This window comes from Nonomuraea sp. NPDC049421, assembly GCF_040677005.1.
Classification (GTDB): domain Bacteria; phylum Actinomycetota; class Actinomycetes; order Streptosporangiales; family Streptosporangiaceae; genus Nonomuraea; species Nonomuraea salmonea.
Window position 1 is genome coordinate 54,889 of record NZ_JBFAQA010000029.1, and the last position, 54,835, is coordinate 109,723.

The following is a 54,835-nucleotide window of genomic DNA, read 5'->3' on the forward strand; positions in this document are numbered from 1 at the left end:
ACCGACTTCACCAGCCCGGCCAGCCGCTCGAAGTGCAGCCGCGACTTGGGGAAGTAGTGCCGCATCTCGGTCACGCTGAGCAGCTCGACCTCCATGGCGATCATGCGCGCCGCGTCCCGGTCGGAGGTCGGCGTGTGCACGAGCGGCCAGCGCCGCAGGATCGTCGTCCGCGCCGCCAGCGGCAGGAACTGGAACCCGGGGAACAGGAAGTGCGGCTCGACCGGGAAATAGCGGTAGGGCGTCTGCACCCAGTGCCGGTCGGCCATCTCGTGCACGGTGTCGGCGAAGCGCTGCCGCCGCTGGTGCCCGCCCACGTGCTCGATGACCGCGTTGGAGAAGACCAGGTCGTAGCGGGCGCGGCGGATCGCGGGCGGCAGGTCGCAGGCGTCGGCCACGTCCGCGCGCAGCCAGGAGGGCAGGTCGGTGGGCGGCTGTTCGAGGTTGACGATGTGCACGTGGGCCGGCCTGACGGGGGCGCGCAGCCAGGCGCCGGCCGTGCCGCCGAGGTCGAGGACGTGCATGCGGTCGAGGTCGGGGAAGCGGCTCGCGAACCACTGCCAGCGCCGGGCCCGCGCCTTGGCCCCGAGCGAGTCGGGGGCGTCCACGAAACGGCTGCGCAGGGCGTTCAGTCGGCTCTTCACGCGGGCACCTTCCCGTACCATTCGACTGTTCTCCGTAACCCGTCGTCCAGGTCCGTGACCGGCCGCCAGCCGAGCAGCTCCGCCGCCGGGGCGATGTCGCCGACCTGCGTGATGTCGTACGGACGGTCGGGCGCCGCGCCGAACTCCGGGGTCTGTCCAGGCGCGGCGATCGCGAAGAGCTTCATGACGATGTCGTAGGCGGACGTCCGCACCCCGGTCGCGATGTCCATCGTGTGGCCGATCGCCTTGTCCGACTCCCCGGCCCGCACGTACGCGTCCACGATGTCGTCCACGTAGATCCAGTCCGCGAGCTTCGTCCCCTTCGTCAGCCGGGGGCGCTCGCCGCGTAACAGGCACAGCGTCACGTACGGGATGAGCTTCGTCGTGTCGGGCTGGGCGGGGCCGTACACCATGCTGGGCCGCAGCACCGTGACGGGCAGCTCCCACAAGCGGTGGTAGAGCTGCGCGTAGCCGGTGGCGGCCCACTTCGCCATCGCGTACGGCGACGACGGCGGCGCGTGCCCGTTGCCCGGCCGCGGCTCCTCGATCGAGCCGGTCAGCACGGTCCTGACGGCGTGCGCGCGGGCCGCGTCCAGCACGTTGACCGCGGCGACGAGGTTGCCCGCCAGCGTGACCCGCACCATCTCAGGGTCCCTGGCCCCGTTGACCTCGCTCGCCAGGTGGTACAGGACATCGGGGCGGACCGTGCGTACCAGCTCGGTCGTCGCCTCGGGTTCGCGCAGGTCCACCTGGTGCCGCCGGACCCCGTCCGCTGGGGTGCTCGCGGCGTCGTCCCCGCCCGTTGCGGCGCGCCGGCTCACGGTGTGGACCTCGGCCCCCAGCGCGGCCAGGCGTGCGGCGAGGTGCCCGCCGATGAACCCCGACGCCCCCGTCACCAGGGCCCGCCTGCCCGTCCACGTCATCAGCGCACCTTCCCCCGGCTCCCCACGGCCCGGTCACAGGTGTATCCCGGCCCGCCCGCACGCCGTTACGCCCCTCCGGAACGCCGAACGCCGCCGCCCTCGCAGGGGGCGGCGGCGTTCAGAGGCGGTTTCAGCTGATGCGCCAGGTGTCTCCACCCATGAGCAGGTCGCTGAGGTCGCCGGGACCCTTCTGCGCCACGGCCTCCTCCAGCTGCTCGGCCATCAGCGACTCGTAGGACGGCCGGTCGACGCTGCGGAAGATGCCGATCGGCACGTGCTCGAACGCCGGCTCGTCGAGCCTGCTGAGCGCGAACGCCACCGACGGGTCGGGGCTGTGGGCGTCGTGCACGAGGATCTGGTCCTCGCTCACGCTGTCGCGGGCCACGACCTCGATGCCGCCGGCCGGGCCGCGTACGACGGCCTTGCTCGCGCTCACGATCGGCTGGCCGTGCTCGAGCCGCAACGTGATGTCGTCGCGGACCTCGGGGTCCTTGAGCTGCTCGAACGCGTTGTCGTTGAAGATGTTGCAGTTCTGGTAGATCTCGACCAGCGACGTGCCGCGGTGGGCGGTCGCCTCGCGCAGCACCGACTGCAGGTGCTTGCGGTCGGAGTCGATGGTGCGGGCCACGAACGACGCCTCGGCGCCGATGGCCAGCGAGATCGGGTTGAACGGCTTGTCCAGCGAGCCCATCGGGGTCGACTTGGTGATCTTGCCGACCTCGGAGGTGGGGGAGTACTGGCCCTTCGTCAGACCGTAGATCCGGTTGTTGAACAGCAGGATGTTGAGGTTGACGTTGCGCCGCAGCGCGTGGATCAGGTGGTTGCCGCCGATCGACAGCGCGTCACCGTCACCCGTGATCACCCACACGCTCAGGTCGGGCCTGCTGGCCGCGAGCCCGGTCGCGATGGCCGGCGCCCGCCCGTGGATCGAGTGGAAGCCGTAGGTGTCGAGGTAGTAGGGGAAGCGCGACGAGCAGCCGATGCCGGAGACGAACACGATGTTCTCGCGCTTCAGCCCCAGCTCGGGCAGGAAGCTCTGCACCGCGGCCAGGATCGCGTAGTCACCGCAGCCCGGGCACCAGCGCACCTCCTGGTCGGACTTGAAGTCCTTCAGGCTCTGCTTCACGTCGGTCTTGGGGACGAGCGACAGGCCCCTCCCGTTCACCAGCTCAGTCACTGTCGATCACGTCCTGGATGACTCCGGCCAGCTCCTCGGCCTTGAACGGGAGCCCGCGCACACGGTTGTAGCTGATCACGTCGACGAGGAACCTGGCCCGCAGCAGCAGCGCGAGCTGGCCCAGGTTGATCTCGGGCAGCAGCACCTTGTCGTAGCGCTTGAGCACCTCGCCGGTGTTGGCGGGCAGCGGGTTGAGGTGGCGCAGGTGTGCCTGGGCGACCTTGCCGCCGGCCTTCCTGATGCGGCGCACGGCCGCGGCGATCGGCCCGTACGTCGAGCCCCACCCGATGACCAGCACCTTCGCCTCGCCGTCCGGGTCGTCGACGGCCAGGTCGGGCACGTCGATGCCGGCGATCTTGGCGGCGCGGGTGCGCACCATCAGGTCGTGGTTGTCGGGGTCGTAGGAGATGTTGCCGGTGCCGTCGGCCTTCTCGATGCCGCCGATGCGGTGCTCGAGCCCGGCGGTGCCGGGGATGGCCCACGGGCGGGCGAGCGTCTCGGTGTCGCGCTTGAACGGCAGGAACGCGCCGTCGTCGCCGTTGGGCTCGGTGGTGAACGGCTGCGAGATGTCCGGCAGCTCCGAGACCTCGGGCAGGCGCCACGGCTCCGAGCCGTTGGCGAGGTAGCCGTCGGAGAGGAGCATGACCGGAGTGCGGTACTTCACCGCGATCCTGGCCGCCTCGACCGCCGCGTCGAAGCAGTCGCTCGGCGACATCGGCGCCACGACCGGCACCGGCGACTCGCCGTTGCGGCCGAACAGCGCCATCAGCAGGTCGGTCTGCTCGGTCTTGGTCGGCATGCCGGTGCTGGGGCCGGCGCGCTGCACGTCCACGACGATCAGCGGCAGCTCGGTGGTGACCGCGAGGCCGACCGTCTCCGCCTTCAGCGCCACACCGGGGCCGCTCGTGGTCGTCACGCCGAGCGCGCCGCCGAACGCGGCCCCGAGCGCCGCGCCGACGCCCGCGATCTCGTCCTCCGCCTGGAACGTGCGGATGCCGAACCGCTTGTGCTTGGACAGCTCGTGCAGGATGTCGCTGGCCGGGGTGATCGGGTAGGACCCGAGGAACAGCGGCAGCTTCGACTGCACGCTCGCGGCGATCAATCCGTAGGCCAGCGCCTGGTTGCCGGAGATGTTGCGATAGACGCCCGGCGCCAGCCTGGCCGGCTTGACCTCGTACGAGACCGAGAACGACTCGGTCGTCTCCCCGTAGTTCCAGCCCGCCTGGAAGGCCGCGATGTTGGCCTTGGCGATGTCGGGCTTACGCGCGAACTTCTGCTCGAGGAACTTGATCGTGTGCTCGGTCGGCCGGTGGTAGAGCCACGACAGCAGGCCGAGAGCGAACATGTTCTTCGACCGCTCGGCGTCCTTCTTGGACAGGTCGAAGCCTTCGAGGGCCTTGACCGTGAGCGAGGTCAGCGGGACCGCGTGCACGCGCCACTCGCTGAGCGAGTCGTCCTCCAGCGGGTTGGCCGCGTAGCCGACCTTCTGCAGGTTGCGCTTGGTGAACTCGTCGGTGTTGGCGATGATGTCCGCGCCCCTGGGCAGGTCGCCCAGGTTGGCCTTGAGCGCGGCCGGGTTCATGGCCACCAGCACGTTGGGCGCGTCGCCCGGCGTGAGGATGTCGTGGTCGGCGAAATGGAGCTGGAAGCTCGACACGCCCGGCAGGGTGCCTGCGGGGGCGCGGATCTCGGCGGGGAAGTTGGGGAGCGTCGACAAGTCGTTGCCGAACTCCGCCGTGCCCGCGGTGAAGCGGTCGCCGGTGAGCTGCATTCCGTCGCCGGAGTCACCGGCGAACCTGATGATCACGCGGTCGAGTTGCTGGACCTGCTTCGTCACAGCTCAGTCCTCCTCGACGCGCCACTGCGCGGTTGCCTTAGGCGCGTTCTCTGTTTCCATGCTAGATCCTCGGAAGGTCACGCGTTTGCATGCCACCCATAGTGGGTAAACGCGGTCGAAGTCAGGTCAAGGTGAGGTGGGAGAGCGACGACACAGCCCGGAGGCCAGCCTGCAGAGGTCTACATGCAGGCGGGCGAACAGGACGGTTCGGGTCACGAGCGCCAACTATACGTCCCCCCAACACGTGCGCTACGTCAGGGGCTGCTTACCCGGCAGCTCGTTCCCTGACCTGTACATGCGGCCGGCCTGCATCCCCGCAGAGCCGTACAACTCAGGAACGGTCACCAAGCTGTAACCCTTCCCGCGCAACCTTTTGAGGATGTCCGGAACCGCATCCACGGTTTCCCGGTGAATGTCGTGCATGAGAATGATCGCACCTGGATGCGCTTCGCGCACGACCCGGTCCGCGATGTCCGACGCCTCGGTGGCCGTCTGGTCCTTCGAGTCCACGTCCCAGGTGACCACCGAGCAGCCCATCTCACGTGCGACGTCGCGTACCTCCTGGCTCACCGCCCCGTACGGCGGCCGCACCAGCGTGGGCGTCTGCCCGATGACCTCCGACACCGCGTCCGAGGTCTTGCCGAGGGAGTCGGCGACCTTGCTGCTCGGCTGCTTCGACAGGTCCCTGTGGGCCCAGCTGTGGTTGCCGACCAGGTGGCCCTCCATGCTCATCCGCCGGACCAGCGCCGGCTCCGACGCCACGCCACCGCCGACCGTGAAGAACGTCGCCCGCGCCCGCTGCTCCGCCAGCAGGTCGAGCAGCCGTCCCGTGTACGGGCCCGGGCCGTCGTCGAACGTCAGCGCCACGCACTTGCGCTTCGCGCAGTCCACGTTGCCCGCCCGGTTGCTGACCGCGTCGGGGCTGCTCGTGGCCGCGAAGCCGGGGTTCACCGGGTGCGCCGACCGCCTGGCCGCCTCCCGCACCGCCTGCTGCGCCCGCCGTCCCAGGTCCGACAGCAGCGGCGCGACCTGCTGCGCCGGTACGGCCACCGCCACCCGGCCGAGCGAGCACCTGCCGACCTCGCAGTCGTCGAACTCCACGACCAGGTCGCCGTTCCTGTTGAACGCCATGGAGTCGAACGTGTCCGCGTCCGCCGTCACCCGGCTGCGCTCCACCTGCGCGCCGCGCTCCGCGAGCGCCTCCTTGACCAGGGCCGCCAGCCTGTCGAGCGCCGCCCTGCCCGCCAGCAGTCCCGTCGATTTCGCGGCCTTGCCGCTGTGCGGGTCGAACCAGTACGTACGCGTGGAGTTGCCCCAGTTCGTGCCCAGGAACTCGCCGGTCCGCAGGCGCACCCCGACCGCCTCGGGGGAGGCGGCGGCGAACTGCCACTCCACGTTCAGCTCCGGCTTGGGGAGGATGGGGGCGTCGCCGCGGGTCGTGCGCCTGAAGTCCTTGAGCTGCCGCTCGGCGCCGGCCTTGAGCATCCGGTTGAGTGCCGGGGCGCCCGTCAGCACCGGGTACTTGATGTGCACGTATCTGCCGGCCGTCGCCTCGCCCTCCGTGACGGTCGCGGTGGACAGGCCGACGACGGTGGCGGGATCGACGAAGTCGATCAGCGTCGGCTCTGCCGGGACCATGATGTCCCTCCCGTTGGAGGCGGCGGCGAGGCCGCAACCGGAGGCCGAGAGGGCCAGCAGAGCGATTCCCGTACAGAACCGCGATTTGTGCATGCTTGTCAGGTTATGGGCGTGATCTTACGGTTTACCCGGATTTTGTGTGATCAGTCCGGACAATTTGACCGCGCTGGGTATCCGGTCATGTCCAGCTGAGCACCCGCTTCCGCCACGCGTACAGGATCCCCAGCGCGATGAACCCCAGGAAGACGAACATCTCGACCAGCGTGGTCAGCCCGTATCCAGGCGCATCGAACACGGTCGCCCACGGGAAGAGGAACACGGCATCCACCGCGAACACCACGTACAGATACGTGAACACGTAGTACCGCACCTGCGACTGCGCCCACCCCTCACCCACAGGGTCGACGCCGCACTCGTAGGTGGTCAGCTTCTCAGGAGTGGGCCGCGACGGCCGCAGCAGCCGATTCGCGAAGAGCGCCCCGGCGACGATCGCGACGCCGATGGCAAGCAACGCGGCCACCAGCACATAGGAGCCGAAGTAGCCGTCCATGCCCGGATCGTAACCCGCCCCGCCCGACGAACCCACCCCCAACCACGTGCCCTCACCCACTGCAGCGCGTTCCGTACCCCCTTCATCACCTCAGCCCTCGCATCACCCCCACAGACCCCTCACGCACCACCCTTCCTTTGCCTGTCCTGTGATCCGCGCAAGAATGGCCGTATGGCAGCAACGGACCTTCCGATGCCCACAGTGGGCCCGGTTTCGCGATTGGCGCCCAAGCCGATGCGCTTCATCCTCAACTGGGGCCGCCGCTACTCGTTGTGGGTGTTCAACTTCGGGCTGGCCTGCTGCGCCATCGAGTTCATCGCGGCCTCGACCAGCCGCCACGACTTCATCCGCTTCGGCGTGATCCCGTTCGCGAACGGCCCCAGGCAGGCCGACCTCATGATCGTCTCAGGCACGGTCACCGACAAGATGGCCCCCGCGGTCAAACGCCTGTACGAGCAGATGCCCGACCCGAAATACGTGATCTCGTTCGGCGCCTGCTCCAACTCCGGCGGCCCGTACTGGGACTCCTACTGCGTCACGAACGGCGTCGACCAGATCATCCCCGTGGACGTCTACGTCCCGGGCTGCCCGCCCCGCCCCGAAGCCCTCCTGTACGGCATCACCAAGCTCCAGGAGAAGATCGCCGGCGAAAAGCTGACGGACCGCTACATCTGGTCCCGCTCCCACGCGGAGGACCCGTCCGGCGGCCAGGCATGAGCGCCGACCTCCCAGCCGACGTCACAGCCGGCCTAGAGGCCCACTTCGGCGACCGCGCCGAGGTCACGGAGTCCTACGGCGACACCACCATCGACGTGCCCCCGACGGACTGGACGAACCTCCTCGAATACGCCCGCGACACCCTCGGCCACACCTATTTCGACTGGCTGACGGGCGTCGACGAGCCTCCCGACACGTTCGCCATCGTGGCCCACGTCTACAACCCGGACGCGCGACGCAGGCTGCTCCTCCGCACCCGCGTCCCCCGCGACCACCCCCACCTCCCCACCGCCGTCCCCATCTACCGGGGCGCGAACTGGCACGAGCGCGAGACGTACGAGATGTTCGGCGTGATCTTCGACGGCCACCCCAACCTCGTCCCGCTCCTGCTCCCCGACGGCTTCGAAGGCCACCCGCTCCGCAAGGACTTCATCCTGGCCGCCCGCGTGGCCAAGCCCTGGCCCGGCGCCAAGGAGCCCGGCGAATCAGGACACGGCGCCCCGAGCCGCCGCAAGACCCTTCCGCCCGGAGTTCCAGCCGACTGGGGGCCGCCCGATGCTTGAAGTGGTGCTGAGCTTCGTCGTCATCCTCGTCGTGTTCCTGGTGCTGCCGCTGATCGTCGGTCAGACGGAGCACAAGGTCATGGCCCACATGCAGTCGAGGCTCGGCCCCATGTACGCGGGCCGCTTCCACGGCTGGGCGCAGCTCATCGCCGACGGCGTGAAGTTCGCCCAGAAGGAGGACATCATCCCGGCCGCGGCCGACCGCCGCATCTTCATGATCGCCCCCGGGGTGGCGCTGGTCCCGTACCTCCTCGTCCTGATCGTCATCCCCATCGACCGCGGCCGCGCCGCCGTCGATCTCGACCTCGGTCTGTTCTTCGTCCTCGCCGTCATGGGTGTCGGCGTGCTCGGCTCGATCATGGCGGGCTGGGCGTCGGCCAACAAATACTCCGTGCTCGGCGGTATGCGCTCCGCGGCCCAGCTCATGTCGTACGAGCTGCCTCTCGTCCTCGCCGCCTCCTCGGTCGCGATGGCGGCCGGCACCCTGTCGCTGTCGGGGATCGTCGAGGTCTGGCAGTGGTGGTGGCTGCCGTGGCAGGCGATCGGCGGCATCGTCTTCTTCGTGGCCGGTCTGGCCGAGCTGCGCCGCCCGCCGTTCGACATGCCGATCGCCGAGTCCGAGATCATCATGGGCCCGATGACCGAGTACACCGGCATGCGGTTCGCCCTGTTCATGCTCTCCGAGTACGTCGGCATCGTCGTCCTGTCCTTCCTGACCACCGTGCTGTTCCTCGGCGGCTGGCACGGCCCGTTCCTGCCCGGCTGGCTCTGGACGCTGCTGAAGGTCTTCTTCCTGTCGTTCGTCGTGATCTGGCTGCGCGTGACGTACCCGCGGCTCCGCGAGGACCAGCTGCAGAAACTCGCCTGGGCGGTGCTCGTCCCCCTGGCCCTCGTCCAGCTGGCCCTGACCGGCTTGATCAAAGTCCTGATCTGACCCGGTACGACCAATAATCCAATCCCTTTAGACCGAATTATTGGTCCTTGATACCCCTTCAACCGCCTACGTACGATCACCGTCCGAGAAAGAACGTCCCGTACGGAGGTGTTCACGTGCTCTCAAAGCGCCTGCTCGCGAAATTGGTCGTAGCCGCCGCCATCATCACCACCGGCATCCTGGCCGCCGCCCCCGCCAACGCCGCAACGGACCCGCCCACCACTGACGGGTACATCTGGTCCAACTGACCACACCCCCGCGCAGACCAGAAAGCTCCTCGGAGAGCCTCCAACCCACGCCCCATGAAGGTGTCACATGATCTCGAAGAAAGTCGCAGCACAGGTCGTCGCAGCCATAGCGATCATCTTCGCCGGCATCCTGGCCGCGAGCCCCGCCAATGCCGTCACCGATCCACCCAGCGGCGGCCAGGTCGGCACCAACGGTTTCACCTGGTCCAACTAAGAGCGCGGCCGGCGGGCGTCGCGCCAGGCAGGTCAGCGGACGATGGCCAGCATCACGTCGGAGGCCGACGGACGATCCGTGGGCTGCTTGCTCAGGCAGGCGCCCACGACGTCGCGTAAGCCGGCCGGCAGCCGCGACAGATCGGGAGAGTGATTGAGCACCCGATTGAACACCGCCGGCACCGTGTCCTCCCCGAACGCCGGCCGCCCGGTGGCCGCGAACACCATCGTCACCGCCCAGCTGAACACATCGGACGGCGGCCCCACGGTCTCGCCCTTGAGCTGCTCAGGCGACATGTAAGGCGGAGTGCCCACCATCTTCCCTGACGTCATCGTCATCTGGTCGAGCGCCCTGGCGATGCCGAAGTCGATCACCCGCGGCCCGTCGTGCCCGATCAGCACGTTGCTCGGCTTGAAATCCCGGTGAACGACCCCCGCCTTGTGGATGGCCGCCAGCGCTCCGGCTGTGGACAACGCCAGCCGCGTCAGACCGTCCTCGTCCCGGGGCCCGTGCTTCCTGACGAGCTGCTCCAGCGACGGCCCGTCCACGTACTCGCTGACGATGTACGCGTGCTGCCCGCCGATGTTCACGTCGAGCACCCGGGCTGTGGAAAACGTCGCCACCCGCCGCGCCGCCTCCACCTCGCGCGCGAACCTCGTCCTGGCCACGTCATCGACCAGATCGTGCAGCACCTTCACCGCCACCCGCACCCCGTTGGGCGCCACGGCGAGATAGACCGCCCCCTGCCCGCCGCGCCCGAGCTGCCGCTCCACGCGGTAGTGCCCGATCCACTGCGGCTGCCCCAGCGGCCGATGCACGGACGGAGCGGTGATGCGCTGCCGCACGTCGGCAGGGGGACGAGGAGTCGGAACCGGAGTCGGAGTCCGGGTCACAGCCGGAGCGAAAACCGCAGTCATGCGGGCCTTGGCCATGAACGGCACCAGAATCCCCGAATGGATGACCCCGCCGACCCAGCTGAGCAGGAGCCCCAGCGTGACGGGCACGGTCAGCTCGGCGGGAGCGTCGTCATTGGGGTAGGCCAGCACGGCGATGGTGAACGACCCCATGCCGACCAGATAGACACACGCCGCCACCCCGTGCCAGACGTTACGCAGCCAGAACGCCGCGAACCCCACCGTGAACGGGGTCGCGAAGCCGCAGGTGAGCAGCGGCAGACAGGCCCACACCACGGCGGCCGTCCACCGCAGGCCGCTCGGCCGGATCGGATGGCTGTGCTGCATGGCGGAGAGACTATCGCCCTGCCACCCGTTCATATCGGACATGCACACAGCTTGTGGATAACTACTCGCCAGCCTGTGGATAGCTGTGGAAAACCTGGGGACAACCCCACTCCCTCATTCACGTCCAGCCCCAAGTGCGTCATGATGTTGAACCATGGGGCGGATACCGGGAGTGGGACTGGCGAAGGGGCTGTCCATCACCCTTCGCCACATGCTGCGCAAATCCGTCACGCAGCAATACCCCGAGGTCAAGCCCGACCTGCCGCCGCGCAGCCGCGGCGTCATCGCGCTGGTCGAGGAGAACTGCACCTCGTGCATGCTCTGCGCCCGCGAATGCCCCGACTGGTGCATCTACATCGACTCGCACAAGGAGACGATCCCGGCGCCTGAGGGCGGCCGCGCCAGGCAGCGCAACGTCCTCGACCGCTTCGCGATCGACTTCTCCCTGTGCATGTACTGCGGCATCTGCATCGAGGTCTGCCCGTTCGACGCGCTCTTCTGGTCCCCGGAGTTCGAGTACGCGGAAGGCGACATCCGCAACCTCCTCCACGAGAAGGACAAACTGTCCACGTGGGTCCAGACCGTCCCCCCGCCGCCCGCCCACGACCCAGGCGCCGAACCCCCCAAGGAACTGACCGCAGCCCGCCGCCCACCCCGCCCCGCATCTCCCAAGAGAGACCAGCCACCCGCGGCCAAGCACACACCAACCCCGGAAAAGGCCCCCACCCCAACTCCCAGCAGGGAAGAGGGAACCAGGGCAACTTCCGGCACAGACCAGGGCACAACGGCGGCTTCCGGCCTAGACCAGGGCACCCCGCCGGCATCCGAGGCTCAGCCCACCCAGGGCATCACGCCCGCCGAACAGGACCCCACTGCCAGGCCGTCCCGCCCGGGCGGCCGTGCTCGCCGCGCCATGACGAACGTTCGAGGAATCCGCCCTCCGGGTGCCCTCCCCTCGAAGCACGAACCCTCCACAAGCCCAGCCCCACCGCCCCGAGAGGCGAAGGGCACCCCAGCCGCGCCCGGACAAACCGCCGACACAGAAGCCACCCAGGCGGAGGAAGCACCCCGGACCGCCAAGGCTGCCCCGTCCGACGCCACACCCTCCGCTGATGTCCGCTCCGGCGACGTCGGCGGCGAGAGCCACCCGCAAGACCGCCCCACACCTCAAGACGAGCAGCCCGCCCCTCAAGAGAACCCCGCGCAGAAAGACCGAGAAGGGCCTTCATCCACAGGCGAGCCGCCTCCCGGCAAGTTGTCCACAGCCGAGGGCGAGCCGCCGCCGGAGCCCGATCAGCAAGGGCAGACTTCTGCCGCGAGCCGCCGCCGGCGCAGGATGGCCGATCCACGGTCCATCCGGCCCCCAGGGCGGCTCGGTCCTGACGAGTCGGAGGAGTCCGAGGAGGAGTCGTGACCGAGGCGGTGCCCTCCTACCTGTCACCCACCGGGCAAGAGATCGTCTTCTTGCTGCTGGGAGCGGTAGCGGTTGGATCGGCGCTGCTCGTCGTCATGACCAAGCAGATCGTCCACGCGGCCCTCTGGCTCGTGGTCTGCTTCGGCGCGCTCGCCGGGGGCTACCTCGTTCTCACCGCCGAGTTCGTGGCCTGGGTCCAGGTGCTCATCTACGTGGGCGCGATCATCGTGCTGCTGCTGTTCGGCATCATGCTCACCCGCGCGCCCATAGGCCGCTCCGCCGACCTCGACAGCGGCAACAAAGTGGTGGCGGCCGTAGTGGCGGTGGCGACGGCGGCGATCCTCGTCACGGTCGTGATCGACGGCTTCCGTACGGCCTACACACCCCTGACTCCAGGCCCCGGCGCCGCCAAGGAGCTGGGCGCCAGCATCTTCGCCACCTGGGTCCTACCCTTCGAGGCACTGTCCGTCCTCCTGCTGGCGGCCCTGATCGGCGCCATAGTCCTGTCCCGCACCGACATCCCAGGCGCCCCCGCCCGCACCTCCGCGCAGCAGCAAGGAAACAACGGCCCCGCCCCCACACCCGGCATCCGACAGAGCCCCTCACCATCTGACGGACCCGAGCGCAGCACATCCTGGGACCAGACCGTGCGCGACGTGTCATCCGGCGAGCGCGTGAACGGCCCGCCATCCAACGAGCCCGCGGACGGCAAACCACCCGACGAGACCGGGGGTCAGTAGTGCACATCGTCTACCCGGCGGTCGTCTCCGCGCTCCTGTTCTCCATCGGCGTCTACGGCGTGCTCGCTCGACGCAACACGATCCTCGTCCTGATGTCGGTCGAGTTGATGCTCAACGCCGTCAACCTCAACCTGGTGGCGTTCGACGTGTGGCTGGGCGACCGCCTGCACAGCGGCCAGGTGCTCACCCTCTTCGTCATCGTCATCGCCGCCGCCGAGGTGGGCCTGGGCCTGGCCATCGTGCTGGCCCTCTACCGCAACCGCCAGACGATCGACCTGGACCACCTCCGCGCCCTCACCGAACCCGCCGACGACAGCCCAGGCCCCGCCGACGACAGCCCAGGCCCCACCGACGACCACGCCCGCACCCCGGCTGGTCACGCCGGCACACCCCACGAGATCGGGGACGGCCGTACGAGTCCACCCGGCGGTCACCCCAGCACGACCGCCGAGCCCGCGATACCCGCCGACCACACCCAGGACGACTCCGAACGCCCCGTCAACCGAGGCGGTGGTAAGCGATGACGACCTTCCCCCTCCTGGCCGTGCTGCTCCCGTTCGCCGCGGCGGCGGCCGGTCTGCTGTTGGCCCGCTGGCGCCCAGGCAGACCGCCGACGACCACCACGGGCACCGGCCGGGCGGCCTGGATCGCCATCCTCCCCACCGCGGCCGCAGCCGTCCTGGCGGCCTGGCTGGCGTGGACGCCGGGTTTCCGCTATTTCACGCAGACCGCCACACCAGCCCCACCCACCGGCCAGACCTACGGCACGATCACCACCGGCGGCGTCCCGATCTCCCTGACGCTCCAGGCCGACGCGCTCTCCGCCGTCCTGGGCGTCCTCGTGACGCTGGTGGCGCTGGCCGTACAGATCTATTCGGTCGGCTACCTCGAAGACGACCCGCGCTACCCCTCCTACAGCGCCTTCATCAGCCTGTTCACCAGCGCGATGCTCCTGGTCGTCTACGCGGGCGACCTCCTGGTCCTCTACGTGGGCTGGGAGATCATGGGCCTCTGCTCCTACCTCCTCATCGGCCACTGGTGGGAAGACCGCGGCAATTCACGCGCCGCGATCAAGGCGTTCCTGGTGACGCGGCTGGGCGACGTCGGCTTCCTGTTCGGCATCTTCGTGCTCGGCATGGGGGCGGGCAGCTTCCGCATCGCCGACGTCCTGGCGAAGGCGCCGGAGATGTCCACGGCGACGGTCGTGACGGCCACGATGCTGCTGCTGGCCGGCGTCGCGGGCAAGAGCGCCCAGGTGCCGCTGCACACGTGGCTGCCCGACGCGATGGCGGGCCCGACCCCGATCAGCGCGCTGATCCACGCCGCCACGATGGTCGCGGCCGGCATCTTCATCGTGGCCAGGCTGTTCCCCGCGTTCCTCGCCGCACGCCCCACGCTCGACGTGCTGGCCGTCATCGCGGCGCTGGGCATGCTGGGCGCCGCGCTGGCCGCCCTCGCCCAGGACGACCTGAAACGCGTGCTCGCCTACTCCACGGTCAGCCAGCTCGCCTACATGGCCGGCGGGCTCGCGGCCGGCTCCGACACCGCGGCCGTCTTCCACCTGCTCACGCACGGCGCGTTCAAGGCGCTGCTGTTCCTGTGCGCGGGCGTGGTGATCCACCACGTCGGCTCCAACCTGATGACGCAGATGGGCGGTCTGCGCAGGGAGCTGCCGGTGACGTTCGTGACGATGACGATCGGGTTCGCCGCCCTGATGGGCCTCCCGCCGGCCAGCGGGTTCTTCAGCAAGGACGGCCTGCTCCTCACCATGGACCGCGCCCTGGCCGGTCCCGGCCTGACCGACGCGGCTGCCCTCCTGCTGTACGGATGCGCGCTCGCGACCGTCGCCGTCACCGGCGCGTACGCCACCAGAGCCTGGCTGCGCACCTTCTTCGGCGAGCCCAGAGCCGTGGCGCTCCCGGAGCCGCCGCCCGGCACCGCCCACGTCGTGGACGCCAGGGAGGCTCCGCGCACGATGCTCGTCCCCGTCGCCGTCCTGGCCGTCCCCGCCCTGCTGCTCGGCTTCGCGGGTGAGCCGCACGTCGCGTTCGGCGTGGCCGCCGTCAGCGTCGTGCTCGCGCTGCTCGGCGCGGGCGTCGTCTACGCGTTCTGGCGCAGCGACCCCCTCGCCGACCCGGCCCGCCTCCTGGGGCCGCTGCGGGCGCCGTGCGAGCGGGCGTTCTACGCCGACACCCTGTACGCGGCCCTGTTCGTCCGCCCGATCCTGGCCCTGGCCACGGCGGTCGTGAGGACGGACGACACGGTCGTGGACGGCGCCGTACGCGGATCGGGCAGGTCTGCCCGCGGCCTGTCAGGACTGGTGCGCCTGGCCCACAACGGCAACGTCCAGCTCTACGTGAGCGGCCTCCTGGCCGGCGTCCTGCTGATCGCGGTGGGGGCGGTGGTGTTCACATGACGCGGCGGACCCGGGCGGTGATGTGCGCATGACGGCCTGGCCCTCGATGCCGATCATGGGGCGGTTCCGGGCGGTGGTGCTCAGATGACGGCCTGGCCCTTGACGCCGATCACGGGGCGGATCCCGGTGGGGGTGTGCAGATGATGGCCTGGATCCCGGTCGTCCTCCTGGCCGTGCCGCTGCTGGGCGCCCTCCTGCTCCTCCTCGCCCCAGACGCCCTGCGTCCCGTGCTCAGAACGTACGGACTGATCCTCTCGGCCGTCACGCTGGTCGCGAGCCTCGTGCTCGTGGCGGCCTTCGACCACGCCCGCCCGGCCGCGATGCAGTTCGAGCTGGACCTGCCGTGGATCCCCGACCTGGGCCTGCGCTTCCACCTCGGCGTCGACGGCATCTCGCTGCCGCTGGTCACGCTGACGGCGCTGCTGACGTTCCTGTGCTTCGTCTACCTCAGCCGGGGACGCGGAGCCGTGGGGGCACGACCGAGGGCGCTCGTGTTCACGCTACTGGTGCTCGAAGTGGGCATGATCGGCACATTCCTGGCCCTCGACCTGCTGCTGTTCTTCGTCTTCTTCGAGATCGTCCTCATCCCGATGTACTTCCTGATCGGCATCTGGGGTGGCGAGCGGCGCAGGGCGGCGTCGGTCAAGTTCATCCTGTACACGCTGCTGGGCTCGGTCGTCATGCTGCTCGGCCTGCTGCTGGTGTGGGCGCAGACGGGCACGCTCGACATCGTGGCGCTCACCGAGTCCCACGGGGCCGGGATGTCGAGGTCCGTGCAGATCCTGGCGTTCGTGGCGATCGGCGTGGGTCTGGCGGTGAAGACGCCGATGTGGCCGCTGCACACGTGGCTGCCCGACGCCCACACCGAGGCTCCCACCGTCGGCTCGGTGCTGCTCGCGGGCGTGCTGCTGAAGATGGGCACGTACGGTTTCGCCCGCATCGCCATCCCCGTCCTGCCCGAGGGGGCGGCGGCGGTGGCGCCGTGGCTGGGGGCGTTCGCGGTGGTCGGCATCGTGTACGGCGCCCTGGCCTGCCTGGCCCAGCGTGACCTGAAGCGCATGATCGCGTACTCGTCGGTCGGCCACATGGGCTTCGTCCTGCTCGGCTTCGCGACGCTCACCCCGGTCGGCATCAACGGCGCACTCTTCGCGAACGTCGCCCACGGCCTCATCACCGGCCTGCTGTTCTTCCTGGCCGGCGCCATCAAAGAACGCCACCACACCGCCGACATGCCCACCCTGGGCGGCGGCCTGCTGGCACGGCTGCCCAGGCTGGGCTCGCTGCTGACGTTCGCGGCGATCGCCTCCCTGGGGCTGCCGGGGCTGGCCGGGTTCTGGGGCGAGATGCTGGCGCTGCTCGGGGCGTTCCAGCCGGGTGCCGGGCTGCCGCTCGGGTTGTTCCGTACGTACATGGTGATCGGTGGGCTGGGCGCGGTCCTGACGGCGGCGTACTTCCTGGTCATGCTGTCGCGCGTCACCCACGGACGGCCGCGCACGCCCGCCGGGGCGGAACGGCCGGCGGTCGACGACCGCCTGATGCCCAGCACCGTCCCGGACGAACGCCCGGTCACACCTACCACCCCGGACGAGCGCCCGGTCACGCCGACCACCCCGGACGAGCGCCCGGTCACGCCGACCACCCCGGACGAACGCTCGTTCGCACCGGCCGGCGGGGAACCCGATGTGGCGGCCACCACCGCTGTGCCCGCCTCCGCGACCGCGCTGGCGGAACGCGCGGCCCCGGCGCCCGACGTCGAGCCGAACGAGTGGCTGGCCTGGACCCCGCTGGTGGTGCTGACCCTGCTGTTCGGCCTCTGGCCCGGCCTGCTGCTCTCCCTGACCACACCCCCCGTGCAAGCCCTGCTGGGAGCCCTCTCATGATCCAGCAGATCGACTACTTCGTGATCGCACCCCCGCTGGTGCTGGCCCTGACGGCGGCGCTGGTGCTGCTTCTCGACGCGTTCCTGCCGTCCCGCCCGCTCCTGAGCGGCCTGCTGACGCTGGCGGGGGTCGTGATCGCGGCCGGGTTCGTGGTCGCGCAGGCGCTCGGCACGGGCTCGCGGTCGACGTTCTGCGTCCCGCGAAACCTGGGCGGGACGGCGATGACGTGCTCGTTCGTGGCCGACGGTTTCACGCTGGTGTTCGCCGGGCTGGTGCTGGTGGCCGCGGCGGTGGTCGTCCTGATGTCGATGACCGAGCTGGCCCGCGGTGGCATCCCCGTCGGCGAGTGGTACTTCCTCCTCCTCTGCACCCTCGTCGGCGCGGTCAGCCTGCCCGCGTCCCGCGACCTGATCATGCTCGTCGTGGCGCTCGAGCTGGTCTCGCTCCCCGTCTTCGCCCTCACCGCGCTCAAACGCTACGACGGCCGCTCATCGGAGGCGGCGGTGAAGCTGTTCGTGGTGTCGGTGGTCTCGACCGCGATCATGCTGTTCGGCGTGTCGCTCCTGTACGGCATCGCGGGCACGGTCTATCTGTCCCGCTTGTCGGGAGTGTTCGGCGGCCAGGTGGCGGCTCCAGGGGCTCCTGAGGCCATGTCCGAGGGCCTGCCCGCGGTCGTGACGGTCGGCGTGGTGCTCGTGGTCGCCGGGTTCGCGTTCAAGATCGCCGCGGTGCCGTTCCATGCGTGGGCGGCCGACGTCTACCAGGGCGCGCCCATCCCGGTCGCCGCGCTGCTCTCGGTCATCTCGAAGGCGTCCGGATTCGCCGGGTTGATCCTCGTCCTGGTCGCCGCGCTCGGCGGGCAGGCCGGCACCTGGGCGCCGATCGTCGGCATCGTGGCCGCGCTCACCATGACCGTGGGCAACCTGCTCGCGATGCGCCAGCGCTCCGCCGTACGCCTGCTGGCCTGGTCATCCGTCGCGCAGTCCGGCTACATCCTGGCGCCGCTCGCGGTGACGGGCGAGTCCGCGGTGCGGTCGTCCATCGCGTACCTCGTCATCTACGCCGCCATGAACCTCGGCGCGTTCACCGTCGTCATGCTCGTCTCCCGCACCGAGCTCGACGACTACCGCGGCCTGGTGTTCCGGCGCCCGGCGGCCGGGCTGGCGCTCGCGTTCTGCCTGATCTGCCTGGCCGGCCTGCCACCCGGCCTGGCCGGGCTGTTCGCGAAGGTGTTCGTCTTCCGCGAGATCGTCGCGGGCGGCGCCGGCTGGCTGGCGCTCGTCATGGCCGTCAACACCGTGATCGGCCTCTACTACTACGCCGTCTGGACCGCCCGCCTGTTCGCCCCCGGCGACCGCGCGCCGCTCAGGGCGCCCGCCACCGCCTGGTACGCCATGGGCGTGGCCGTGGTGGCGGCCGTGCTGTTCTCGTTCGCGCCGCAGCTCGTGCTCGACGTGTCGTCCCTGTCCTGACCCCCGCGCGTCGCGCTCCGCCCCCACGTGAGCACATTGGGGAACGAAGAGCCGGGTCATCATCGTTGGACGTGGTGAACCCGGACCACGAAGGGGGGGACCTTGCACCACAACGGTCTGCGCACCGCCATATTGCTCGGCGGGCTGTCGGCGCTGATTCTCGCGGTGGGCGGGTGGTTGGGCGGCGGTACCGGTGTGCAGGTCGCGCTCATGCTCGCGCTGGCGAGCAACGGCGTCGCGTACTTCTTCTCCGACCGCATCGCCCTGTCGGCGATGCGCGCCAGGCCGGTCAGCGAGGTCGAGCAGCCCACCCTCTACCGAATCGTCCGCGAGCTGTCCACGGAGGCCCGCCAGCCGATGCCGCGCCTGTACATCTCGCCGACGGTGCAGCCGAACGCGTTCGCGACCGGCAGAAGCCCGCGCAAGGCGGCCGTGTGCGTCACGTACGGGCTGACGCAGCTGCTCGACGAGTCCGAGCTGCGCGGTGTGATCGGGCACGAGCTGTCCCACGTGTACAACCGCGACATCCTGATCTCCTCGGTGGCGGGCGCGCTCGCCACGATGATCACCTGGCTCAGCTACGTGACCGTGTTCTTCGGCGGCTCCGACGACGACGAGGGGCCGGGCTTCCTCGGCGCGCTGCTGATGATGGTGCTGGGCCCGGTGGCGGCCATGATGGTGCAGATGGCGATCTCCCGTACGCGGGAGTACCAGGCGGACGAATCGGGCGCCCGGCTGACCGGTGACCCACTCGCCCTCGCCTCGGCCCTCCGCAAGATCGAGATGGGCGCCCGCCGGCTTCCGCTTCCCGAGAACAGCCGCCTGACCTCGGCCTCGCACATGATGATCGCGAACCCGTTCAGCGGCTCCGGCTTCGGCCGCCTGTTCTCCACCCACCCGCCCACCTCGGAGCGGGTCGCCCGCCTGGAGCGCATGGCGGGCTACCGCCGCTGAGGCCTACTCGACCGCGGTGATCTTCCGCAGGATCACCGCGAGGTCCTCGGGAAAGACGGTCTCGTCGGTGGCCTCGAGCTCCTCGGCGCTCCACCAGCGGTGCCCGAGCGTCGTGTCCTTCTCGATCTGCTCCATGTGCTCGAACGACACCGCCGCCTGCCCGCCGAGCCGGATCGCGAAGAACGCCTGATCCTGAGTGAAGGCGTAGTCGCCCCACTCGAACTCGACCAGCGCCTCGGCATGCGGCCCCGTGAACTCCTCGGCCCGCGCCCGGACGCCGACCTCCTCGTACAGCTCGCGCGCCGCCGCCTCCTGCAGCGTCTCGCCGTCCTCCCTGGCCCCGCCGATCGTGAACCAGAACCGCCGCTCCGGCTGAGCCGGATCGAGACCGTGCAGCAGGAGAACGCGGTCATGCTCATCGATGGGCAGCACGCGCGCCGTGAAGCGACGCAGGGGGATTTTCGTCACGTCTATGGAGCATACGGTCGCGGCCGTACGACGGGACGCACCGGACCGAAACGGCGCGGCCGTGTCATGCGGCGGGACGCTCCGGACCGAGACGAGGGGTTGTGGTGGTGCGGCGGGACGCGCCGGCCTTGACGGGGCAGTCGTGGTGCGGTGGGACGCACTGGACCTGGACTGAGACGGAGCGGCCCGAGGCACAAGGCGCGTCGCTGGACGGCGCGGTCCGCCGCCGTTGTGCCCCGGAACACGAGCCGGCTCAGCATTCAGCGGTAGTTCACGAACTGCAGGGCGATGTCCAGGTCCTTACCCTTGAGCAGGGCGATGACGTCCTGAAGGTCGTCCTTCTTCTTGGAGCTGACCCGAAGCTCCTCGCCCTGAATCTGCGCCTTGACCCCCTTCGGGCCCTCGTCACGGATCAGCTTGGAGATCTTCTTGGCGTGCTCCTGATCGATGCCCTCCTTAAGGCTCACCATCAGGCGGTACTCCTTGCCGGACAGCTTCGGCTCATCAGCGTCCAGGACCTTCAGCGACAGCCCGCGCTTGATCACCTTCTCCTTGAAGACGTCGAACGCCGCGTTCGCCCGCTCTTCACTGTTGGCCTTGACCTCGATGTTGTTCTGCCCGGACCAGCTGATGCTCGCCCCCGTACCCTTGAAGTCGAAGCGGTGCCCGAGCTCCTTGACCGTCTGATTGAGGGCGTTGTCCACCTCCTGGCGGTCGATCTTGCTAACGATGTCGAAAGATGAATCGGCCAAAGCACCCATCCTCTCAGCTGCGGTGAACCGGCCCGGCTTCGAACGCACGGACCCAGCGCACGAGCCTAGCCAGCATCGGCCCGCCGTGCAGGACCCCGCCCCCTTGCTCACCCCCTACCCCGACCCTCCCGTACGCCCGATCAATCCCTTTTGACCCCATCCGCCGCTCCTCGCACCGGGGAGGTGGGCCTAGCGGAGATCGAAAGAGATCCGGCTCGGGACAAACCGGTGTCACGTACACCTCCGAAGTCCGCTATCCTTCTTTCTGTCGCCGCGAGAGCGGATGGCACGGCAGGTTGCCCGAGTGGCCAAAGGGAGCGGTCTGTAAAACCGTCGGCTCAGCCTACGCAAGTTCGAACCTTGCACCTGCCACCAGCAGTAAGTGCAGCTCAGAGGCCCTTCGGGGCCTCTTCTGCATTTCGGGGGTATGCAGCCAGAGGCAGCCCTGAGTGGCCCGATGCCAGTGGGTCGACAAATGCGGCATGCGCCTCACCGTCGTCTTCGGCGCCATCACCGCCACCGTCGGCATGGCCCTGATCTTCCTGTCCCTGGCGGCCGGCACCGGCGTGCCCGCAGACCGCCAGGGCATCGCCTCCGGCTCCATCAACGTCTCCCGCGTCACCGGCGGCGCACTCGGCCTGTCCGTCATCGCCGTCATCGCCGCATCGCCGCCGCGCAGACCGACCGGCACCTCGACGCAGGCATAGACCCTCTCATCGCCCACGCCGGCGCACACCGGCTCGGGTTCCTCATGTCCGCCGCACTGCTCCTGGTGTCCATCTCACCGCACTGATGCTGCCGCCCAAACCCCAGGTGATCAGGGCTTCTCGTCGCTCGTCAGGGAGGCGGTCAGGCGGTGCCAGGTGGCGCGTTCCGACGGGGTCAGGCGGTGGTCCGGTATGTCGGGATCCGTACGCCGGTCCCAGAGCGGGGTCAGGGCGGGTGCGTGGAAGCCGGTGCCGAGCATGACCAGGCCGGCGTACAGATGGCTCCCGGTCTTGTGCGCCCACCTCAACACTCGTGGCGGCAGGGCTGAGCGGATGAACGACATCAGGCTCTCCAGCGCGAGGGGACCGTCACGTTAGCGAGCCGCGCTCGAGGGACGCTGGTGCCGTCGCCGGAGCATTCAGGTGACGAGGTCGGCGAGGCGGGGGATCTCGTCGAGGGCGTCTGTGGCGGGGACGAAGATGATCTCGTCGAGGCCGAGGGCGGTGTAGTCCGTGACGGCCTGTTTGATCATTTCCGGGGTGGTGCAGAGCACCGCGTTGGCGGCGATGTGTTCGGGGGCCAGGCGGTAGAAGTCCTGGAGGTTCGCCTGTCCCGTCTCGGGGTCGGCCAGCGCGAAGTAGGCGAGCACGACGAGTTTCGGGGCGCCCTGGCGGCCCGCCTCCCGCCAGGCCCGTCTGGCCGCCTCGAAGCTGGGCGCCGTCATGGCGGGCGGCAGCGACCCGCCGATGTAGCCCTCGCCCCAGCGCACCATGCGCTCCAGCGCGCGAGCGGAGTATCCGCCGAACAGCATGGGGACGTGCCGGGTTCCCGTCGGCACGGCAGGATTCGGTCCGCCGTCGACCGGTGCGCCGCCCCAGATCTCCCGGTACGTCGCCAGGTCGGCCTCCAGCCGCGCCCCGCGACCGTGCAGGCCGAGCCCGGGCACGGTGAACTCGTCCTCGCGCGACCCGACGCCGACCCCGAGGGTGAGACGGCCCCCGGAGACGCCGTCGATGCCCGCGACCTCCTTGGCCAGCAGGGCGCCAGGCCACGTCGGGGCCAGCAGGACCGCGCTGAGCAGCCCGATCGTGGTGGTGGCCCCTGCCGCGGCGGCGAGCGCGACGGTGTCGCTCACACCCGGGTACGCGTACCGCCCGGTCGTGGCGAGCGTGGAGAACCCGGCCTCCTCCGCCAGGGCCGCCCAGCGTGGAAGGGTCGCGGCGGTGACGTCGCGCACCTGATTCGGAAGTCCGATGCCGATCTTCACAAAGCTCCTCTCTGATGTCATGGCTTGTCAAGAAGGCGGCCGTTCTCGACCAGCGCTTTGAGCCGCGGCAGGGTCTTCTCGATGGCCTCGGCGTCCCGTCGGCCCCAGGCGGATCCCGCGACGCGCTCTCCCTGCGGCGAGTGGGTGAAGTCGCAGGTCTCGGTGACCAAGGTGCCGCCCTCGGCCTCCTCCAGCTCGTAGCGCCAGCGGTGCCGGCCCGGGTGCGCCCAGGCGATGCGGCGGTTCTCCTCGTACTCGACCACGGTGTTCGTCACCTCGTACGGCACGTCGAACAGCACCATCGAGACGCTGAACTCCGCGCCCAGGGTGAGGCGGGCGGGACCGGTGATCGTGCCCGCGACCGTGCCGGACCCGTCGAAGTGGTGGTGCCGGCGGGGGTCGGCGATCACGTCGAACACGGGGGCGGCGGGAGCGGCGATCAGGATGCTCCGCGAGATCTTCATCTCCGGTACGAGCGTGTCGCCCTTGGCGACGATCCGCGCCTCGACCGCGCCGAGCTGCTCGACCTCGACCCGGACGGTGTCGCCGGGCCTCAGGTAGTCGCGCCGCCCGGCCAGCTCCAGGATGCAGCCGGTGCCGACGGGACCGCTGGCGATGATGTCGCCGGCCCGCAGCGTGGTGTCCCGCGACGCGTGCGACAGCAGCTCGCCGAACGACCAGTGGATCTCGTCCCAGCCGCCGCCTCCGTACAGCTCGCCGTTGACGTAGCCGTTCATCGTGAGCTTGTAGCCCTTGCCCGACCGGTGGGGCTCCAGTTCGTCGGGCGTGACCAGGTACGGGCCGAGGCTGGTGGCGGCGTCCTTGCTCTTGGAGGGGCCGAAGACGAAGCCCATCTCCCGGGCGGAGAGGTCGCGGGCGCTCCAGTCGCAGTAGACGACGTACCCGGCGATGTGGCTCTCGGCGGTGGCCGGGTCCAGGTCGGAGCAGTCGTCGGCGATGACGGCGGCGACCTCGACCTCGTAGTCCCACGCCGTGGTCCCGGCCGGGACGGGGACGTCGTCGCGCGGGCCCCGGATCGCGGCCGGGTTCGAGAAGTGGAAGATCGGCTCGTCGTACCAGACCTGGCTGATCGTGCCGCCGGTGGCGCCGGCGACGTGCCGTTCGAAGGCGGCGAAGTCGCGGACCGAGGGCGGCACCGGGATCGGCGCGAGGATGTCCGCCCAGGCCAGGTCGACGATCTCGGCCGGGTTCGACGTCACCAGGGCGGCGGCCGCCTCCAGGCCCTCACCGGAGCGCAGCACCTCCAGCAAGGTCATTCCCGGGGTGTGGCCGAGGATCTTGCCTCCCCGCACCAGCCCGCAGCGCTCCGACCCGTCGGACGAGCGGTACGTGACCCACCTCATGCGGACTCCCCGATCGTCCGCGCGAACGCGCGTACCTCGTCGACGAACAGGCCGGGCTGCTCGAACGCCGCGAAGTGGCCGCCGGCGGGGATGTCGTCGTTGAAGTAGCGCAGGTCGTGGTAGGCGCGTTCGGCCCAGATCCGCGGGGTGCGGGTCAGCTCGTTCGGGAAGACGCTCACGCCCACCGGCAGGTCCAGCTCGGTCAGCCCGAGCGGCTCCTGGGCGTACTCCCAGTAGAGGCGGGCGGATGAGGTGGCCGTTCCGGTCAGCCAGTACAGGGAGATGTGGTCGAGCATCTCGTCCAGGGTGAAGGCGCCGGGGGCGGCCCAGTCGAGGAACTTCTCGTAGATCCAGGCGGCCTGCCCGGCCGGGGAGTCGGTCAGGGCGTAGCCGATGGTCTGCGGCCGGGTGCGCTGCAGCAGGTGGTAGCCGGAGTGGACGTGGGCGAACGCCTCACCCTGGGCCAGGGCCGTGGCCTCTTCCCCGGTCGGCTCGTCGCCGGCTGGCGGCAGGGCGAGGAACTCGGGGAAGTTGAGGTGGACGGCGCGCAGGCCGTCAGGGCGCTGCTTCCCCATGCGGGTGGCCACCACGCCGCCCCAGTCGCCGCCCTGCGCCAGGTAGGAGTCGTAGCCGAGGCGCCGCATCAGCACCGCGTACGCGGCGGCGATCCGGTCCGGGGTCCAGCCGCCTGTGCTGGGGATGTCCGAGAACCCGTAGCCGGGCATGGACGGGACGACGACGTGGAAGGCGTCCCGTGCGTCCCCGCCGTGCGCGACCGGATCGGTCAGCGGGCCGATCACCTTCAGGAACTCCAGGAACGATCCGGGCCAGCCGTGCAGCAGCAACAAGGGTGTCGCGTTCTGGTGCGGTGAGCGGACGTGCATGAAGTGGATGCCCAGGCCGTCGATCGTGGTGCGGAACTGGCCGAGGTCGTTGAGGTGCCGCTCGATCGTGCGCCAGTCGTATGCGGTGGCCCAGTGGTGCAGGAGCTCCCGGAGCCAGCCGAGCTGCACGCCCTGGGCGGCGTCCGGCACGGTCTCCTGGTCGGGCAGGCGTACCCGGGCCAGCCGCTCTCTCAGGTCGGCCAGCGCGCTGTCGGGGATGTCGATATGGAACGGCTGGACGCCGTCGTGGCGAGCCGTGTCTGCTTGCATGGTCTTTCGGTTTCTCCGTGAACGATGGTCATCGCCCGGCCGGAGGGGCCGGGCTCGGCAGATCAACCATGCGTCCGCGGTCGCCGGCGCGTCCAATGAAACTTGCGGAACAGGTAATACGATTCCTGTATCACCGCAGGTGGGCTAGCCTGCTTGTGTGTTCCCCGCCCCCATCGACCTCGACCTGAGACTGGTGCGGTGCTTCGTCGTCGTCGCCGAGCATCGCCACTTCGGCCGCGCGGCCGAGGCCCTGCACACCACCCAGCCGTCGCTGAGCCGTCAGATCCGGCGGCTCGAGCAGCAGCTCGGCGTGCGGTTGCTCGACCGTACGACGCGTGGCACCCACCTGTCCGGGGCGGGCGAGGTCTTCCTGCCCCTGGCGACCGGGCTGCTGCGCGCGGCCGGCCAGGCCATGGCGCAGACCCGGGCCGCCGCCCGGCCGCGCGAGATCACCATCGGCTACACCCGCGGCCTGCTCATCACCCCCGCCGTACGCGCGCTGCGCAAGGCTGAGCCGGAAGCTGAGGTGAAGACCCGCCTGCTGGCCTGGAACGACTCGCGATCGGCGCTCCTCGACCATCGCGTCGACGCGGTCGTCACCCGGCTGCCGTTCGCCACCGACCAGCTGCAGGTCACGGTCCTCTACGACGAGCCCCGCGTCCTGGTCGTCCCGCTCGACCACCCTCTCGTCGGCCGCGAATCGGTCACCCTCGACGACATCGCCGGCGAGCCGATCCCCCACGTCCGTCAGTCCGACCCGCTGCTCAACGCCTACTGGCGCGTGGACCCGCGCCCCGACGGGAGCCCGGCCCCGGACGGCCCGCTCGTCGACGACCTCGAGGACAAGCATGAGCTCATCGCCGCGGGCGCCGCCGTGGCCATCGGCCCGCCCCTCGACTACGCCACCGGCCTGCACCCCGGGCTGACCACCATCCCGCTGCGCGACGTCGAGCCGAGCCAGGTCGTCCTCGCCACCCGCGCCGGCGACCGCAATCGCCTGGTCACCGCCTTCCGCAAGCACGCCGAGGCCCGGCTGCGCACGCACCAGAGCCACCCCGCACGGACGTCGGGGGTCGGGTCTGTACGGTCTTCGGGGTAACTCCTAGTAAAGGAGGGAAACCTGATGGTTATCTTGGGCCAGGCGTCGACGAGCCGCGTTCCGGAACAACGTCGAGCAGCTTCGCGCCGAAGGCGTACGCGTCCTGCTCGGCCCCGGCCAGTTCGAGCGTTCCCCGAGGCAGACCCTGTGATCATGAGCATGCGCGGGATGATCTGGCTGGGCCAATACCTACTGGATTCAGCGTCGAGACCGGTCGCGGATCGCGGCCTCGATGCGAAGGCCGACGCCTACCAGGGCGATCCCGATGAAGATGATCACCCATAAGGGCGAACTGCTCGATTTGGTGTTCGCCTCGATGATGGCGAGCAGCACACCTAGGACGATGGCGCCGAGGCCGGCCAGTCCGATGGTTTCGGAGGTTTCGTAGCGGCGCCAGCCGGTGTGGGATCCGTCTTTTGGTTCGATCACGGGCGTGAGCATCCCACACGGATATCAAGATCCGGTCCCGGTCAGGACCCCGATCATGGCCACCGATGCCGCCAGATGCAGCACTCCCGTCGCAGGTTGGAGGCTATCTCTTGGTGGGAACGGCCAGGGTTGCCGCGCCGCCGCACAGATGCAGCCCTACGATCGCCACGGCACGGTTGGACGTCGTATGTGCTCGGGGGCGATTGACGATCCAGGGTTCGTTCCTCACCCTGGCTCACCGAGCAGCGGGGCTGATCCCTGAGCAAAACTTCGCCGAGGCGTCTCACGTGGAAATCGTCGCCGAAGTAGCGCTCCATCCCGAGGTGTGGTTGACATGAGCGCATCGCGAGCGATAGATGCGTCGCTGGTGTCGTCGAAAATCTCCGTGCCTGCCTTATGCGTTCTGGCGGCCCTGATGCCGTGGGCACCCGCGGTCATTGTGCCCAAGCCCGCGAACGTCGTCGTCGGTGCGGTCGTGGCCGCACTGCTGGTGGTACCCGTCGTGGTGCTGCGCCGCAGGCGGTGGGTGCTGCGGCTGGGCGCTGCGCTCCTGGCTCTGCTCGCCGTGGCCGCCGCTCTGCCGCCGTTCACGGGGTTCGGTGGGCCGAGCGAGGAGGAGATCCAGCAATACCTCGCGACCCAGGTCGCTGTCGGCGGACCCATCGACTTCACGTCCGGTACCTATGGCGGCGCATTGCGGTTCCTGCCCTGGGACGCCAACGACCTGCTGGTCCTCGCCGCGGCCTGCTTCGCCGCGGCCGTTCTGCTGACGGTGCTCGACCGCGTCGTCCATCAGAAGGGACGGCGTGAGCTTCGTCCGCTGCGCTGGCGGTGGCCGTTGGTCTTGTGGGGCGTCGCCCTGGTGCTGGTGAGCATTCCTCAAGCGATGGTGTGGAGCTCCCTCGCCGATGGGTCCACCGAGTACTCGATCATGATTATGGACGGCAGCTGCTTCGGCAGTATGGAGGAGATCCTGCTAGGGCCCGCGGCGGCCGTTCTGATCCTGATCCCGCAGCCGATCGTGCTGGGGGTGGGCTTCGGGCTCTGGGCGCTGCTGGCACTCACCGGGCACCGCCGGCTGGGCCGAGTGGTGGGCTGGCTGACGTTGGTGCCCCTGGTTGTCCGTGACCTGATGATGAACTGGATGCCCGTACTTGGGTGCGCACAGTCTTCGGACGAGGCGACCGATCCCGTCACGATCGCATGGGTCCTGGTCACACTCCTCCCCATCGTCCTGGTTCTGCTGGCGGTACGGGTGCGCCGAGCAGCGGCTCCGAAGGAGGAACAACCCGATGAGGGCGCGCACGCTCGTGGGCCCATCTCTAGGGGTCAGGCCGGAAAATCGGTGTCCCAGGGGTAGGTGAACCGTTCGGGTGCTACACCCACCCCGCACCGGGGTAGCTCGGCGGTTCTCCATCCTGTCCTGGGCAGCCCACCAACCGGCCCAGGCTTCCGTGCCACCCCCTTCCGACGCTTGAACCCGCTCAGCGCGGGACGCGGCCGAGGTAGCGGAGCAGCTCGTCGGCCACCGGGGTGGCGGACGGGGCGCCGCCGGCCTCGACCACGGCGGCGTAGGCGCCCCACTGGCGCAGCGGCTCGACGATCTGTCGCGCGGCGGCGAGCAGGCGGCCCGCGAGCTCCTCGTCGAGCGGGGACGGCCCGCCGGTGGCGATCGCGATGTCCCAGGCGTGTACGGCGGCGTCGAGCGCGCACATCACGGCCGCGACCGGGGTGGGCAGGTCGCCGTGCGGCAGCGGCGTCGGCACCGTCTCGGTGTCGTCGGACACCGTCGCCCACGCCGCGGCGGTCTGCTCGATGGCCTCCTTCACCAGGGCGGTGGCGGTGCCGTCCACGGTGCCGGACGGCGAGAAGGGGTCGTAGGACGGGCCGGCGCCGATGCCGAGCATCTTCGCGTAGGCGAGCTGGTCGCCGGCAGCGTGCTGGATCACCTGAGTGACCGTCCAGGCCGAGCAGGGGGTGGCGTTGTCCTCCTGGCCCGGCCGCACCCCGGCGACGCTGTCCTCGAGTGCCCGATGGGAGGCGGCCAGCACCTGGCGCCAGACCGGCCGCAGGGAGGTGACGGTGGCGCTGTCAATGGCGTTCATGGACTCACCTTTCGGGGTTCTTTCTCGCTGGTAAGACCAGCTTAGAATGCTATTAGGCTATTTTTCTTCCTAATAATTCCGCGCGAGATGAGGAATCGATGGCTCCTACGACGACCCGGGTGCTCCGGCTGCTGTCCCTGCTGCAGGACCGGTCCTACACGGGCCGCGAGCTCGCCGCGCGCCTCGGCGTCACTGAGCGCACGTTGCGGCAGGACGTGCAGCGCCTGCGCGAGCTCGGCTACCCGGTGCACGCCGCGCGCGGCGCCGTGGGCGGATACCGGCTCGGGCAGGGCGCGAACATGCCCCCGCTGCTGCTCGACGACGACGAGGCGGTGGCCGTGGCCCTGGCCGTCGGCCTCGCAGGGGACGGTTCCACCGGCATCACCGACATCGACGCCAGCCTCGGGCGGGCACTCGCCAAGCTCCAGCAGATCCTGCCGAAACGCCTGCAGCGCAAGGTGACCGCGCTGCGGTCGGCCACCGCGGTCGGGCCCGCCACGGTCGGCTCCCGCGAGCCGGACGCGCCGGTGCCCGCCGCCACCCTCACTGTCCTGGCCGGCGCGATCCGGGACGGCGCGACCCTCCTGGCGGCCCTCGCCGGCGTCGAAACCGAGGTCGAGCCCTACCGTCTCATCAGCTGGCGGCGCCGCTGGTTCCTCGTCGCCTACGAGCTGGGCACGCACTCCTGGCGGGCGCTGCCGGTCGCCGGCCTGAGCGAGGTGCGCTCCACGTCCCGCCGCTTCGCCGCCCGTTCCCTGCCCGACGACGACCTCGTCGCCTTCGTCCTGCGCGAGGTGGCGCAGACCGGCTGGAAGGTGCACGCCCGCGTCACCGTCCTCGCGCCCGCGGAGACCGTGATCGCCCGCATCAACCCCGCCGTCGGCGTGGTGGAGGCGGTGGACGCGCGCACCTGCGTCCTCGTCACCGGCGCCGACGCCATGGAGACCATCGCGATCTACCTCAGCATGCTGATGATGGACTTCCGCGTGGACGGCCCGCCCGAGCTGGTCGAGCACGTCCGCACGCTCGCCCGCCGCTACACCGAGGCCGTCGGCGGATGAAGCGGCCCGTCGCCGGCCGGCGCGCGGGTTCGTCGCGGTTCGCGTGAGGGCAACCTGGGATGCGGGGACGCCGGCGTTGAGTCAGGTGGAGGTGCAGGCGTGGCCCCGGCCCGTTTCCCCTTCGGGCGAGTCGACGGCAGACAGGATGATCAGGTGGGAGGCGTGTGCGGCCGCACAGGGATGTGGCCGGGTAGGTTGCCGCAGCAGACGGAGAAACCGCTGTGGCGAGGGCACTCGACCTCGTCCGATGCTGGGCAGAAGTAGATGTCCGGGCAGCCGCAGTCGTAGAAGTGTGGCAGCGGGTCGGGGAGTTGCGGCGTGATCATGCGTTCCAGGATGCATGATCGAGAACGCCATCGTACGGAACTCAGGTCACTGAGTACGAGCTACACTCGGCCGACTTCATGCTCACAGCCCTGATTTGCGCCCTGCTCGCCGGAAGAGTCGCGAGCTCTCCAGGAGGAGACGCAGTGTAGGGACAGTGCAAGGACCAGGACGCCATGTTCAGTCGCCTGCTGTTCCGCCCCCAGCGGTCGACGTGCGGTATGCGTGCAATGATCAGGCAATTCACGGCCAAGAGACATGGTCATGCCGCGGTGTCCGGCTGTCTACGGTTTACACCAAGCGAACGACGGTTGATCGTTGTCGTTACGTTTCCAAACGATCAACCTGTATAAGCGGTCGCGAGGCCCGGGGTCACCCCCACGTTCATGGGGAGGAGTGCGGCGGCGTGGTCGGAGGCCGGATCGGCTCGGCAGCCCGGCTTGTGTCACCGGCCTGGGGCGGAACATCACAGGAGGCCGGACAGGATCTCTGCTCTGTCCGGCCGGGCTCGCTACGAAGATCACAACGTACGCCGAACAACGATCCCGGAACCCGGCCATAGAGCGATCCAGCTCAGGAGCTGTTCACTTGTTTGTCCACTTGGCCTTGCAGCGGTACTCGCCGTCGAAGAAGGTCGTCTCGTAGGTGTACCCCTTCTGCAGTAGCATGCCCCGGCTGTAGTGCGTCCGCCCTGAACCCAGGTCGACCTCCAGCTGGCTCATGCCGATACCGTTCTTCAGCGACTTGAAGGTGCCGGTGCGCCCCTTGGTCGTGCGTCCCCAGACATAGGTCGTGCCCCTGTACGTGCCTGTGCGCACCTGACACCTCAAGCCCAACGGCCCCGACCAGACGGTGTCGGTGTCCCGGGTCTTGACGTTGCTCGCCTTGCTCGGGTCGTCCAGGCCGCTCACGACGGCGGTGACCTAGCGGGTACGGTTGCTCATCACCCCGTCCCCCGAGTCTCGGAGGGTTGCATTCCTCCCTTATCGACGGGTGATCCTCCGCCGGCGGTACTGGGATTTCATCCACGAAAGCCGTTCCGCACGCGCCTGTTCCTCGTCGCAGCATGCGCATGGGATATCCACCTCTATTCGGCCAAGGGCCTCTATCCCATGTTGGGCGACCAGGAACTTCACCGTGTCGCCATACAGGCGTGCCAATCTGTGGCGCCGTCTTCCGTACCGGCTGAAGTACTGCTCGATGGCGGTTGCAGTCTCAGTGGCCAGGGACACGAGCACTCCATCTGGTAGGGACAGCCAGTGGGACGCGGATAGGTGCCGGCCTGGTTCTGGCAATAGCTCGAACCACTACATGGCCGGCCGCCCTACATGGTTGGGGGTCGATCGAAGTCCAGGGCTTCGTACCTCAGCCCCGGCCCACCGGACTCCTGCGGCGTCCAGAAGCCTGTACTGCTGGGCTGTGTCGGGCGGATGCGCCCGTTCACCGGCTCTGCGAAATAGGGCGGCATGTGGTGACGCGCCATGAACCGGTCTTCGCCATGGCGATCATCCAGTGACCCCGGGTTGCGCTGAGTCGGCCAGGATGGCCGCCAGTTTGAGGCCTTCGTCGGCGAAAAGTCGTCCTGCCTGCTCTCCCTTGGCGCGTGTCTCCAGAAGGACGAGCCAGGAGGAGCCGTCGTGCTGGGGTACGACGCGGATCTGCCGCACCTCGCTGAAGCCGACCTCCTGTAGTTCGGGGTGGATCGCCGTCGGTGACCAGTGCACCTTCCAGGCGCGATCGAAATCGATGATCTCCAGGTGTCCGTCATAGGTGTAGGGGACCGGTCCGTCGAGGGTGACGGTGAACGAAGCGTAGTAGGTGGCGGTCTCCCCGAAATTCAAGTACGCCTTAGGGCGGACGCGGATGTCCTGGATGATTATCCGCTTGGCCTGGGAGCCCTTGGTGAAGGCGTTGTAGATGCCGTCGAAGTCTCGGGGCGGCTCCAGCACCTGGGCTTTCATGGCGGACAGGTCGCCGCGCTGCCAGGCCGTCAGGAACGCGGTCGCCGTCTGCTGGGGCGAGCCTTTGGTGCGTACCGTCAGGTAGACGGCAATGCCCAGACCGAGGACGGCGATCAGAGCTACGGCGATGGAGATCGCTGTCCGTCGCCGCCGGCGAGAGAATGCGGGCATATCGGGGGCGCCGGCTAGAGCTTGCCTTCGAGGAGTACGGTGCGGTGGTTGGCCAGGTGGCCAGCGAATTCATCGACGAACTGCGAGCGTAGCGGTGGCCAATTCCAGAATGTGAAGCCGAGGTAGGCGAGTACGAAGTAGTCATCGGCCCACTTCCAGGAGGTCGGTTCGACCGGCTGCGTGCAGGCTGGACAGGCAATGACGATGTCGTCTCCTTCATCCCAGCCTCGTACGACTCCACGGAAGGGTTCCCATACGTCGTAGTTGAGTTCATAGCGCTCGTCGACCAGGTGGGTCGTCGTCGAGCAATGCGGGCAGGTAACGGCCATGGGGTCGCCCTGCCCCGCGTCGAAGACGGTACGGCCGACAATGATGGCGAGGCCGTCATGCCAGGGCACGCTCCAACCGGACGGGTCCACCGCTGTTTCGGCGCGCGGGCCGGGCGGGTATCCGAGATCGGCACCTAGGACGCAGTGCGTGGGCTCCGCAGACACGATCCCTGAGGAGATCAGCCAGCTCCGAACGTCCGCCGCCAGCGTTTCCGCCTCCTGAGGAGTCGCCTGGACGTCCACGATCGTCTGAAACCAATCTCCCATGAGCTTTCCTTATCTATCGCCGCCGGACGCCGTGCAACGATACAAGCGGTCACTGACAGAGCCGAGGCCGTGCTGCCGTTGGCGCGGCATTTGCCACTCGGGTGATCTCAGTCAGGAGTGGTGTACGTTGCGGGGACGTCGGCTGACGCCAAGGCAGGCGACCACGCGTGATGCGTCCGGGGCTAGGAAGAGCTGGAAGTGGTAGGCGGGCTCCGTGCTTCTGACCATGCCCAGGATGAGGTGCTGAAGTCCGCAGGAGCTGAGCTGCGCGACCGCCTCGTCGAAGCCTGAGGTGGGATCTCTGGCCGGTGGGTGAGACGTGCGCGACGCCGGATGCGGGCAATGATCAGGACGGCGGGTTTGCGTATCGACCTGTCGGGTGGGATTGCGACAATCTTGCGATGCGTCTTTCCGTGGTGGTCGGGTTCGTGCTCACAGCTGGATCGTGAAGTGAGAAGCCATGGGTAAGAGGCGCTACGTCGCCAGAGGCGTTCCCGGCGGGTACCGGATCTGGGACAACAGGGCGCGTGGGTGGTGGGGTGACCTCTACGAGTTGTGCCCTGACGATCTGCTTCATGAGCTGAACGGGGCGCGTGACCTCGACAAGATCACGGCCCTTCTCAAGCGTTACCGAGCCGCGAAGCGGTAGCCGGGTGGTTCTTCACCGTGATCGATCCGGCCGGTCTCCGTAAGCGATGGCGTCGCAGGGTGGGTGACGATGATCCTGTGATTCGGCTGTGGAGCGATGTCGAGCTCGCCGTCGCGGCTGGCCTCATCGTTCTGCTGCTTCTCCTGCCCACCGTCCTTTGGTTCGCCGTAACGATGCTGCGCCGCCGGAGATGACGTCTCCCCGCGGAGTGCTCCGGCACGTCATCGGCGGGCGGCGGCCAGGCGGGAGCGGGCGTACCTTCATCGTCGCTCCCGCCGACCGTCAGGCCGGAGCCTCATCGGGGCGAATGAGGCCAGAACAGATTGTTGACAATGTAGGTCCGCATGCGTGGAACGGTCCTGGCGCGATCGGCCCACGAATGATTAGCGCTTGGTCGGGGGACTACAGCAGCTTCGGGTGTGGGCAGCGTTCCGACGGGTCGGGTCGGCCAGGGATGGGCCGCTTGTGGTTCGGCCGGTCGGTCTTGACGGTTGTCTGCCAAATTGTTAACGATCTGTGTAACGCAGATCGCGGGAGACACGCATGCCGGATCACCCCCAGCCCTCCGCACGAGCCCGTGACCTGGTCGCGGACGCCTACGACATCCACATCCACGTGGCGCCGGACGTGATGCGCAGGCGGATCGACGACCTGACGCTCGCCAAGCGGTTCGCCGAGGTCGGGCTCGCCGGCTTCGTACTGAAATCCCATTACGTCCCCACCGCGGAACGGGCCGAGGTGGTGCGGAAAGCGGCGCCCGGCGTCGACGCCGTCGGGGCGATCACCCTGAATGCCGCGGTCGGCGGCATGAATCCCATCGCCGTCGAGATCGCCGCCCGGGGCGGCGCCAGGTTCGTCTGGATGCCGACCGTGGACAGCGCCAACCAGCGGGCCTGCACCGCGAGCGACCCCGAGGGCGCCACGCCCCCCATGTGGGCCAGGCTGCAGGACGATCTGCGGGCGGCCGGGATGGCGGCCGATCCCGTGGACGTCGTGGGGCAGGACGGGACGGTGCTGGAGCTGACCAGGCAGGTGCTGCGGCTGATCGGGCAGCATGATCTGACCCTCGCCACCGGCCACCTCAGCGCCGACGAGATCGACGCGGTGGTCGGCGCGGCCGTCGAAGAGGGCGTACGGCGCATCGTGGTCACTCATCCCGAGTTCACCTCGCAGCGGGTCTCGGTGGACCGGCAGCGCGCGCTGGCCGCCAAGGGAGCCCTGCTCGAACGCTGCTTCACCACCCCGCACTCCGGCAAGGTCACCTGGCGGACCTGGCTCGACCACATCGACGCCGTGGGCCCCGGCCACTCCGTGCTCTCCAGCGACCTCGGCCAGCCCTTCAACCCGCCCGTGGAGGACGGCTTGGCCCTGCTGGCCGACCGGCTGCTCGCCGAGGGCTTCACCGACAAGGACGTACGCACCATGGCCGTGGACAACTCCCGCCTGCTGGCCGGTCCCCGATGAGCGACACCGTGATCGAGGTGAGCGGGCTGGCCAAGCAGTTCGTCAAGGACGCGGTCGGCATCGTGGCGCTGCGCGACTTCGACCTCACGATCGCCGAGGGCAGCTTCGTCACCGTGCTCGGCCGCAGCGGCTGCGGCAAGTCCACCATCCTCAACCTGCTCGCCGGCCTCACCACGCCAACCTCCGGCACGGTGGCCTATCGCGGCAGGCCGGTCGCGGGCCCGCGTACCGACATCGGCTATTTGACCCAGTCCGACACCCTCATGCCCTGGCGCAACGTGCTCAGGAACGTCGAGCTGCCCCTGGAGATCGGCGGCATGCCCGCGCAGAGGCGCAGGGAACGTGCGGCCGAGCTGATCGGAAAGGTCGGCCTCGACGGGTTCGAACGGCACTACCCGCGCGAGCTGTCCGGCGGGATGCGCCGCCGGGTCAGCCTGGCCAGGATGCTGGCGGGCGATCCCGAGACGCTGCTCATGGACGAGCCGTTCGGCGCCCTCGACGCCCAGCTCCGCGGCGAGCTGCAGGCCGAGCTGCTGCGGCTGTGGGCGGACGGCGGGCAGACGGTGGTGTTCGTGACCCACGACATCGAGGAGGCGCTGCTGCTCGGGGACCGGGTCGTGGTGCTCGGCCCGGTCGGCCGCGTCATGCTCGACCGGCCCATAGACCTGCCCCGGCCCAGGGACGCCGACGAGCTCCGCGTACATCCCGAGTTCGTCGCCCTGCACCGGGAGCTCACCGCGGCGCTGCGGGAGGGAGCCCGATGACCGCGATCCAGACCGTACGGCTCGACAGGACCTGGTGGGGACGGCACGGCGGCACCGCCACGGTGTGGTCGCTGCGGGCCCTGCTGGTGGTGGCGCTGCTCGTGGTGTGGGAGCTGACGGCTGAGCGGTGGTTCGACATCACGTTCACCAGCCGGCCGAGTGATATCTGGACGCGTCTGGTCCAGTGGCATCAGGACGGGACATTGTGGTCCAACACCTGGATCACCGTTCAGGAGGTGGTGTACGGCTTCCTGCTCGGGGCCGCCGCGGGTGCTTTGACCGGGTTCGTGCTGGCCTCCGCGCGGGCGCTCTACCAGGTGCTCGATCCGTTCATCATGGCGCTGTACGCCATCCCGAAGGTGGCGCTGGCGCCGCTGTTCATCGTCTGGTTCGGCATCGGCATGCACATGAAGGTGCTGCTGGCCGCCGCGACCGTCTTCTTCCTCGTCTTCCTCAACACCGCGGCGGGCGTGCGCGAGGTGGATCGGGGGCTCATCGACGCCGTACGCCTGATGGGCGGCAGGCGGCGGGAGATCATGGTCAAGGTCGTCATCCCGTCGTCGATGACGGGGCTGCTCACGGGGCTCAAGGTCGCGATTCCGTATGCGCTCATCGGCGCGGTGATCGGTGAGCTGGTGGCGTCCAACAGGGGGCTGGGCTACCTGATCAACGACGCGGCCGCGCAGTTCGACACCGCCGGAGTGTTCGCCACGCTCGTCGTGCTGAGCGTGATCGCGGCGCTGCTGAACCTGGTCGTCGGGCTGCTCGACCGGCGGGCGAGCCGGTGGAAGCCGCTGGGGGAGGAGCGGTGAACCGCCACCTCGCTTTACTGGTCGCGCTCCTGCTGTGCGTGACCGGTTGCGCGCAGCGTAGCTCGACCACGCCGCCCGGCGTCCTGAACGTCGGGCAGATCAGCAACTCGCTCGCGTTCTTCCCGCTGTTCGTGGCCGAGCAGAAGGGCTATTTCACCGAGGAGGGCGTCAAGCTCGGTGAACGTCCTCGGCTCGGCACTGGGGCAAAAGTCGCCGCGGCCCTCAAGTCGGGCAGCATCGACCTCGGCGCCGGGGTGATGACGGACGCGTTCAACCTGGCCAGGATCGACGACAAGGGCCGGCTGGTGGCCAACCTGGTCGACCGCTACTACGTGGACGTCGTCGTCGGCCCCTCCTTCGCGGGCGCGAGCCCGTCCGACCCGCTCGACCAGCGCATCCGCGCTCTGCGGGGCAAGAAGATCGGCATCACGGGGCCGGGCAGCGGGACAGAGGCGCTCGTGACGTACCTGTTCGCCAAGACCGGGATGAACGCCGATACCGACTGCGAAATGGTCAACCTCGGCAGCACCGCCGCGTCCGCCCTGGGTGCGCTCAAATCTGGACGGGTCGACGCGCTCGCCTTCTTCCAGCCGATCGCCCAGCAGGCCGCGGCGGCCGGGATCGGCGTACGCTTCATCTCCCCGGCCGCCGGCGACGTGCCTGGACTGGACCGGACCTCGCACGGCGTCGTGTTCACCACGCAGCGGATCATCGACAAGAAGCCCAAAGAGGTCGCCGCCTTCCAGAACGCGATCGGCCGCGCCCAGCGCTTCATCCACGAGGCCGACCCCGACGAGATCATCAGGCTGCTGGGCGTCTATATGAAGGGCATCGATCCCAAGGCGCTGACCGAGCTGCCTGCGCTCATGCGTACCGAGATTCCCGAAAGCATCGGGTTTCCCCGCTCCTCCTTCGAGGCCGCCCTCACCTTTCACCGGATGACCGGGCTGGTCAAGCACCTGCCGACGTACGAGCAGATCGTGCCCGCCGCACTGCGCACGGACGCTACCTGATGCGGCGCACGTGTCGGCCGAGGATCGGTGGTGCCGAGGAGCCGGATGCGAGCATTACCAGGAGGGCGGCCGCCAGCAGGCACACCTCATAGAGCCCCCAGCCGCTTGCGACAGCCGCGAACCAGTCCGGGGTGAACAGGGGTAGGGAGCCGTCGCAGATGCGATCCCCTCGGTAGTCGGCCGAGAGCGGGCGGACGAGCGCGATCAGCGTCAGCGTCCAGGCGGCGCGCGCGTTCGTCGTCGCCGACTCGCGACGTACGAGGGCGAAGAGCACGATCAGCAACGGCACGGCATACGTCGTGACGAGTTCGCTCAAGGTGGCGAGGTCATCGCGCCACTGCCGGAAAGGGGAGCGGTCGATCGAGTCGTACGAGCGGACGCAGGCTACGAAACCCTCGGTGAAGCCCCTCGCGTAGTACTCCTCCGTCAGGCTGGACATCGCTAGCTCGATGGGCCAATCGAACCGGCCCTTCCAGGTGTCCCAGGTGGGGAAGGCCGCAGCGACGAGAGCGGCCAGCCAGGCTAACCGGGCCCGCTTGAGCGTCGTGAAGCTGACGTCACGGGTGTTGACCTGATTCAAGCCCCGTCCCTGATAGCGAATGCGTGATAGAGGACTTTCTCGCGCAGCGTGAACGGTTTCGGTTCCACCTTCCAGCCATTCTGTGGCATGTCCAGGCGGACGGATCCGGCCTGTCCGTCAAGACGCGGTGCGATCAAGGTCACGTCGTCCACGTCCACGTCCGCGTTGTGGGAGATGTGTACGCCCTCAGGGGTGGCTCCTTCGCACCATGTCAGGACGGTGATCGGATGCCCCTCCGCGTCGACGCTGACTCCGGTCGCCCCTGCCATGGGAGGCGAGCAGCTTGAGACGCTCATGATTCCGCCGACTATCAGCACGATTCCGCATAAGCGCCGCATGTTCGCACGTTAAGTCGAGCCGGCAGCGCTGCGGTGGGCCGTGATCGAATCGCTTCGCAAGCGTGGCGAGATCTGGTTTCAGGTGTCGAGGAGTTGTAGGGCGGCTTGGGTGCTGGCGATCAGGTTGGGGTCGCCGTTGGCTGTGCGTATGGCGAGGGCCTCCTGCAGCGCCTCGCGGGCCTCCTGTTCGCGGTCCAGGTCGATGAGGGCTTTGCCCAGGTGTTGGAGGGAGAAGCACGTCAGCTCCGGTGCTTCCGCTCTTGCGAGGGTGAGTGTTGTGCGGCAGATCGTTTCTGCGGTCGTCGCGTCGCCGGCGTAGCGGTGGGTGTCGGCCAGGTTGAGTGAGGCCGCTATGCGCCTGCGGGTGGTGTCGGCCTGGGTGAGGGCGCGGTTGAGGTGGTCGATCGCGGCGGCGTACTCGCCAAGGACGAGCAGGCCTACCCCGAGTGCGCGCAGGGTGGTGTAGTCGGTGGGGTTCTCGGCGCGGGCCGAGGTGACCAGCGCGGCCAGACGGTCGCGGTCGGTGGGGATCATGCGCTGGCGGTCGTCGTACGTGATGAGCTCGTTGATCTCTTGGAAGAGCACAGGCAGAAGACTAGGGGTGGGTGGGGCTTGGGAAGCACCGAGTTCGAGGCCGGGTACGTGAACTCGTGGCTGGCGGCGTGGCAGCACAACCTCGTGTACGCGCAGGATCCTGGCCAGGGGGAGACGCGGCGGATCTGGGCGAGGGTGGCGCTTTCGGCGCTCGATGGTGCTGAGCGGGCCGGGTATCTCGCGCGGAACGCCGATGTGAGCCGGTTCAATCTTCGGGCGCTGCTGATCTCGGATCTCGGGTCCGCCGATGATCCGCTGTGGGATCCGGATCAGTTGGTTTCGGATGTTCTGGGTGCTCTGCCGTTGTCCTTTGAGCAGGCGGGCGAGTGGGTGGTGGACTGGCGGGCGCGTCCTCGTGAGCAGATTTTGGCGATGCGGGTCTGCAAGAACCTGCTTGCGCCGCTGAAGCTGATCGTCGATCAGGTGAGTGACGGACAGGTTGAAAGGTGGTTGGCGCTGTGGGCGCGGCTGCCGTGATCACATGCTGGTCAACGGGACGTACCTGGGGTGGTGAACGTACGGACCGAGCGGGGGCGGTTCCGGATGCTCAACGGGTCGAGCGCGCGGATGTACCACCTGACGTTCGCCGACGACCGTGCCTTTCACGTGGTGGGCGGGGATGCCGGGCTGCTCGCCGCCCCGGTCGAGGTGGACCGGATCTCACTGACGCCGGGCGAACGGGTCGAGCTGGTGGTGGCCTTCGCCCCTGGTGAGCAGGTCATGCTGCGTATGGTCTCGGAGTCGGACGACATCGACGAAGGCGACCACGACCTCGTCAAGATCGTCGCCGCGCCGAGCCTGTCCGCCTCGCCGCCGCTGCCCGCGCGGCTGTCCGGCGCGCCCGCGCCGATCGTGGTGCCGCCCCAGGCGACGGTACGGTTCTTCCACCAGTTCTGAGGCGTCGCTTCGGCCGGCTTGGTAGGCACCGAAGAGGGTGGGCGTGCCGTCGGGGTCGCGTCAGTTCGTCAGTTGGGTCAGGGCTTCGTCGAGGGCCTTTTCGGCGGGGCAAGAGATGTCGGGTTGGACGCCGGTGCCTTCCCAGTTCGTGCCGGAGATCGGGTTGATGGCGCGGCCCGTCGGGACGGTGGCTTCCAGGTGGGGGTGGACGGTCCAGCCCTTGCACGGGTGGGCGCCGCCGCGGGTGGGCTCGCCCACGATCACGGCGCGGCCGAGCTGCTGGAGGTTGTAGGCCAGTTCTTCGGCGGCGGAGAAGGTGGTGGTGCTGACCAGGATGTACAGGGGCTTGGTGCCGCCGAAGCGGGCGCCGGGGACGTGGGGCAGGCTCCAGGACTGCTCGGTGCGGTCGCCTTTGCGCCAGTACATGCTGTTGAGGTGGGTGCGCTGGTCCAGGAGGTGGCTGCAGACGAAGGCGACGGTGTCCGGGTCGCCGCCCCGGTTGCCGCGGAGGTCCAGGATCAGGGCCTGGGCGCGGGAGGCGAGGGTGAGGGCGGCGGTCAGTGGTTCGGCGGCCCAATCCAGGGGGAACAGCATCGGCGCCAGCTCCACCAGGGCGACGCCCCCGTCGAGCAGCTCCACCCGGGGCGCGCCGCCCAGTGAGGTGTCGAAGTCGCGGCGGATGGACTCCATGGTCGCCGCGCCCTGCTCGGGGGAGACCGGGTCGGCGTGGTGCTTCAGCCTCAGGTGCTTGTCGCCGTTGACGGACTGCAGGTCCGCGGTGACCAGAGCGGCGAGTTCCGCGGCGCTGCCGACGTCGTAGGCGCCCTCGGCGAGGCGGCGGCGCAGCAGGTCGGCGAGTTGCCCGGCCACTTCGGGGAAGACGTAGTGCTCGGTCAGCAGCCCGGCCGTCTCGTCGATGATGGATGCAGGCTGCAGGTTCGTCAGGGTCGTCACGGCGGGAAAGTAGACCAGTTCGCTGACGAAACAGTCAACGGCTGCCCTATGTGAAGGCGTCCGCGCTGGGCGGGAGTCTGGCGGGGCCCTCTCGCCGGGGGTGGAGGGCGTGCTGATCAGGGTCTTTCGACAGCAGCCCGGTGACCGGGCTCCAGGTCAGGTCCAGCGTCTGTTGGTGCGGTCCACCTCCAGCTCGGCCGGGGTCAGGTCCACGTGGACGGGGATGCCGGGGCGGCCTCCCACCTTCACCAGGAACTTGCCGCGGCCGGGGGGTTCGCCGTCGCGGGCGCGGGCGTTGTCCCAGCTGGGCGGGGTGGACCAGTCGACGATCATGCGTTGCTCGGCGGCGGACATCCCCACGACCTGGGTCAGGGCGGACAGCTCGGCCTCGGGGAGGCCGCCGCAGAGGATCATGCCGGCGCGTTCGGCGAAGCCCCTCGCCTTGAGGCGGTCGGCCTCCTCGGTGAGGGCCAGCAGGTCGCTCATCGTGTGGGTGATCATCGCCTGGCCGACGCCGCGCTGGCGGTTCAGGCGGGTCAGGGCGTCCACGCGGTCCACCAGGCCGCGACCGGCGCGCAGGACGCGCCACAACTCGTCCAGGACCACCCAGAAGCGGCGTTGCGCGGCGAGGCCGGCGTCGGCGAGGGCGTGGGCGGCCTCGATGGCGCCGAAGCCCTCCGACCAGCAGGCCAGCAGGACGGCGGCCTGCAGCTCCTGGTCGGACTCGTCGATGCCGGAGATGTCGATGCAGCAGCCGGCCGGGGTGTCCAGGCGGATGGGGGTGGTGGTGGCGCGGGCGAAGGCGTCCCCGAGCGGGCCGTCCACCAGGCCGAGCAGGGAGGCGTGCAGGGGGTCGACGACCTGGCGGTAACGGTCCTCGCTGCCGCGGGCCAGGGTCACGGCTCGTACGGGATCGGGACCGGCGTCGATGACGTGGATCAGGTCGGGCAGGATGGGGACGCCGGGGTGGCGTTCGTCCAGGACCCGCAGAGCGGCGGACAGGATCGTCCGCTCGGTGTCGGCCACCGGGCGGCCGCGGACGATGGTGACGAGGGCGGCGACGGCGTTGAGGCGGCGGCCGTGCGCGTCGGCCAGCAGGCGCTCCCGGTCGAGGCCGGACAGGCGCGCGGCGGCGGCGCCGATCTCGCCGGGGTCGAGGACGTTCAGAGCGCCGAGCCCGCGGCCGAGCTTGATGATCTGGCCGCCCATGGCCGCGATCAGGTCGGTGTAGTCGGGCTTCAGGTCGCCGAGCACCAGCGGGGTGACGCCGTAGCCGGCCAGGCCGACGACCTGGCGGCGGACCAGCGTGGACTTGCCCAGCCCCGGCTTGCCCAGCACGAGCTCCGACGGGTTGTGGATGAGACCGGCGCGGGCGAACCAGGAGATCGGGTCGCAGCACAGCGTCGCGCCGCCGGTCAGCTCGCGCCCGAGCGGCACGCCGATCGCCGGCGTGCTGAACCCGACCCCGAACGGCCACAGCCCGCACACCTGCACGGTGGTGCCGCGCCACTCCGGGGGCGCCTCCACGTACGGTACGCGGCCACCGCCGCGCCCGGCGTATCCGCGCGGGCCGAGCCGCGGGGAGGTGTACGGCATGGTCAGCTCCCTTCGGAGGAACGGGTCACAGCGTCTCCCTGACGAACGCGGGGATCCGCAGGTGGTCCGGCAGGACCAGGCCGAGGGGCAGCGCGGCGGCGAAGCTCGCGGCCTGGGCGCCGTACATGCGGCGCAGGCGTACCCGGGCGGAAGGGGCGAGCGTGTCGATCGCGGCGACGGCGGCGGGCAGGTCCTCGGAGCGCGCGACGGTGGCGGTGACGAGCATCGCGAAGCGTACGAGACCCGCCCCCTTCGCCTCCTCTCTGGCGCTCTGGTCGGCGGCGGCCACCGCCACGGTGTCGCGGGCGGCGGCGTTGACGCCGCCGAGGCGGAAGCGGGCGTCCTTGCGGTCGCGCTCGACGAGGCGGGCGGCGCTGCCCGGATCGTACGGGCGGTACAGCAGGGAGACCCGCTTGCGTGCGACGTCGCGGTGCGGCGCGAGCAGGTCGGTGAGCACCGGCGCGAGCACCTCTCCCCGTGGCGCCTCGCTCATCCCCCAGGTGACCGAGATGCCGGAGTCGTGCCGGTAGTGGTCCCAGGACTCCTGGGCGGCGACGGGGCCGATCTGGTCCCAGGGCTGAGCGATCGGCTCGCCGCCCGAGCGGGCCGCGTCCAGGAGCCGCTGGCTGGCCGGGTCGTACGCGATCCTGATCGCCTCCGCGATCTCCGCGGCGGTCATGGGACGTGAGGCGCCCGCGCCCGCCATGCTGAGCCCGGCGGTCAGGCCGGGCAGCCGGGTCGCGATCTCGCGGGCCATGGCCGCGGTGCTGCGGGGCCGGCCGCCGCCGCGCGGGTTGGCGGCGTAGGTGACGGCGATGCGGGTGGAGACCTGCGCGGAGCCGGCGGGGTAGGTGCGGACGACGTCGTTCAGTACGGCCGCCGCCAGCTCAGGAGCGTCGGGCGACAGGTTGTCGGCGACCTCGCGCCGCAGGCGGGTGCCGAGGTCGGGCGCGGTCTCGACGGTGACCGTGGCCGCCACCAGGGACGGCTCGTGGGCGAGCCCGGCCAGCCACTGGCCCCAGTGCGCCACCCACGTGTCCACCTGGTCGCTGTCGACCAGCGCGGCCCCCTCCACGGACACCTCGAACACCGCCGTGTGATGACCGGTCGCCGGCACCACGATCAGGCCGAACGCGCGGCCCCTGGAGTCGGTGGCCTGCACGACGTGCGAGCCGGCGGCCAGGCCGGGGAGCTGGAAGGCGCCCTTGTGGGTGAGCCCGAGCGGCCCCGACCGGTACAGGTGCCGGCCGCGCCCCCGCCCGCGCAGCCACGACAGGCGGGCGACGGCGATCTGCAGCCCGGTGCGGCCGTGCCGGTCGCGCAGCAGCAACAACGGCGTCAGCACGAACGCGATCACCGCCGCCAGCACCAGCGCCGCCTTGAGCGAGACCATCATCGTGATCACGCACGCGACCAGCCCGCCGAGGAGCAGCAACGTGCCCAGCAGGCCCAGGTCGCCGATGCCCGGGCTGGCCGGGCGGCGCCAGTTGCCGTAGGTGCGCTCGCTGTCAGCAGTCGCCATCCGATCCTCTTTCTCGTAGGGGTGACTCGCCGTCGGCGGCCGTCTTCGTGAGCGTCGCGGTACGGGCGCCCGACGGGCCTGCGGGGCGGGCGGGCCTGGCCGCGTCCACGTTCCGCGCGAGCGTGGGCAGGATGCGGGCCCCCATGGCGACGGTCACGTCCCCGGTGGTGGAGAGGGAACCGCCGCCGTGACGCACCGCGCCGACCGCCGGGGCCAGCAGCCGCAGCAGGGCCGGCAGCGCCGCCACCGCCAGGATGATCACCACCAGGCCCGACAGCTGCGCCAGCTCCGATGACGGGTCGCCGATCGCCAGGAAGGCGTAGCTGTAGACCGTGGCGGCGGCCGGTTTGTACAGGGCGAAGGCGAGCGCCCAGACCGCGATGCGGGCAAGCCAGGCGCGGCCCGCCTCGGTGCCGCTCAGGGCCGCCGCCATCGGCAGCATGCCGACCAGCAGGCCGAGCAGGGCGACGCGGGCCAGCATCAGCACGATCTGCAGGATGCAGGAGATGATCGAGGCGAACGCCAGGACGATCGTCAGGCCGGGCGGCAGGGTCATGCCCTGGAAGCCGGCCAGGCGGGTGATGGCCGCCCCGAAGTCGCCGCCGAAACCGCCGCTGTCCAGGGCCTGGCCGATGATCCAGCCGGAGTACGCGTCGCCGGCCTCGACCAGCAGGGACATCGCGGCCGTCCCGCAGCCGGTGACCACCGCCAGTGTCAGCAGGCCCGTCACCGCGCGCATCGCGGGCTCCGACCTGCGGCGCATGGCCAGTCTGCCCGCCGCGATGACCAGGCCCAGGACCGCCAGCAGGGCGACGTACCAGTGCGTACGCTCCTGCAGCCAGGCCACGGGGCCCACGCTGTCGGACAGGGGCGGCGCCGCGGCGCTGCTGCCGGAGAAGCTCGCCATCATGCCCAGAACCTTGACCTGGGCCTCCTGCAGCGCCGTCGCCAGCTCGTCGATGACCCCGCCGCCCTCGGCGGCGCCGGTCACCCCCGCGCAGACCGCGTCGGCGCCGGGCAGGTCGCACAGGCTCGTGCCCTCGGGTGTGGGGGACCTCATCACACGCCGCCCCACGGCACGAACCCCGCCAGCGAGGTCACCGCCTGCAGGCTCGGGCTGATGGAACCGTCCGGCTGCAGCCGCAGCCGCCAGTCGCCGCCGCTCCACACCACGGTGACGGTGTTGACCTGGAGGTGTCCTGTGGCGGCGAAGCGGGAGACGAGCTGGACGGTGGCGACGTCGGGGGTGTACGAGGCGAACGCGTAGGCGGCCAGCTGGCCCTTGCCGCCGGTGTCCTCGCCGGCGTTCACCTGGCGGCGCTGTTCCGCGTACGCGTCGCGGCCCGGTCCTGGCATCACCTGCTCGTCGACGACGCGCCGCCAGCCGTCGGCCAGCACGAACCTCGTGGCGATCTGCCAGGCGGCGATCAGGGCGCCGGTGGGCGTACGGGAGAAGCAGCGGTGCACGTCGGCCTCCTTGCGGTGCGGGCCGTGCTCGCGTGAGGCGGGTTCCGCGACGCCGTGGAACACCGTCCACGTCACGTCGGCGGGTGGTTGCGCGGGAAGGTCCTGGGAGGCCGTCGCGGGGGTGGCCGGGCAGTGGCCCGGCGCGGCGGCGGCCGGTGTGGGCGGTAGGGAGGGCGCGGCCGGCGGCGTGACCGCCCACGCCGGCACCGATGGGGACGGCGGCGGCGCCGCCGGTACGGCCGAGCGCGATGAGGCGTGGCGCACCGGCCGGTCGGCGGTGTCCTCGCGGTCGGGCCGCAGAAGCACCATCACCGCAAGAACCGCCACCAACGTCACGAAAACCGCCGCGACCCAGAACGCCGCCCCACGGGAGGCCCCACGAGGGGAGGCGTCACGGAAGTCCGCGCCATGGGAGGCCGTGTCACGCGGGGCCGTGTCGCGCGGAGCCGTGTCGCGCGGGGCCGTGTCGCGCAGGCCCGCGTCGCGCGGGGCCGCGTCGCGCGGGGCCGCGGTGTGCGGGGCCGCGGTGTGCGGGGCCGCGGTGTGCGGGGCCGCGGTGTGCGGGGCCGCGGTGTGCGGGGCCGCGGTGTGCGGCGTTGTGTCGGGCTGAGGTGAGGTTGGGGGCGGTGGCGTGGGGTGGATGGGTGGTTCGGGGGGCCGGTGGTGGGTGGAGGTCATGACAGGAGGGCGCTGACCAGGCCGGAGGCCGAGCCGAGGAGGACGCAGGCGGCCATCACCCACGCCAGCCCCACCGCGTGCCTGCCGCCCTCCCCACGGTGGTGGATCAGGGCCATCCTGGCGGCCACCCCCATCACCCCGGCCACGCACATCCCGGTGACGATCCACGTCGCCCAGCCCAGCGCCGTCAGCAGCTTCTCCGAGCCGGGCGGCGGCGTGCCGATGCCCGGATCGGGGACGCCCACGAGCGGCAGCACATCGGCCAGAAATTGCGTCATGAAGGTCCTCCGGGGTGATCAGATGCGATGTTCCGGTACGCGTCGCCGGCCCATGACAACCCCTCAAGGTCCGTGCTCGTAAAGAGAATGACCAAGCCTTTCTTATTTCTCCGGTACGGGGACTCGCGCAGCGGCAGACCACCGGAATTACTCGCTGCTTAGGCCGTTGACCAGGTAAAACCTTACTGCTCGGGAATGCGCAGGGCCACTAGCGACACCTTTTCCCGGCGGGGTTCGCAAGGGCCGGAATTGGCTCCCCGACACATGGTGAATGGCGCCGACAAGAGAGACGTTGTTTATGAATAAGGGTGGAAAGCTGGTCATCCTGGCGACGGCCACATCTCTGGCTCTCTTGGTCGGCCTGGTGCTCCTCCTGAGCGGCGGGCCGCCGAGAACGGGCTCGGTGGTGTCGTTGCGCCCCGGCAGCGTCCCCGCCGCCTACCAGGCGTGGCTCAGCCGGGCGGGCCGGCTGTGCGGGCACGTCAGCGCGCCGCTCATCGCCGCCCAGGTGGAGGCGGAGAGCGGCTGGCGGCCCAAGGCGCGATCCAGCGTGGGGGCGCGGGGCATCGCCCAGTTCATGCCCGCTACCTGGGCGAGCTACGGCCGGGACGCCGACGGCGACGGCGTCACCAGCCCTGACGACCCCCAGGACGCGATCATGGCCATGGCCCGGTACGACTGCAGCCTGGCCCGCACCACCGCCCGGCTGCCCGGGGATCCGACCTCCAACATGCTCGCCGCCTACAACGCGGGACCCGGCGCGGTCCTGCGGCACAAGGGCGTCCCGCCGTACCCGGAGACCCAGGAGTACGTGCGCCGCGTCCTCGCCCGCGTCGCGCACTTCACCGACATCCCGCTCACGGCGCTCGGCGCCACCCGGTTCGGCAGCGCGGTGGTGGCGACGGCGCAGCGCTGGCTCGGCACCCCCTACTCGTGGGGTGGCGGCGGGCCCAACGGCCCGACCCCCGGCATCGGCAGGGCGACCGGGATCGTCGGCTTCGACTGCAGCGGTCTCGTGCTCCACGCCGTCTGGGCCGCCTCGGGCGGGCGCGTCCAGCTTCCGCATCTGGCCGCCACGCAGGCGACCGAGTACGGCACCCCGGTGCCCCGCGATCAGTTGCTGCCCGGCGACGTCATCGGCATCGACCACCGCGACGGGCGCGGCATCAGCCACATCGTCATCTACGCAGGTCGCGGCCAGGTCATCCACGCGCCCCAGACCGGGGACGTCGTCCGCATCGCCCCGTTGAAGAACTTCGCCTCGGCCGCCTGGACCATCCGGAGGTACGCATGAGCCCCCGACCCCGCACCCTCACGGCCGTCGGGACGGCTCTCGCGCTCGCCGGTTGCGCCGCCGCCCCCGGCTCGGTGGCCACCGAGCGTATGACGCCCCCGCCTCGTGCGTCCGTGCCCGCCGCGTCTGCGCCGCCGCCGTCCGGTTCGGTGATGTTCGGTCCCGGGTCGGCCACGCCCACTCCGAGCAGGTCCACGGTGGCCGCCCTCGACCCCGCCTCGATCGACCAGCGGGACGCCGACGCCGTCAGCACCGCCGTCCTGACCGCCATGTGGAGCGTCGACACCACCACCGACCACGATCAGCGCGACGCCGCCCTGCGGGCCGCCGGCTGGCTGAGCCCCGAGTACCTGGCGGAGCTGCGGGACGGCCCCCAGGTCGGTACGGACGCCGCCTGGGCCACGTGGGCCGCCCACCGCGCCCGTACGCGGGCGTCCCTGACCGAGGGCCGCGACACGCGCCCGCCCGACACCGCCACCCAGGCCGACCGGCAGTGGCAGCTCACCGTCACCCCGGTCGGCGCCGACGGCTGGCGCGGCAAGCCCCTCACGATGACGGCGTTCGTCGCCCTCGAACGCCCCAAGCGCACCGCCCCCTGGCGCGTCACGGCCGTCACCCTGCGCTGACCCCCGCGGAAAACGCCGTGGCCGGCTCCTTCGCAGGAGCCGGCCACGGCGCGTCAAAGCGGGTGCGTCAGCTCTTGCCGCTCACCTCCCGCACGTCCAGCCGCCTGTCGGCCTTGGAGGCCATCGGCCGGAGCGTCTCGACGGTGATGTTGTACTCGCCGACCATCGCCACCTGCGTGAGCGCCTGGTACGTCCCCGGCTTTCCGGGCACCTCGGCCATCACGATGGGCCCCTGGCGATGGGCCATCGGCATGGCCACCATGTCCGTATGGGCCACGACCTGCGCCTTGGTGATCGGATCGTAGCTGCCGGGCGCGCTCACCCTGGCCTCGATCCTCACCTGCAGGTCGCCGAGGTGGGTGGCGGTGATGTCGATCGCCGCCTTCGGATGCGCCTCGTGCGGTCCTGGAGCCGCCGCCGAGTCGGTCCCGGCCGCGGGGGCCTGGACCGTCGGCCGGGTGACGAGGAAGCCGATCGCCCCGATGGACAGGGCGAACGTCATCCCGATGCACCCCCCGAGCACCAGCCCCTGGCGGAACGGCGTCAGCCCGGCCGGCCTCTCGGGCGGCCTGCCGGGAGCCCGCCGCGGGCTCGGCACCCGCCTGGCGGGCGGCCGGCCGTCCTGGGACGACCTGAGCTTGCTGAGCAGGCTCATCCCGACCGCCTTCCGTAGCTCGCCCTGCTGCCCTGACCCGCGGTGCCGAACCACGCGTACGGCAGCTCGGACCCGGCGGGATCGCCGCCCTCGTCCCGTACGGGCCGCTGGTTCGCGCGCCCCATCCTGCTGTCGGGCAGCGGGATCAGGTTGGGCTGGAGCTTGGCGTGCACCCGGAACAGCCCCCACTGACCACCGGGAAGGTGGCGGGGCAGCGTGCCGGAGCGGTAGAGATAGTCGCCGGGTATGTGACGGAACCCGCCGGCGCCGCCCGAGCCGCCCGGGTCGGCCAGCAGGTCGCGGACCACGCCGGGCACGATGTCGTACACGCTGCCCGGGTTGAACTGCCCCTGGGTGGCCGCGATCTGCGAGCCGGGGTCGCGGGGCGCGCGGCGCCAGGTGTGGCCGTGCAGGGCGAAGCTCGTCGAACGCGGGTCGCCCATGGCCTGACCGACCCGGAAGACCGTCCGGTCGCCGGCGTAGGCCTGGAACACCGGCGTCGCCGGGTCACCGTGCACCCGGGAGCTGAAGATCTCGGTGATGTTCTGGTTCCTGGCGTACCGCCACGACCAGGGCTCGTTGGTGTAGTTGATGGAGAACTCTCCCTGGTCCTCCGGGTCGTCGGCCTCCCTGCTCGGCTTGAGCACGAGATCGAAGTTGTCCGGCACGGGCTTGCCGTCCTTGCGGAACAGCGCCAGGTCGCTGTTCATCAGCACGATGTTCTCCCGGAAGTCAGGATCCTCCGGATGGGTGATCACCGCGCTGGTGCCGCTGCGCAGCGGCCGGCCGTTCTTCGGGTCGAGGTACTCGGAGCCGGGCTTCTCGATGATCAGCGCGCCGTACAGGCCGTGGTGCAGGTGGTTCTGTACGTCGGCGTTGTCCCGCAGCAGCGCCATGCCGGTCGTGTCGGCCGGCAGGTCCCAGCGGTACTGGATGCTCTCCCCTGGAGCCACCGCCTCGGGCGGCTCGGAATTGACCAGCTGCGGGCTGATCGACGCCTTGGAGCTCACCGGGAACGGCTCGAAGCCGGGCACGTTCTGGTGGTTCCTGGGCGGCCGCTGGATGCACTGCGGGAAGCGCAGCACGTTCTCCCTGAAGCCGAGCTGCCCCGGCTCGGTGGCCTCGTGGCAGTGCGGACGCATCTTGCGTGGATCGAGCTTGTTGGTGAAGTTCACCGTCACGCAGTCGCCGGCGTTCGCCCTGATCACCAGCGGTTCCGGTTGTCTCCTCCCGTCGCGCAGCGCCTGTTCGTCGGCGGCGAGCGCGTACATCAGGCCGTTCGGGTCGTGATCGCCGTTCTTGTTGTAGACGATGTCGTGGTTCATGGCGATGACGTCGAACGTGCGGTTCTGGCCGGTCCTGCAGGGCGTCACCGGGCGGCTCTGCAGCCGCGCGGCTCCCGTCGTCCCGAACATCCCGGCACGGGACTCGTGCTGCTCGATCGTCAGCTCGGACCACTCGTCGCGCTCGTTCTCACCTGTACAGGTGTCGCGCGGGTAGTCCGGGAGCTCCGGAATCGGTGGCCCGCCCGAGCTCGGGTTGGAGCACGAGAAGATGCGCAGCAGCCCCCAGTCGCCGAGGAACCAGTCGTCCGCGCCGGCGTAGGCGTACTGGTAGTCGGTCACCTTCAGATCGGGTGTCGGCGGTGGCATCTCGTCCGGCAGCGGATCGACGTCGAAGTATTCGAGCATGCCGATGTGCTGGGCGCCGACGATGTTCGAGTCGGGATCACGTGGCTCGTGGCGCCATCGGAAGTGGTCCAGGTTGAACCCGTGTGACTCCTCCTGAGACAGCTGGAAGAGCCGGAACCTGATCGGATCACCCCGGTACGCCTTGAGCACCGGCGTGAACGGATCCCCGTGCACCTTCGAGTTGAACAGCAGCGACGGATCCCTGTTCCGGCGGGCCTCGAACGGCTCCAGCCGGTAGTTGACCCCCATGCCGCCCTGGTCGTCGTTGCTCGACGGGAACTTGGCCGGGAAGATCGGCACCCCGTCGGGGGTGTCGAACTTGTCGTCCGCCCGCGTGCGCGGATCGTTCGGCTGGAACAACGGCACGTGGTCCTCGATGAAGAGGGAGAAGTTGCGGTAGTCGACTCCGTCCGTCGGCTGGTTGTTGTGGTCGATCACCGGTTCGCAGTGCACGTCGAACTGGGTTCCGACGACCCCGCGGGTGCGCGCGCCCGGCACGTCGGGCACGCAGCCCGCCGGGTGGATGGTCGCGCCGCCGAACAGCCCGTTCTTCTGGTGGGTGTTCGGGAAGAAGTGGTCGTGGAACGAGTTCGTCTTCGTGTTCTCCTGCACGAAGTCCCGGTAGATGATCGTCTCGCCCGGCCCCGCGCCCTGGTCGTAGTTCCAGCCGTTGGCGGCGCCGTCGGAGCTCAACACGTCGAAGTGCACCATGTGCTGGTGGATGCCGACCTCGTTGGTCTCCTGGAGCCGGTCGAAGACGTTGCCGCCGAACATCCGGGGCAACTCGTTCGTCAGCTTGTAGATCACGCAGTCGCCGACGTTCAGGATGGGTGCGAACGGTTCGGGTTTCTTGCCGTTCAGCACGGCCTGTTTGTCACGTTCCAGGACGTAGACCCGCGACTGCGGGATCGTCCATTTCAGATCAGGGTTGTACGTCTGTCTGATCTGGATGGCCGCGACCTTGAAGACCTTGGTCGGCCGGCCGATGGGACACGGGTCCTGGAAGAAGGCGCCCGGCTGCTGCCCGCCCGGGTCGGCCGCCGCCCGCTCCAGCGGGGTCGGCGGGAAGACGCCGTTCTCCGCCCGCGAGGCGAGCCCGAGTGGCGGTTTGGGCGCCTTGAAGCCGAACACTCCCGGGATGAAGTTCGGGAAGCCCGGCCGTTCCGGCGTCGGACTGGGCGGCGGCTGCCGGCCCGGGACGCCGGGCTGGTAGTCGTGATCAGGTATCGGGAACAGCGGGAGCAGGCGCGTGCCGTCCGGCTGCCGCCGCGTGCCGTCCGACAGCGTCTCCAGCGTGCGGTTGAGCCCCCACATGCCGTTCGCGAAGTGCGGATAGAGGTGGCAGTGGAAGATGATGTCGCCGAAGGACGCCGGTTTGCCCACATTCGCCGACCCAGCGCCGCCCTGGACGATCAGCGGGTAGTGGCTGCCCGGCGAGACCGCCTGCACGTCGAGGAGGTTGGTCTTCCTCGTCACGTTGGCGGGCTCGCTGATCTCGTCGATCCCACCCTCGTCCTCAGGGTCGAACATCCAGCGGTTGACGTGCCAGTGGAAGGTGTGGGTCTCGACCTCCGCGGGGTGCATCAGGCGGACCTGCGTCGGCTCGCCGCGGTAGTTGCCGATCACCAGGTCGCCCCCGCCCGGGTCGCCGTACGCCCAGGAGGACAGCGACGTCTCCTCACCGATGCAGCGCTCGGCGTCGAAGCCCTGGGCTCCGCGCCGCGCCGCCGGGCAGCCGACCTCATCACGGTTGAACCCGGGCTCGGAGCGGTAGTTGAAGGCGAAGTACTCCAGCTTGACCGGGACCTCGCCCTGCACCAGCGCGTCGGCGTCGCCACCGCCGAGAGCGCGGATCGTCCCCCTGGTGAGCAGCCTGAGCTGCTCCCTGTTGGGCTGCACGCAGGACGTGCCACCCGCCTGTGGGCCGCCCCCGTCCTCGCGGCAGAACCGGGTGAGGATGCCGGGCTCGGCCTCCATCTCGTCGTGCATGAACATCACGTGCTCGCGGAAGTCCTTGCCGTTCGGCCGGATGATGACGGCCTGCGTCCCCGACTCCAGCGGCTCGCCCGTCCGCGAGTCCACCCAGGTCGCCCCGGGCTCCTCGATGACGAACGCGCCGAACGCGCCGAACGCGTGCGAGCCGATGAAGCGCACGTTCCCGTCGCGGTCGATCGGGCGGGTCTGCTGTGAGGTGAAGTCCGCCCCGTCCTTGAACTGGAACTCTCCCTGGATGTGGGCGTGCAGCTTGTACCTGATCGTCTCGCCAGGCCGGGCCGTGGAGTCCGGGTTGTTGCCCACCACGGTGCCGTCCGCGCGCCTGACGTCGTAGTCGAGGCCGTCGAAGTGCATCGAGGCGTTCGGCGCCTTGCGCGGGTCGAAGTCGATCTCCGGCACGCTCAGCGCCGGAGCGAACTCGCGCGGCCGCGGCGTCGGCGTGCCCGGCGGCAGCAGCCGCTCGCCGGGCAACGTGTAGATCGCGGAGTTGCGGATCCGCTCGTTGAGCGGCGGCGCCGGCTCGTTGAGCCGGTTGGTGAAGAACACCTTGATGCAGTCGCCCTGGTTGGCACGCAGGACCAGCGGCTCGATCAGGTCGCGCAATCCGCCTTCGCGCGGGTCGGCCGCCCTCGTGTAGTTGGCCCGCACGGTCGCGATGTTCTTGTCGAGCACGTACATGCGTCCCTCGGGAACCACGTCGCCGAAGCGGTTCACGAACAGCGGCAGGTTGATCAGTGAGACGTTGAACGTCTTGGGTTTCTTGCCGGTGCACGGATGCCGGGTCGGCTGCTGGATGTCGGGCAATCGCTCGGCGAGCGCGTTGCTCATCATCCACATCGACCCTCCGGCGAGGGCCATCCACAGCCCCGCTCCGGTGACCAGCAGCATCTTGATCGGCCAGGACCGCTTGCGGGTCCGCCGGGTGAGCATGGCCGCCGCGATGACGGCCAGCATGAAGAGCGGAATGAAATCGGTGTACGGCGCGTACAAGCATCCTCCAACCGAATGACCACCGAGTGGTCGCGCCGTCGGGGATCTGGGACAGAACCGGACAGAGGAGGGGATGACCGCCGGCATCGCCGCCCCGCACGGTCGCCCCCGAGCCGTCCCGACCGCACGCCTGGCGATGCATGCCTGGTCAGAGTAAGAGTTGACGACCTTGAAACCTCGTCAGACCCGCCGACTGATCGCCGCCGTCGCCGCTGCGTACGGGGCTCCGACCGGGCGCGTATACGCGGCGTGTGCCGGACGTATTCCGGCGCTCGTTACGCTCCCCGCAATCCAGTCATTCGTGACGACGGGCGCGATAGCCGGTCGGGACGGACCAGGGAGCGGGTGGTGCGGATGGCCGACGCGCGGTCGTGGGTCAGCGCCCACGTCTTCCACGACGGCGACCTCGACCTCGTCATCACCGACCTGCTGGCCGCCGTGCAGAGCAGGCTCGACGCCGACGGGGCCGCCCGCGGGCTGTTCTTCCTGCGGTACTGGGAGGGCGGGCCGCACCTGCGGGTCCGCGTACTCGCCCGGTCAGGACGCGTCGACGACGTGCGGCGGATCCTGTCGGGAGCCATCGCGGACGCGCTCAACCGCCTTCCCGTGTTCGTCCGGGTGACCCAGGAGGACTACGACCGCTACGCGCCCGCGATGGCGGCGCGGGAGCTGCGGCAGTCGTACGAGCGCCGCCGCCGGCCGCCGAACTCGTTCGCCTTCTTCCCGTACCGGCCGGAGACCGACAAGTACGGCACCGGCGCGGCTCTGCACGCCGTCGAGGACCACTTTGTCCGCTGCAGCACGGCCGTACGCCGGCTGCTGGCCACCGGCCCGTCCGACGACCGGCGCACCACGGCCGCGTTCGCCGTGCTCGCCCTGAACCGGTGGATCGCCTCGCACGGCACCGGATGGCCGCGGCGCGAGCCGCACCCGTGGCAGCCCGGCGAGCGGGCCCGCTAC

56 protein-coding genes, 1 tRNA gene and 1 pseudogene (2 of these 58 running past the window's edge) are annotated in these 54,835 nt (G+C 69.8%); 27 read left to right on the forward strand and 31 right to left on the reverse strand.

The genetic code is table 11. The annotated features are described in order from the left end of the window. The 7 genes from AB0K18_RS37970 to ndhC all read right to left on the reverse strand — a co-directional run. On the reverse strand, nucleotides 1-641 hold the 5' portion of the coding sequence (locus tag AB0K18_RS37970) for a class I SAM-dependent methyltransferase (protein ID WP_364924729.1). 115 nt of this gene lie to the left of the window's left edge; only the first 641 of its 756 coding nucleotides appear in the window; its start codon is at nucleotides 639-641; its stop codon lies beyond the left edge, outside the window. Beyond that, nucleotides 638-1,564, reverse strand: a complete 927-nt coding sequence (locus AB0K18_RS37975; RefSeq protein WP_364924732.1) for an SDR family NAD(P)-dependent oxidoreductase — start codon at nucleotides 1,562-1,564, stop codon at nucleotides 638-640. The genes AB0K18_RS37970 and AB0K18_RS37975 overlap by 4 nt, the downstream gene beginning before the upstream one ends. A gap of 130 nt (nucleotides 1,565-1,694) precedes the next feature. Next, entirely contained in the window at nucleotides 1,695-2,741 is a 1,047-nt protein-coding gene (locus AB0K18_RS37980) for a 2-oxoacid:ferredoxin oxidoreductase subunit beta (protein WP_364924735.1), read from the reverse strand. Then, the gene (locus AB0K18_RS37985) at nucleotides 2,734-4,578 is read right to left on the reverse strand and encodes a 2-oxoacid:acceptor oxidoreductase subunit alpha (RefSeq protein ID WP_364924737.1); all 1,845 of its coding nucleotides are present in this window, start codon (nucleotides 4,576-4,578) and stop codon (nucleotides 2,734-2,736) included. Before AB0K18_RS37985 ends, AB0K18_RS37980 begins: the two co-directional genes overlap by 8 nt. A 126-nt stretch (nucleotides 4,579-4,704) precedes the next feature. Further along, the gene (locus tag AB0K18_RS37990; protein WP_311132193.1) at nucleotides 4,705-4,794 is read right to left on the reverse strand and encodes a putative leader peptide; all 90 of its coding nucleotides are present in this window, start codon (nucleotides 4,792-4,794) and stop codon (nucleotides 4,705-4,707) included. A gap of 33 nt (nucleotides 4,795-4,827) precedes the next feature. Next, the gene (locus AB0K18_RS37995) at nucleotides 4,828-6,309 is read right to left on the reverse strand and encodes a polysaccharide deacetylase family protein (protein WP_364924740.1); all 1,482 of its coding nucleotides are present in this window, start codon (nucleotides 6,307-6,309) and stop codon (nucleotides 4,828-4,830) included. 85 nt (nucleotides 6,310-6,394) lie between these two features. Beyond that, complete coding sequence (gene ndhC / locus AB0K18_RS38000; protein WP_345394563.1) at nucleotides 6,395-6,766, reverse strand: NADH-quinone oxidoreductase subunit A; 372 nt, start codon at nucleotides 6,764-6,766, stop codon at nucleotides 6,395-6,397. 234 nt (nucleotides 6,767-7,000) lie between these two features. Here ndhC and AB0K18_RS38005 point away from each other — a divergent pair, with 234 nt between their 5' ends. The 5 genes from AB0K18_RS38005 to AB0K18_RS38025 all read left to right on the forward strand — a co-directional run bounded on the left by AB0K18_RS38005 (nucleotide 7,001) and on the right by AB0K18_RS38025 (nucleotide 9,442). Beyond that, the gene (locus tag AB0K18_RS38005; RefSeq protein WP_364375843.1) at nucleotides 7,001-7,483 is read left to right on the forward strand and encodes an NADH-quinone oxidoreductase subunit B family protein; all 483 of its coding nucleotides are present in this window, start codon (nucleotides 7,001-7,003) and stop codon (nucleotides 7,481-7,483) included. Continuing rightward, nucleotides 7,480-8,046 (forward strand): NADH-quinone oxidoreductase subunit C, encoded by a 567-nt coding sequence (locus tag AB0K18_RS38010; protein ID WP_364924742.1) that lies wholly within the window; start codon nucleotides 7,480-7,482, stop codon nucleotides 8,044-8,046. The genes AB0K18_RS38005 and AB0K18_RS38010 overlap by 4 nt, the downstream gene beginning before the upstream one ends. Then, nucleotides 8,039-8,980, forward strand: a complete 942-nt coding sequence (nuoH, locus tag AB0K18_RS38015) for an NADH-quinone oxidoreductase subunit NuoH (protein ID WP_364924744.1) — start codon at nucleotides 8,039-8,041, stop codon at nucleotides 8,978-8,980. Before AB0K18_RS38010 ends, nuoH begins: the two co-directional genes overlap by 8 nt. 116 nt (nucleotides 8,981-9,096) lie before the next feature. Beyond that, on the forward strand, nucleotides 9,097-9,228 hold the full coding sequence (locus AB0K18_RS38020) for a hypothetical protein (protein ID WP_364924746.1): 132 nt from the start codon (nucleotides 9,097-9,099) through the stop codon (nucleotides 9,226-9,228). Between the two features lie 67 nt (nucleotides 9,229-9,295). After that, the gene (locus AB0K18_RS38025) at nucleotides 9,296-9,442 is read left to right on the forward strand and encodes a hypothetical protein (protein WP_364924749.1); all 147 of its coding nucleotides are present in this window, start codon (nucleotides 9,296-9,298) and stop codon (nucleotides 9,440-9,442) included. Between the two features lie 32 nt (nucleotides 9,443-9,474). Here the strand turns inward: AB0K18_RS38025 and AB0K18_RS38030 are convergent, their stop codons facing one another. Then, nucleotides 9,475-10,683: a serine/threonine-protein kinase gene (locus AB0K18_RS38030; RefSeq protein WP_364924752.1), complete on the reverse strand. Its 1,209-nt coding sequence runs from the start codon at nucleotides 10,681-10,683 to the stop codon at nucleotides 9,475-9,477. 211 nt (nucleotides 10,684-10,894) lie between these two features. On the opposite strand from AB0K18_RS38030, the gene AB0K18_RS38035 reads away from it, so the two are divergent. From AB0K18_RS38035 to htpX, 7 genes and pseudogenes are all read left to right on the forward strand, one after another. Continuing rightward, entirely contained in the window at nucleotides 10,895-12,097 is a 1,203-nt protein-coding gene (locus AB0K18_RS38035; protein ID WP_364924755.1) for a 4Fe-4S binding protein, read from the forward strand. Next, complete coding sequence (locus AB0K18_RS38040; protein ID WP_364924757.1) at nucleotides 12,094-12,837, forward strand: NADH-quinone oxidoreductase subunit J; 744 nt, start codon at nucleotides 12,094-12,096, stop codon at nucleotides 12,835-12,837. Before AB0K18_RS38035 ends, AB0K18_RS38040 begins: the two co-directional genes overlap by 4 nt. After that, a pseudogene (nuoK, locus tag AB0K18_RS38045) lies at nucleotides 12,837-13,139 on the forward strand (NADH-quinone oxidoreductase subunit NuoK); the annotation flags it as partial. The gene AB0K18_RS38040 and the pseudogene nuoK, both read left to right, overlap by 1 nt. A gap of 218 nt (nucleotides 13,140-13,357) precedes the next feature. Continuing rightward, nucleotides 13,358-15,253 (forward strand): NADH-quinone oxidoreductase subunit L, encoded by a 1,896-nt coding sequence (locus AB0K18_RS38050; RefSeq protein ID WP_364924760.1) that lies wholly within the window; start codon nucleotides 13,358-13,360, stop codon nucleotides 15,251-15,253. 140 nt (nucleotides 15,254-15,393) lie between these two features. Then, entirely contained in the window at nucleotides 15,394-17,133 is a 1,740-nt protein-coding gene (locus AB0K18_RS38055; RefSeq protein ID WP_364924762.1) for an NADH-quinone oxidoreductase subunit M, read from the forward strand. After that, nucleotides 17,130-18,605: an NADH-quinone oxidoreductase subunit N gene (locus tag AB0K18_RS38060; RefSeq protein WP_364924764.1), complete on the forward strand. Its 1,476-nt coding sequence runs from the start codon at nucleotides 17,130-17,132 to the stop codon at nucleotides 18,603-18,605. The genes AB0K18_RS38055 and AB0K18_RS38060 overlap by 4 nt, the downstream gene beginning before the upstream one ends. 102 nt (nucleotides 18,606-18,707) lie before the next feature. Next, nucleotides 18,708-19,559 (forward strand): zinc metalloprotease HtpX, encoded by an 852-nt coding sequence (gene htpX, locus AB0K18_RS38065; RefSeq protein ID WP_364924767.1) that lies wholly within the window; start codon nucleotides 18,708-18,710, stop codon nucleotides 19,557-19,559. Nucleotides 19,560-19,562: 3 nt separating this feature from the next. Here htpX and AB0K18_RS38070 read toward each other — a convergent pair whose 3' ends face one another. Together AB0K18_RS38070 and AB0K18_RS38075 are read right to left on the reverse strand one after the other, a co-directional pair. Continuing rightward, the gene (locus AB0K18_RS38070; protein WP_364924770.1) at nucleotides 19,563-20,027 is read right to left on the reverse strand and encodes an NUDIX domain-containing protein; all 465 of its coding nucleotides are present in this window, start codon (nucleotides 20,025-20,027) and stop codon (nucleotides 19,563-19,565) included. Nucleotides 20,028-20,287: 260 nt separating this feature from the next. Beyond that, complete coding sequence (locus AB0K18_RS38075) at nucleotides 20,288-20,779, reverse strand: YajQ family cyclic di-GMP-binding protein (RefSeq protein ID WP_364924772.1); 492 nt, start codon at nucleotides 20,777-20,779, stop codon at nucleotides 20,288-20,290. Between the two features lie 290 nt (nucleotides 20,780-21,069). Here AB0K18_RS38075 and AB0K18_RS38080 point away from each other — a divergent pair. Both AB0K18_RS38080 and AB0K18_RS38085 read left to right on the forward strand, forming a co-directional pair. Next, nucleotides 21,070-21,154 (forward strand) — tRNA-Tyr (locus AB0K18_RS38080). 107 nt (nucleotides 21,155-21,261) lie between these two features. Continuing rightward, entirely contained in the window at nucleotides 21,262-21,486 is a 225-nt protein-coding gene (locus AB0K18_RS38085) for a hypothetical protein (RefSeq protein WP_364924775.1), read from the forward strand. Between the two features lie 110 nt (nucleotides 21,487-21,596). Here the strand turns inward: AB0K18_RS38085 and AB0K18_RS38090 are convergent, their stop codons facing one another. The 4 genes from AB0K18_RS38090 to AB0K18_RS38105 form a co-directional block, all read right to left on the reverse strand. Further along, nucleotides 21,597-21,830: a hypothetical protein gene (locus tag AB0K18_RS38090; RefSeq protein ID WP_364924777.1), complete on the reverse strand. Its 234-nt coding sequence runs from the start codon at nucleotides 21,828-21,830 to the stop codon at nucleotides 21,597-21,599. 75 nt (nucleotides 21,831-21,905) lie between these two features. Continuing rightward, nucleotides 21,906-22,754: an LLM class flavin-dependent oxidoreductase gene (locus AB0K18_RS38095; protein ID WP_364924780.1), complete on the reverse strand. Its 849-nt coding sequence runs from the start codon at nucleotides 22,752-22,754 to the stop codon at nucleotides 21,906-21,908. A 17-nt stretch (nucleotides 22,755-22,771) separates the two neighbouring features. Beyond that, nucleotides 22,772-24,118, reverse strand: a complete 1,347-nt coding sequence (locus AB0K18_RS38100; protein ID WP_364924783.1) for a fumarylacetoacetate hydrolase family protein — start codon at nucleotides 24,116-24,118, stop codon at nucleotides 22,772-22,774. Further along, on the reverse strand, nucleotides 24,115-25,272 hold the full coding sequence (locus AB0K18_RS38105; RefSeq protein ID WP_364924786.1) for an epoxide hydrolase family protein: 1,158 nt from the start codon (nucleotides 25,270-25,272) through the stop codon (nucleotides 24,115-24,117). Before AB0K18_RS38105 ends, AB0K18_RS38100 begins: the two co-directional genes overlap by 4 nt. A gap of 157 nt (nucleotides 25,273-25,429) precedes the next feature. Between AB0K18_RS38105 and AB0K18_RS38110 the strand changes: the two genes are divergently transcribed. Beyond that, nucleotides 25,430-26,371 carry a LysR substrate-binding domain-containing protein gene (locus AB0K18_RS38110; RefSeq protein WP_364924788.1) on the forward strand — a complete coding sequence of 314 codons (942 nt, stop codon included), beginning with the start codon at nucleotides 25,430-25,432 and terminating at the stop codon, nucleotides 26,369-26,371. Nucleotides 26,372-26,569: 198 nt separating this feature from the next. Here the strand turns inward: AB0K18_RS38110 and AB0K18_RS38115 are convergent, their stop codons facing one another. Further along, nucleotides 26,570-26,812: a hypothetical protein gene (locus tag AB0K18_RS38115; RefSeq protein WP_364924791.1), complete on the reverse strand. Its 243-nt coding sequence runs from the start codon at nucleotides 26,810-26,812 to the stop codon at nucleotides 26,570-26,572. A gap of 322 nt (nucleotides 26,813-27,134) precedes the next feature. Here AB0K18_RS38115 and AB0K18_RS38120 point away from each other — a divergent pair, with 322 nt between their 5' ends. After that, nucleotides 27,135-28,160 carry a hypothetical protein gene (locus tag AB0K18_RS38120; protein ID WP_364924794.1) on the forward strand — a complete coding sequence of 342 codons (1,026 nt, stop codon included), beginning with the start codon at nucleotides 27,135-27,137 and terminating at the stop codon, nucleotides 28,158-28,160. 124 nt (nucleotides 28,161-28,284) lie between these two features. On the opposite strand, the gene AB0K18_RS38125 is transcribed toward AB0K18_RS38120, so the two are convergent. Then, nucleotides 28,285-28,905, reverse strand: coding sequence for a TIGR03086 family metal-binding protein (locus AB0K18_RS38125; RefSeq protein WP_364924797.1), 621 nt, complete (start codon nucleotides 28,903-28,905; stop codon nucleotides 28,285-28,287). 98 nt (nucleotides 28,906-29,003) lie between these two features. Between AB0K18_RS38125 and AB0K18_RS38130 the strand changes: the two genes are divergently transcribed. Further along, complete coding sequence (locus tag AB0K18_RS38130) at nucleotides 29,004-29,966, forward strand: WYL domain-containing protein (protein ID WP_364924799.1); 963 nt, start codon at nucleotides 29,004-29,006, stop codon at nucleotides 29,964-29,966. Nucleotides 29,967-30,115: 149 nt separating this feature from the next. On the opposite strand, the gene AB0K18_RS38135 is transcribed toward AB0K18_RS38130, so the two are convergent. The 4 genes from AB0K18_RS38135 to AB0K18_RS38150 form a co-directional block, all read right to left on the reverse strand. Next, nucleotides 30,116-30,292: a hypothetical protein gene (locus AB0K18_RS38135; protein WP_364924803.1), complete on the reverse strand. Its 177-nt coding sequence runs from the start codon at nucleotides 30,290-30,292 to the stop codon at nucleotides 30,116-30,118. A gap of 582 nt (nucleotides 30,293-30,874) precedes the next feature. After that, on the reverse strand, nucleotides 30,875-31,201 hold the full coding sequence (locus AB0K18_RS38140; RefSeq protein WP_364924805.1) for a hypothetical protein: 327 nt from the start codon (nucleotides 31,199-31,201) through the stop codon (nucleotides 30,875-30,877). A 594-nt stretch (nucleotides 31,202-31,795) separates the two neighbouring features. Further along, complete coding sequence (locus AB0K18_RS38145) at nucleotides 31,796-32,422, reverse strand: NTF2-like N-terminal transpeptidase domain-containing protein (RefSeq protein ID WP_364924808.1); 627 nt, start codon at nucleotides 32,420-32,422, stop codon at nucleotides 31,796-31,798. A 14-nt stretch (nucleotides 32,423-32,436) separates the two neighbouring features. Beyond that, nucleotides 32,437-33,018, reverse strand: a complete 582-nt coding sequence (locus tag AB0K18_RS38150) for a hypothetical protein (RefSeq protein WP_364924810.1) — start codon at nucleotides 33,016-33,018, stop codon at nucleotides 32,437-32,439. Between the two features lie 460 nt (nucleotides 33,019-33,478). Between AB0K18_RS38150 and AB0K18_RS38155 the strand changes: the two genes are divergently transcribed. From AB0K18_RS38155 to AB0K18_RS38175, 5 genes are all read left to right on the forward strand, one after another. Then, entirely contained in the window at nucleotides 33,479-33,667 is a 189-nt protein-coding gene (locus tag AB0K18_RS38155; RefSeq protein ID WP_364924813.1) for a hypothetical protein, read from the forward strand. 543 nt (nucleotides 33,668-34,210) lie between these two features. Continuing rightward, complete coding sequence (locus AB0K18_RS38160; protein ID WP_364924815.1) at nucleotides 34,211-35,131, forward strand: DUF6282 family protein; 921 nt, start codon at nucleotides 34,211-34,213, stop codon at nucleotides 35,129-35,131. Beyond that, a complete protein-coding gene (locus AB0K18_RS38165) occupies nucleotides 35,128-35,895 on the forward strand; it encodes an ABC transporter ATP-binding protein (protein ID WP_364924818.1) in 768 nt (255 codons plus the stop codon). The genes AB0K18_RS38160 and AB0K18_RS38165 overlap by 4 nt, the downstream gene beginning before the upstream one ends. Continuing rightward, nucleotides 35,892-36,707 (forward strand): ABC transporter permease, encoded by an 816-nt coding sequence (locus tag AB0K18_RS38170; protein WP_364375597.1) that lies wholly within the window; start codon nucleotides 35,892-35,894, stop codon nucleotides 36,705-36,707. Before AB0K18_RS38165 ends, AB0K18_RS38170 begins: the two co-directional genes overlap by 4 nt. Then, nucleotides 36,704-37,720: an ABC transporter substrate-binding protein gene (locus AB0K18_RS38175; RefSeq protein WP_364924822.1), complete on the forward strand. Its 1,017-nt coding sequence runs from the start codon at nucleotides 36,704-36,706 to the stop codon at nucleotides 37,718-37,720. Before AB0K18_RS38170 ends, AB0K18_RS38175 begins: the two co-directional genes overlap by 4 nt. On the opposite strand, the gene AB0K18_RS38180 is transcribed toward AB0K18_RS38175, so the two are convergent. The 3 genes from AB0K18_RS38180 to AB0K18_RS38190 form a co-directional block, all read right to left on the reverse strand. After that, the gene (locus AB0K18_RS38180) at nucleotides 37,713-38,300 is read right to left on the reverse strand and encodes a hypothetical protein (protein ID WP_364924825.1); all 588 of its coding nucleotides are present in this window, start codon (nucleotides 38,298-38,300) and stop codon (nucleotides 37,713-37,715) included. The genes AB0K18_RS38175 and AB0K18_RS38180 overlap by 8 nt on opposite strands. After that, the gene (locus AB0K18_RS38185; protein ID WP_364924828.1) at nucleotides 38,297-38,569 is read right to left on the reverse strand and encodes a hypothetical protein; all 273 of its coding nucleotides are present in this window, start codon (nucleotides 38,567-38,569) and stop codon (nucleotides 38,297-38,299) included. Before AB0K18_RS38185 ends, AB0K18_RS38180 begins: the two co-directional genes overlap by 4 nt. Before the next feature lie 147 nt (nucleotides 38,570-38,716). Then, on the reverse strand, nucleotides 38,717-39,223 hold the full coding sequence (locus AB0K18_RS38190) for a tetratricopeptide repeat protein (RefSeq protein WP_364924830.1): 507 nt from the start codon (nucleotides 39,221-39,223) through the stop codon (nucleotides 38,717-38,719). A 27-nt stretch (nucleotides 39,224-39,250) separates the two neighbouring features. Between AB0K18_RS38190 and AB0K18_RS38195 the strand changes: the two genes are divergently transcribed. Further along, a complete protein-coding gene (locus tag AB0K18_RS38195) occupies nucleotides 39,251-39,709 on the forward strand; it encodes a hypothetical protein (RefSeq protein ID WP_364924833.1) in 459 nt (152 codons plus the stop codon). 33 nt (nucleotides 39,710-39,742) lie between these two features. Continuing rightward, nucleotides 39,743-40,129 carry a hypothetical protein gene (locus tag AB0K18_RS38200; RefSeq protein ID WP_364924835.1) on the forward strand — a complete coding sequence of 129 codons (387 nt, stop codon included), beginning with the start codon at nucleotides 39,743-39,745 and terminating at the stop codon, nucleotides 40,127-40,129. 60 nt (nucleotides 40,130-40,189) lie between these two features. On the opposite strand, the gene AB0K18_RS38205 is transcribed toward AB0K18_RS38200, so the two are convergent. The 6 genes from AB0K18_RS38205 to AB0K18_RS38230 form a co-directional block, all read right to left on the reverse strand. Then, nucleotides 40,190-41,083: a S41 family peptidase gene (locus AB0K18_RS38205; protein ID WP_364924838.1), complete on the reverse strand. Its 894-nt coding sequence runs from the start codon at nucleotides 41,081-41,083 to the stop codon at nucleotides 40,190-40,192. 156 nt (nucleotides 41,084-41,239) lie between these two features. After that, nucleotides 41,240-42,679 carry an ATP/GTP-binding protein gene (locus tag AB0K18_RS38210; protein WP_364924841.1) on the reverse strand — a complete coding sequence of 480 codons (1,440 nt, stop codon included), beginning with the start codon at nucleotides 42,677-42,679 and terminating at the stop codon, nucleotides 41,240-41,242. A 25-nt stretch (nucleotides 42,680-42,704) separates the two neighbouring features. After that, a complete protein-coding gene (locus AB0K18_RS38215; protein ID WP_364924843.1) occupies nucleotides 42,705-44,201 on the reverse strand; it encodes an SCO6880 family protein in 1,497 nt (498 codons plus the stop codon). Beyond that, nucleotides 44,188-45,261 (reverse strand): hypothetical protein, encoded by a 1,074-nt coding sequence (locus tag AB0K18_RS38220; RefSeq protein WP_364924846.1) that lies wholly within the window; start codon nucleotides 45,259-45,261, stop codon nucleotides 44,188-44,190. The genes AB0K18_RS38215 and AB0K18_RS38220 overlap by 14 nt, the downstream gene beginning before the upstream one ends. Then, complete coding sequence (locus AB0K18_RS38225; RefSeq protein ID WP_364924848.1) at nucleotides 45,261-45,980, reverse strand: hypothetical protein; 720 nt, start codon at nucleotides 45,978-45,980, stop codon at nucleotides 45,261-45,263. Before AB0K18_RS38225 ends, AB0K18_RS38220 begins: the two co-directional genes overlap by 1 nt. Nucleotides 45,981-46,342: 362 nt before the next feature. Continuing rightward, nucleotides 46,343-46,624 (reverse strand): hypothetical protein, encoded by a 282-nt coding sequence (locus tag AB0K18_RS38230; protein ID WP_355419838.1) that lies wholly within the window; start codon nucleotides 46,622-46,624, stop codon nucleotides 46,343-46,345. Nucleotides 46,625-46,922: 298 nt separating this feature from the next. Here AB0K18_RS38230 and AB0K18_RS38235 point away from each other — a divergent pair, with 298 nt between their 5' ends. Together AB0K18_RS38235 and AB0K18_RS38240 are read left to right on the forward strand one after the other, a co-directional pair. Next, nucleotides 46,923-47,918, forward strand: a complete 996-nt coding sequence (locus AB0K18_RS38235) for an NlpC/P60 family protein (RefSeq protein ID WP_364924851.1) — start codon at nucleotides 46,923-46,925, stop codon at nucleotides 47,916-47,918. Then, nucleotides 47,915-48,544, forward strand: coding sequence for a hypothetical protein (locus AB0K18_RS38240; protein WP_364924853.1), 630 nt, complete (start codon nucleotides 47,915-47,917; stop codon nucleotides 48,542-48,544). Before AB0K18_RS38235 ends, AB0K18_RS38240 begins: the two co-directional genes overlap by 4 nt. Before the next feature lie 67 nt (nucleotides 48,545-48,611). Here AB0K18_RS38240 and AB0K18_RS38245 read toward each other — a convergent pair whose 3' ends face one another. Together AB0K18_RS38245 and AB0K18_RS38250 are read right to left on the reverse strand one after the other, a co-directional pair. Beyond that, nucleotides 48,612-49,199 (reverse strand): hypothetical protein, encoded by a 588-nt coding sequence (locus AB0K18_RS38245; protein WP_364924855.1) that lies wholly within the window; start codon nucleotides 49,197-49,199, stop codon nucleotides 48,612-48,614. Next, the gene (locus AB0K18_RS38250) at nucleotides 49,196-53,875 is read right to left on the reverse strand and encodes a hypothetical protein (protein ID WP_364924858.1); all 4,680 of its coding nucleotides are present in this window, start codon (nucleotides 53,873-53,875) and stop codon (nucleotides 49,196-49,198) included. The genes AB0K18_RS38245 and AB0K18_RS38250 overlap by 4 nt, the downstream gene beginning before the upstream one ends. A 354-nt stretch (nucleotides 53,876-54,229) precedes the next feature. On the opposite strand from AB0K18_RS38250, the gene AB0K18_RS38255 reads away from it, so the two are divergent. Then, a protein-coding gene (locus tag AB0K18_RS38255) for a lantibiotic dehydratase C-terminal domain-containing protein (RefSeq protein WP_364925008.1) crosses the window boundary here: on the forward strand, nucleotides 54,230-54,835 show its 5' portion. It continues 267 nt past the right edge of the window; only the first 606 of its 873 coding nucleotides appear in the window; it begins with the start codon at nucleotides 54,230-54,232; the stop codon falls past the right edge of the window.

Excerpts from the sequence above, each read along its gene's own strand:
- AB0K18_RS38025 (WP_364924749.1), top strand. The coding sequence starts at position 9,296 with ATGATCTCGAAGAAAGTCGCAGCACAGGTCGTCGCAGCCATAGCGATC.
- AB0K18_RS38235 (WP_364924851.1), top strand. The coding sequence starts at position 46,923 with ATGAATAAGGGTGGAAAGCTGGTCATCCTGGCGACGGCCACATCTCTG.
- AB0K18_RS38130 (WP_364924799.1), top strand. The coding sequence starts at position 29,004 with ATGGCTCCTACGACGACCCGGGTGCTCCGGCTGCTGTCCCTGCTGCAG.
- AB0K18_RS38105 (WP_364924786.1), bottom strand. The coding sequence starts at position 25,272 with ATGCAAGCAGACACGGCTCGCCACGACGGCGTCCAGCCGTTCCATATC.
- AB0K18_RS38030 (WP_364924752.1), bottom strand. The coding sequence starts at position 10,683 with ATGCAGCACAGCCATCCGATCCGGCCGAGCGGCCTGCGGTGGACGGCC.
- AB0K18_RS38010 (WP_364924742.1), top strand. The coding sequence starts at position 7,480 with ATGAGCGCCGACCTCCCAGCCGACGTCACAGCCGGCCTAGAGGCCCAC.
- AB0K18_RS38055 (WP_364924762.1), top strand. The coding sequence starts at position 15,394 with ATGATGGCCTGGATCCCGGTCGTCCTCCTGGCCGTGCCGCTGCTGGGC.
- AB0K18_RS38230 (WP_355419838.1), bottom strand. The coding sequence starts at position 46,624 with ATGACGCAATTTCTGGCCGATGTGCTGCCGCTCGTGGGCGTCCCCGAT.
- AB0K18_RS38220 (WP_364924846.1), bottom strand. The coding sequence starts at position 45,261 with ATGAGGTCCCCCACACCCGAGGGCACGAGCCTGTGCGACCTGCCCGGC.
- ndhC (WP_345394563.1), bottom strand. The coding sequence starts at position 6,766 with ATGGACGGCTACTTCGGCTCCTATGTGCTGGTGGCCGCGTTGCTTGCC.
- AB0K18_RS38170 (WP_364375597.1), top strand. The coding sequence starts at position 35,892 with ATGACCGCGATCCAGACCGTACGGCTCGACAGGACCTGGTGGGGACGG.
- AB0K18_RS38240 (WP_364924853.1), top strand. The coding sequence starts at position 47,915 with ATGAGCCCCCGACCCCGCACCCTCACGGCCGTCGGGACGGCTCTCGCG.
- AB0K18_RS37975 (WP_364924732.1), bottom strand. The coding sequence starts at position 1,564 with ATGACGTGGACGGGCAGGCGGGCCCTGGTGACGGGGGCGTCGGGGTTC.
- AB0K18_RS38210 (WP_364924841.1), bottom strand. The coding sequence starts at position 42,679 with ATGCCGTACACCTCCCCGCGGCTCGGCCCGCGCGGATACGCCGGGCGC.
- nuoH (WP_364924744.1), top strand. The coding sequence starts at position 8,039 with ATGCTTGAAGTGGTGCTGAGCTTCGTCGTCATCCTCGTCGTGTTCCTG.
- AB0K18_RS37995 (WP_364924740.1), bottom strand. The coding sequence starts at position 6,309 with ATGCACAAATCGCGGTTCTGTACGGGAATCGCTCTGCTGGCCCTCTCG.
- AB0K18_RS38060 (WP_364924764.1), top strand. The coding sequence starts at position 17,130 with ATGATCCAGCAGATCGACTACTTCGTGATCGCACCCCCGCTGGTGCTG.
- AB0K18_RS38185 (WP_364924828.1), bottom strand. The coding sequence starts at position 38,569 with ATGGCAGGGGCGACCGGAGTCAGCGTCGACGCGGAGGGGCATCCGATC.
- AB0K18_RS38145 (WP_364924808.1), bottom strand. The coding sequence starts at position 32,422 with ATGCCCGCATTCTCTCGCCGGCGGCGACGGACAGCGATCTCCATCGCC.
- AB0K18_RS38050 (WP_364924760.1), top strand. The coding sequence starts at position 13,358 with ATGACGACCTTCCCCCTCCTGGCCGTGCTGCTCCCGTTCGCCGCGGCG.
- AB0K18_RS38245 (WP_364924855.1), bottom strand. The coding sequence starts at position 49,199 with ATGAGCCTGCTCAGCAAGCTCAGGTCGTCCCAGGACGGCCGGCCGCCC.
- AB0K18_RS38115 (WP_364924791.1), bottom strand. The coding sequence starts at position 26,812 with ATGCTCACGCCCGTGATCGAACCAAAAGACGGATCCCACACCGGCTGG.
- AB0K18_RS38125 (WP_364924797.1), bottom strand. The coding sequence starts at position 28,905 with ATGAACGCCATTGACAGCGCCACCGTCACCTCCCTGCGGCCGGTCTGG.
- AB0K18_RS38215 (WP_364924843.1), bottom strand. The coding sequence starts at position 44,201 with ATGGCGACTGCTGACAGCGAGCGCACCTACGGCAACTGGCGCCGCCCG.
- AB0K18_RS38120 (WP_364924794.1), top strand. The coding sequence starts at position 27,135 with ATGAGCGCATCGCGAGCGATAGATGCGTCGCTGGTGTCGTCGAAAATC.
- AB0K18_RS38150 (WP_364924810.1), bottom strand. The coding sequence starts at position 33,018 with ATGGGAGATTGGTTTCAGACGATCGTGGACGTCCAGGCGACTCCTCAG.
- AB0K18_RS38100 (WP_364924783.1), bottom strand. The coding sequence starts at position 24,118 with ATGAGGTGGGTCACGTACCGCTCGTCCGACGGGTCGGAGCGCTGCGGG.
- AB0K18_RS38005 (WP_364375843.1), top strand. The coding sequence starts at position 7,001 with ATGCGCTTCATCCTCAACTGGGGCCGCCGCTACTCGTTGTGGGTGTTC.
- AB0K18_RS38160 (WP_364924815.1), top strand. The coding sequence starts at position 34,211 with ATGCCGGATCACCCCCAGCCCTCCGCACGAGCCCGTGACCTGGTCGCG.
- AB0K18_RS38035 (WP_364924755.1), top strand. The coding sequence starts at position 10,895 with ATGCTGCGCAAATCCGTCACGCAGCAATACCCCGAGGTCAAGCCCGAC.
- AB0K18_RS38135 (WP_364924803.1), bottom strand. The coding sequence starts at position 30,292 with ATGATCACGCCGCAACTCCCCGACCCGCTGCCACACTTCTACGACTGC.
- AB0K18_RS38085 (WP_364924775.1), top strand. The coding sequence starts at position 21,262 with ATGCGCCTCACCGTCGTCTTCGGCGCCATCACCGCCACCGTCGGCATG.
- AB0K18_RS38165 (WP_364924818.1), top strand. The coding sequence starts at position 35,128 with ATGAGCGACACCGTGATCGAGGTGAGCGGGCTGGCCAAGCAGTTCGTC.
- AB0K18_RS38090 (WP_364924777.1), bottom strand. The coding sequence starts at position 21,830 with ATGTCGTTCATCCGCTCAGCCCTGCCGCCACGAGTGTTGAGGTGGGCG.
- AB0K18_RS38155 (WP_364924813.1), top strand. The coding sequence starts at position 33,479 with ATGGGTAAGAGGCGCTACGTCGCCAGAGGCGTTCCCGGCGGGTACCGG.